The organism is Sphingobacterium sp. UT-1RO-CII-1 (assembly GCF_026711005.1).
Lineage (GTDB): Bacteria > Bacteroidota > Bacteroidia > Sphingobacteriales > Sphingobacteriaceae > Sphingobacterium.
The window spans coordinates 115,343-173,013 of record NZ_JAPPVJ010000001.1 but is presented as its reverse complement, the minus strand read 5'-3'; the positions used below and the strand labels follow the sequence as shown (position 1 = coordinate 173,013).

Here is a 57,671-nt window from a genome sequence, read left to right as displayed (position 1 = left end):
CATACTATTGATAACAGTAGCAAGCATCCCCATATAATCTGCTTGTACACGATCCATCCCAGATTTTTCTGCACTTAAGCCTCTATAGATATTACCACCACCTATAACTATTGCAATTTCCAATCCTTCTGAATGGATTTCTTTAATATCATTTGCATACTGTGCAACACGATGAATGTCAATTCCATAGCTTTGTTCCCCCATTAAGGCTTCTCCGCTAAGTTTGAGTAAGATACGTTTATATTTCATGTTTGTTTCTTTGGAATGCTTCCAAAAGCCAAAGATAAAACTTTTTTTGGGGCTTATTTGAATATATTATGCTTTTTTCGATGTCTTGAGAACTTCTTCATAGTAGTTTTCATATAAAGGAAGTATCTTTTCTATATCAAATTCCTGAGCACGTTGATAGGCTGATACTTTAAAACCCGCCAATCGTTCACAATCCTCTAAAATATGAATAGCATTTTTTGCCATATCATCCACATCCCCAATATCACTTAAAAAACCACTTATACCAGCTTCATTTAATTCTGGTAAACCACCTGTGTTGGTTGATATTACCGGCACGTGACAAGCCATAGCTTCAAGAGCAGCGAGACCAAAGCTTTCTGATGATGAGGGCATTAAAAACAGATCTGATACAGACAATATTTCTTCGATAGCATCTTGCTTTCCTAAAAAACGCACGTCTTGGCAAACCCCTAATTGCCTGGCGAGGTCTTCTGATTTCCCCCTTTCAGGTCCATCTCCTACCATGAGCAGTTTACTGGGAATAACGTCATTTATTTTTTTGAATATACGAATAACATCTTGTGTGTTTTTTACTTTCCTGAAGTTAGATGTATGTGTTATAATTCGCTCACTGTCAGGAGCAATAGCGCGTTTGAAATGTTCTCTCTTTTTATTGTGAAATCTTGAAAAGTCAATGAAGTTTGGAATAACTTTTATGTCACGTGTAATCGTAAAAGAATCCAATGTTTGTTGTTTTAAGCTCTCGGATACGGTGGTTACCCCATCAGATTGGTTAATAGAAAATGTTACCACTGGGCTAAAGCTTTTGTCTTTACCTACGAGTGTGATATCTGTACCGTGTAATGTAGTGATAACTGGTATGTGAATATTAGCAGATGCTAATATTTGTTTAGCGAGGTACGCAACAGAGGCGTGGGGAATTGCGTAATGAACATGTAACAAATCTAGCTTTTCAAACTTGACAACGTCTACTAGCTTGCTTGCAAGAGCAGACTCGTAGGGAGGAAAGTCAAAAAGTGGATATTGAGCGACGGCGACTTCGTGGTAATATAAATTTTCTGAAAAAAAATCAAGTCGAGCAGGTTGAGAATAGGTGATGAAATGGATTTCATGACCTTTTGAAGCTAGAGCTTTGCCTAATTCTGTAGCCACTACACCACTTCCCCCAAATGTTGGATAACAAACTATACCTATTTTCATTACTGTATTATAATTTAACTATTTAAGACTTTACATTTTAGAAATTTGGAGATATTATCTAATATATCTCCTATTTTTACTATATAATAGTTAGATACTAAAATACAGAAGTTTTTATTAGTTCATCTGTATACTGTAGGAAAATCACTAATAAATTCGCATAAAGATAAGAATGGTTTTATAATTGTTTTGCAATAATTCTTAGATAGTTAACAATATGATGATAAATAAAAATGCACTAGCAAAAGAGGTTATTTATTTAACATCTCGGGCAGGAGGCTCTGGTGGACAGCATGTGAATAAAGTAGAAACAAAAGTTATTTTGAAATGGGACCTTATGCAGTCTAATATTTTGACGACTGATCAAAAGATACTGGTTAAGGATAGACTCAGCACTAAATTAAGTAAAGATGGTTGTTTGCAAGTTGAGTGTTCTGATACAAGAAGTCAATTAAAGAATAAAGAGATTGCGTTAATAAAAATGATAAATGTAATTCAAAACGCTTTAAAAAGGGATAGATTTCGGATTCCCACTAAAACACCTAAATCTGTGATACTAGATCGTCTGGACAGAAAAAAAAGAATAGCCGATAAGAAGCAACAGCGTAAAAAAAACTTTGACATTTTTTAGTGATAATACTTTATACTTTCCTCATTTACCTTTGACATAAACTCGTTTAAGAGCGGAAGGGTAGGTTTTGTTACTGTAGGTTTAAAACACTTTATATTATTTTTGTTTATAATAAATTGACTTATAGATTGTTGATGGTTTTAATTTCTTTTTATTTCCAATAAACTATATTTTTAGTTGTGTAACTATGTTTTTAGTTATACATTTACGATGTAATCGATTGCATAATAATTGTTAGTATTTAAAGTATAGTTATGGATGAAATAAAAGAACTTACAAAGGCTGAAGAAGAAATAATGCAAGAACTTTGGGAATTAGATAAGGGGTTTGTTCGGGATATCATAGATCGTCTACCAGAGCCTAAGCCAGCTTATAATACAGTTTCTACTATTGTACGAATTTTAGAGACTAAAGGATTCGTTACGCACGAATCCTTTGGAAAGAGTCATCGTTATAGTCCTCTTGTTACCAAAGAAGAGTACAGAAAGCTTGTTGCCGATAAGTTGTTGAATAATTATTTTGAAAATTCGGCTTCTAGTATGCTATCCTTTTTTTTAGAAAAAAAGAAGTTAGACGTGAAGGAGTTGGATGAAATAATGGAGATTATAAAACGAAATAAGTAATACTTTTTTAAACCGATTTTGTTATGATGTATTTAATTTTAGTAAATCTATCTTTGATTTTATTTTTTGGAGTTTATTATATTGTATTTCGGAGATTGACTTTTTTTCATTGGAATAGAATATTTTTAATAGGGGCAGGTCTACTTTCGATATTCTTACCATTACTCCAATATCTTGAACTATCTCCCCATAATACAGTAATACAATCTGAGGGTATTAGAGAGATTATTCAATTAGCACCAATTCACTTATCAATTCATGAAGGGGAGGGAGGAACAAAGCTATCGTGGCTAAATATCTTGTTGCTAATCTATTTGATAGGTGTTATAGGCAGTCTTTGTAATCTAGCTCTAAGATATCTTAAAGTGAGAAAAATGTTGAATGGTCAACTACAATCGAGTCAAAGCTTTTCTTTTTTTAATAGAGTGGTTGTAGCGAAAGGTGGGATTGGTGAAAATGTAATTAGGCAGCATGAAGAAGTTCATGTAATGCAAGGACATAGCTATGATATCATTTTGTTGGAGTTTGTGCGTGTTTTTTGTTGGTTTAATCCTATCTGCCACTATTATTTAGAAGAAATGAAGTTTCAGCATGAGTGTTTAGCAGACAAAGTATGCGCTACTGATAAAATTCAATATGCAGAGTTATTGGTGGCCAATGTAATGAATATCAAACCAGAGCTCTTAGTACACGAGTTTTCTAATGATTCCATTTTGAAAAGAAGAATTCAGATGTTATTTAAGAAACCTACTAAGGGCAATAAATATTTATATTATCTACTCGCTGTGCCTGTAGTTGTATTAGTAATTGTAGGCACTTTGTTCTCCAATGCAAGTATTGCAAAAACAGTGCAAAATAATTCTTTAGTGTCTATTAATCAACGAGCAGATAGTAATCTCGCTTATACACCTAATCAACAGCAAAAAGAAGCGAGAATAGTCTTTAAACAGCCAGCAGATACAACGAAACAAAAAAATAAGGATGAAGACTTATTATTTAATTCCGTCGAAATACCTCCTGAACCAATTGGTGGTATCTCAGAGTTTCGGGTGTGGGTCAGTAATAATTATAAATACCCTCAAGAAGCGATTGATGCAGGGGTTAAGGGGCAAATTATTATAGGGTTTATCGTTGATAAAGAAGGTGTGTTGTCTGATTTTAAGGTTGTTAAGGATTTGGGTCACGGTACAGGGGAAGCACTTATTGATGCTCTTAAAAAAGCTAAACCTTGGCGAGCAGGTATACAGAATGGAAGGAAAGTCCGTGTGGAATATCAGTTGCCGATGACGCTGAATTTAGAACCTTAATGTTTTATGCTACGTATTCTTATCTTTTTTTCGATGAGCATCTTTTATAGTTGCTCATCGTATAAGTATGTTTCTAGGGGGCACTTTATCGAAGGGGTTGATCAGTATTTTAATCTGAAGAACGAGAGAAATATTTGGGTATATATGGACTTTGTGCCAAAGGATGAGGGAGTTTATGGGGTTAGAACGACAAGTTTTTACCCAAACGATAAGACAATTCTTGACTTTATTGGCTTGAAAGGGAGGAATGTACGCACTTATTTTTCAGCTGTTCCAGAGACGACACCACGTTATCATTTAATAGTGCTAGCGCATAAAAACAACAAGTTTGACTATAGTGACTACGAACGGGTTGAAGAGGAAAAAAGTGAGGGCTATTACTATTACAAAGATTTCGATAAAGACTTTCGTGCTATTAGGCATGTGGTTATTCCGTACGCTGATAATAAAATACTAAGTATGGTTTATTATATAGATAAGGATCTTAATACAAATGGTTCTTTCCCAAAATTACATTACTTAGCAAGTATTAACGCTAAAGAGTTGCAACAGGCCACACCCTTTACACAAAGCTGGCAAGTGTTTGATTGTGATCAAAGAGGACAATTAGAAGCTCATAACTTGACCTTTAATAAAGCCCTGGTAAAAAAGCATAAAACAATTTATGCGAAACTGTATGCCATTTACAAGAGTGAGGAAGGTATACACTATGCGAAAATATTAACGAAAGATAGTCGTGAAAGTATAAACTTAAAGCTTTGTCCTAATAAATATAAGTTAGTATATTATACTACGCAAGGAAAGCGTCTAGAGCAAGAAGAATTTGTTATTAAATAGACTTTATATATTACAACTCGCTCTCTAATCATAAAATGAGGGCAAGTTGTAATGTGTAATTTTTAATTGTTCAAAAATATTCTCTCAAGCTCTAAGGGAGCTACATAATGACCATCTTGATAAACACGCATATTACCTCCTGAAATTTCATCTATCAGTATAATATTCCCAGTACTTTTATCATAGCCAAATTCGAGTTTTATATCGTATAACGTTAAGCTTTTCTTTGCTAATTCGGCTTTTATAATAGCACATATATTTCTGGTTAATTTAACTAGTTGCTCATATTCTCCATCTTTTAATATGCCAAGCATGTTCAGAGCTGCTGATGAGATAACAGGGTCACCACGTTCATCATCTTTGATTGTTATCTCAACAAAACTATCCAAATCTTGAGCTTCTTCACAATAGGCTGCATACCTTTTATAAAAACTCCCAACCGCTTTGTAGCGGCATATTACTTCTAACCCTTTTCCTAACACTTGAACATCTTTAACTAACATCGATACGTTTTCAATGTCTGATGAGATAAAATGTGTAGGGATATCATTGTTGTTTAATAGTTCAAAAAAATAAGTAGACATTTTAAGCCCGGATTTACCTGCACCTTCAATGGTTAAACCAACTGTATTTGCTCCAGGGTCAAATACCCCATTTTCGCCTGTTACATCATCTTTAAATTTAAGAAGAATCTGATTGTTCTCTACTTTGTAAACATCCTTTGTTTTACCTTGATATATGAGTTGCATACTGTATGTATTATGAATCGACGAAATTACAAAAAAAAGACTATATTCATTTCATGCATCTAATCACGCTATCGTTCTTTTTTTAGTCGTTCTATTTCTTCTTGCAGCTTTTCTATTTTTTTGATTAAACTATAAGCTACTTCAATTCCTTGCAAATTAATATCCAACTCGTAATGCCAGGTCACAAATTGTTCTAAAGGGCGTAGTTCTTCTTCATCTACAAATTCTTCTTCTCGTTCTGTGATGATTTGTATAAGTCCACTTTCGGATAGATTTCTTATGAATTGAGTCTCAATTTGATGTGATTTGCAGATGTCTACTATCTTTATTAATGTTCTCTCCATCGTATTATTTTTTTAAATCGGCAAGTTGCTGAAATAATTTTTTCTCATCTTGGCTTAATTCTGTTGGAAGCTCTACGTTCACTTTAAGAATAAGATCGCCATAGGTGTTTTCTTTTTTGTAAACTGGAAAACCTTTCCCTTTTAGTCTTATTTTCGTGTCATTCTGTGTATAGGGAGGTATTTTTACTTTCAACTTTCCACTTAAACTTTCGACAATGACTTCCCCTCCAAGCATAGCCGTATAAAGGTCTATATGTTGTGTTTTATATAAATCATTCCCTATTCTTTGCAATATTGGATCATCTTTTATATTGAACTGTATATATAAATCACCGCTCGGACCACCGTTTACACCTGGGCCTCCTTGTCCTTTCAGACGTATCTTTTGACCATTTTCGACACCAGCTGGAATAGTTATACGTATATTTTTGCCGTTAACTGTAAAGGTTTGTTGATGTGTGTTATAAGCTTGATTCAGCGAGAGCTCTAGTGCTGCGTGGAAGTCATCTCCTTTAAATTTTGCTTGTCGCCCCCCACCACTGCGGTTTCCAAACATTTGTTCAAAAAAGTCCGAAAACTCGCTGGAGTCGTAGTCGCCGCTATATTCAAAACCACTATGTGGGGCATCCTCAGACCTTTTATATTGCTGTTTTCTTGCCTGTTCATAAGCTTCCCCATGTTTCCAGTTTTCACCGTATTGATCATACTTCTGACGTTTATCTGTATCCGTAAGTACTTCGTTAGCTTCGTTTATTTCTTGAAATTTGCTTTTGGCTATTTCGTCATTTGGATTTAAATCGGGGTGATATTTCCTAGCCAATTTACGGTAAGCTTTCTTAATCTCTTCTGCTGACGCCTTTTTGTCAACGCCTAAAACTTGGTAATAATCTACAAATGCCATAATATCGTTTGGTTCCTTTTATGAAAACAAACCATTATCATAATAGTTTTATTCCTTTTTTATTCTAGCTGCTTAAAAGTAGGGGGTTATTAATTAGTTAATGAAATTCATGGCTCACATCGGTTTCAAGGACCCAGTCCGCTGCAGTCTGAATAACCTCTTCTATATTTTTTGCTTGTTTAAGTTCTACATCAGGACGAATAGAAGATTTGTAAATTTTGTGATAACGATCTTCTACATAGCTTGATGCCAAGCTTATAGCGCTACCATTGGACAGTTCAACAAAACTGTTAGCCGTTACCATACCTGCGGTCTTTAGTCCAAAAGTCCTTACCGCAGGCCTCCCTAGGAAAGAAATCAATGTCATCTCGCCACTACTTGCTGTTAATGGGCTGGTTATGAGTGCTATTTTTTGATTAGGTAAAGGCTTGGAGGGAAGTCGTAGTGTCAAGTGATCAAGCGTTCCATTCTCTAGTGCTAAAGTCGTTTTCTTTTCCTTAGTTACGAAGGATAAAATGGGGCCATCTCCGATAAGTTTGTATAGCCCTAGGATCATGGGGTACATATTACCTCCATTATTTTCTGATAAATCAATGATCCAACCTTTAGGCTTTTTTGTTGCTATATTCTCAATTAGAAAATTTAAACTATCTGCAAATTTTTGCACACTTTCTGGATATGTCGATCCAAAGGTCGGCACTTTGATATAGCCAATATGATCTTTGGTAATATGTCCAATAGGAGCTATGAGTTGATTTTTTGCTTGCTCGGCTGGCTTTGTTGAATAGTCTTTATATTGTTGTGTGTTTTGGAAGAAACTATGTTTATCGCCTACCTTATGTAATTCGGAGAGGAAATATTCGACGACTTGTTCATAATTCTTCTCGTCTGAATATCCACTTAGATTAACTGCAAGGTTAGCTTCGACTTGATGCCAGTCTATACTATCTGCAAACAAAGCTTGTTGTTTTATTTTATCCATTACCTCATGGGCAAAATCAATAATCGTTGAGGAGGGAGGAGTGGTAATGGTCTTAGCAACTATATCGTCAAACCAAATGTCATCAGTACTTAGGCTGTTGAGCATCAGCACGAGAGAGGTAACACTTGAATCTATAATTGTTTCTAGCTCTACCTTGTTCCATTCAGCACCTATGGTGTTTTTCTGAAATAGTTTATGGGCGGAACCAATAGTTTTACCGCTTGAATCGAAAATATTTAAGTATAAATTACCTTTTGCACCTATGCGCTCTGACTTATAGAAACCTTGAATTTTTATTTTCGTAGGTCGGGTCACAGAAACAGCAAAGTGCTGATGTGCAAACAGCTGACTTTGTACATTGCCTTTGCTCAATTTAATAGATTTGCTACCATGAAAGAAAGTTGTGTGATCGATAGAAATCTGATTTTGAGTTGTGTCACTATTTCTGAAATTCCAGTAATTGCCACTAATGTCGCTATCTTCGAAACTGCCGTTTCTCAACTGGGCATATATGTTTATCATGCTCATAAGCATAATGAAACTTAGAATAAGTTTAATGCTACTCATCGTATTCAATTTAGTCACTCCTATTTAATTTGGAGTTGAACATTGTTCCCTACTAACTCTGGCTTGAAATATTGTTTATTGCCCGAAACAATTAGATTATTAAGTTTGTGTTCGCTGCCAAAAGCAAGAGATTTCACGATGCTACGTCCTGCAAGCTGTACATTCGCAGAGTCTACCGCCACTGCATTACTGTAATTAAGCTCAGCATTGTTCACACATGCTGTTATGCTTTTAGCTTTACCGCTAACAAGTGTCGCTACAGATTTCTCACTAACAAATAGGTTTAGGTCTCTTATTACGGCAGTAGAGTCATCTACAGTTAGGGATGGAAAGTTTAATCTGATGGTTGAAGACTGCATCAGCTCAACTTTAAGTGGAGTTTTTCTATCTTTAATACTTAACTGGCCAGTGGCGTGTTCGAAAATGATCTTTGTTAAATTACTTGAAGCATATAGCTGTAAATAGGCTGCATTATTTGTTTTGATGATGAGCGTGTCCTTAGAGAAACGCAATTTATGACTATTCGGTGTAGGTGAAAAAAGCTTTTTTTCACCCTCTAAAATATCGACATTTACTGGGTTGCTACTACCTTCAATCTTAACCACGCGAATATTATTTGGATAACTATGTGTCATAAACTCTGTTCTGTTCCCAGCCCAGAGCTTGGATAAGAACCCCTTTGGTTTTTCATTTGCGTCAAGGATAATACTACCCGTTAAGCTCGGGAAGAGGAATAGGCATGCAGTTAGCGCCGTCGCTAGACTGAAATATAATGTGGTTTTCTTCATGGTTTTAGTTTTTAGATAGTTTGTATTGCTCATAGCGTTCGATTAGCTCGCTTATCTCCATCTTCAAAAGGTCTATCGTCTTAAAGAGGGTAGGGAGTTCGTTTTCTACGAAATCTTTTTTTTTCTCGGAGTTAATAATCTCTACAGCGTTTGTGCTCACGAAGAAACCTAAACCGCGCTTGTTGTATATAATCTCACTTTGTTGCAACAGATCGTAGGAGCGCATCACCGTGTTTGGATTGACCTCTATGTCTGTTCCCAAGTCGCGCACAGAAGGAATCTTCTCGTCAGGCAGCCATTCGCCAAGTAGTATGCGTTCCATCACGAGGTCCTTTATTTGTATATATATAGCTTTGTCGCCAGTAAACTCCATAATTAAATTTCCCTTTCTTTTAGTGCGAAGTGCAACGTTACGATATACAAGCCAATGCCAACGAAAGTTGTGATTTGGATAATCCAATCTTTGGCAGGTAAATCAAAACGTGGGCTGTCATCGAATAAAAACTTTATCTGTATATACGAGAAGACAATCATCAGTAGTATATACAGAAAGGTCGTAAATAGGATGCTCCGCTTCTTGAATAGAAAATACATCAAATGATATAAGGGGAGCACAAGTAGAAAACCTAAACCAAGTGTTATGCGATGGCTAAGGCTGATTGTTTGAAAATATGATTGATCAGTATAGTGTACGTAAAGATTGCCTATCGATTCATTTAGAGTTTGGACCTCTTCGAACAAATAATGCTTAAAGATAGCCACCGTAACAGTATCCAGCAAGTGGAATGTAAGCGTCCCGATTGTTATTAACCCGATAGAGAAAAGCCACAAAGTAGTGATGCGCTGTAGGTCGGTTATAGGTGTTGTCAAAAATCGAGATTGTTTCTTAATCTTCATCAAGTAACTATGCGAGCATGCAATGATCATGATAGGTAGGATTAATGTCAAGAGCATGCGTAAGTTGCTGTAACCGTGGGCCATTTGCTGCGCAACAGCATAAGGGCTTTCGAGCTGGCTAGGGTCAAATAGTTTACTATTTAAATACATTCCTGGCTTAATCATATATAATGTGAATATGATCAAACATATAAATGGCGTTAGATATATATAATTTTTATTATAACTCCAAAATTCTTTTATACTAGCGAGCATCGTCAGTTGTTGTCTTTTATCCAGCATGTTGTTTGACCTTTAATTTGTCGAAATGATTTAGAATAGTAGGGTTCTCATGTATAGCGTTGAAAAACAGTTCGATGTCGAAAGGATTATCTTCGTTCTTGCTATTAGGCAGTAAACTAACCGTCCCTCCCATATGGCTTTCTGCATATAAAGCATCTGCAAATTGACCTTGTTTGAAGATGAATTGCTCGCTCAGCGCAAAGAGCGAGGCGTCCAATAGGAGTTTATGCTTTTTGACGATAAGTACATGATCTATTAAATGATGGACATCACGAATCTGATGTGTGGAGATAATAATCGTACGTTCCTCCGTTAGGTGCTGAACAATCAGCTTGCGGAACTGTGTCTTCGATGGAATATCCAAGCCATTGGTGGGTTCATCCATCAGTAGCAAAGACACATTGCTAGCTAATGCAAAAGCAATGTTTACCTTTTTACGCTGTCCGTAAGACAGCCCTTTAATATTGTCGCGATTGTCGATATTGAATTTTTCCAGTATGTCGAAGAAATATGCTATGTCAAATTTTGGATACAAAGGTGCGTATACAGATAAGATGTTAGCAACTGTCCAATTTGGTAACTCCACTTCATCTGTTACAAAGTATAGGTCAGATAAATGGTCTAATTTACGATCGCTTGGTATATGACCGTTTACTGTTATATTACCCGATCGTGGGAACAATGTTCCTGCTATCAGCTTCAGCATCGTTGTTTTACCACAACCATTCAGACCCAATAAACCATATATATGTCCTTTAGGGATATCTACTGTCACTTTCTCCAAGGTGGTGACATCTTTTTTGTAGTGGAATTTTAAATTTTTTATCTCAATCATAATTTTCTTAATTAGTGTATTAGTGATCTAGCACACTGCGAATATATATAAGATTTTGATAAATACAAATAAATAGAAAGGTTTTATGAATTTAAAGCCTTTTATCATACCCTAATAACTCGAAGGGAAAAGTTCAAAGGAGAAAATAGCACTATACTAGATAGGTTTTTAAGTTGTTGATTCAGAGGTTTTATAGAGTGTCTGTTGGTTACTTTAGAAAGGATAATTAATAATCAAGTTGGAATTTTTAATAATTTGCCAATACTTATGTTCTTTTAAAAAGAAATTTTATATATATATAATTAGGTTGGGAATATTCAGTAATAAAAAAAGGCCTGTATCCATAATACAGACCCTTTAAAATCTAGTTGCTATCAAACTCATTTGAATAGCACTACTAAATACAATCTACTTACTTTTTATTACTATCTACCACCGGTTTGGTATCACGGTTAGCTATTTCCCAAGTAAGATGAAAAATTAATTTTTCACGTTTTACCATCATCGGGAAGTTTATTTTTTCTATCGTATCTTCTGGTGTATGGTAATGTGGGTGTAAGCCTGAGAAGAAAAAAGCAGATGGTATTCCTTTTTCTGCAAAATTATAATGATCGGAACGGTAATATAAACGCATTGGTTCATTTGGATCATTGTATGTATAATCAAGCTCCATATGCGTATATTCGGCATTGGCTTTCTCTGTTAGCAGTTGTAATTCGGAACTAAGTTTATCAAGACCTATTGCATGCAAATAATTATGGTTGCCCAGTAGATGTTTATCGTCAATACGCCCGATCATATCAATGTTAACACAAGTTACTGTGTTTTCTAAAGGAAAAATCGGATTTTCTACATAAAACTTAGAACCTAAAAGACCTTTCTCTTCCGCAGCGTAGCCTATAAATAGAATGCTTCTACGTGGTCCTTTACTTTCTTTTTTAGCTTGGGCAAAAGCTTTAGCTATCTCTAGCATACCTACGACACCAGAGCCGTTATCGTCAGCCCCTGGAAAGAATGTCCCATCAGGTAATATTCCATCGTGATCGTAGTGCGCTCCAATGACAATGTATTCATTTTTTAGGTCACTACCTTCCAATAGACCGATGACGTTAGGATCGTATAACTTCTCTTGTGTAACCCCCATTCTAGCTTTAATTTTAGCTTTGACACTAAAAGTAGAAGGACTGTTCTTTAAACTTTTAATATCTGTTTTTTTGACAGATAACAGTTGGTTTGCAGCTTTTTCTGTAATATTTACTACAGGTGTACTTGTTGATTTTGTAGGTAGCTGTTCATTAGTATCAAGGGCAAAACGGCCAGAGGTCATTCTTCCACCCATCTTTTCCAACATCGCCTCTACCGTGCTACTAGTTGCTAGGATCAGCTTAGGCTCTAGTTTTATAAGTTCTTGAATACGTTTAAAACGATTTGTAGACCATTCTGATAATGTTTTAGACCCTGTAATTAGTGAATTGCCACTAGCATCTAGAGGTTCCCCTTCATTGATTAAAAGAACAACTTTCCCCTTTACATTCGTTTTCTCAAGATCGTTATGTTTTTTATCTTGAATTCCGTAGCCGATAAATACAATGTCGCTAGTCGAAAAATCAGCTGTATTATTATCTCCCTGTACAAATAGATCTTTCCCATTGATCATTTCCTGACCATTAATAGAGAAATTGTCAACTTTGTACACGGTCTTTATTAAATTAACAGGTTGTAAATAGCTTCCATTTACTGGTTTTATTAATCCGTATTTTTCAAACTCATTAGCAATATATTGAACAGCTTTTTCACCTCCTTTTTGACCTGTTCCTCTGCCTTCAAATTCTGCAGAGGTGAGGATAGCTAAATGCTTTTCTGCCTCAGTCTCAGTCATCAGGTTAGCATATTTTACCTGAATTGGATCTTGTGCTAATACACAACTGTATAAAGCGGGGATCAATAAAAACGATTTAATCCAATTTTTGATCATCATAACTTGTTTTAATTTAATCGCAGGATATCTTATTAACTCTATTGGCATGGCGTCCACCTTCAAAATCAGTTGTAACAAAAGTTTGTACAATGTTTTTTGCTAAGGCCAAATCAATAAAGCGGGCTGGTATACAAACAATATTTGCATCATTATGTTGCCTTGCTAACGCGGCAATTTCATTCTGCCAAGCTATTGCAGCACGTATGCCTTGGTGTTTGTTTGCCGTTATTGCCACACCGTTTGCACTCCCGCAAATGAGAATACCTAGGTCACATTCTTTATCTTCTACGCTTGATGCTACAGGGTGAGCAAAATCTGGGTAATCTACAGAATCAGTCGACATCGGACCAAAGTCTTTTACTTCATAGCCTTCATTGATTAAAAAATCTACTAATGCAGCTTTGTATTCTACACCGGCATGATCACTACCTATTGCAATTTTTTTAGACATGCTTAATTATATTGTTAGTTATTATAAAATTCTTTTTCAGCTTCCTCTTTTTTTCTGTGCACATTTGCCGACACCATAATACTCAATTCATATAGTAAAAACATAGGGGCACTCACAGTCAGTAAAGTAATCACATCTGCAGTAGGGGTAATAATAGCTGCAATAATTAGAATAATAACTATTGCATACCTTCTACTTGCTTTCATAAAGGCTGGGGTCATTAGTCCTAATTTTGATAGAATAAATATCAAGATAGGAAGTAAAAATACAATTCCACAACCTAATGTTAATGTTGCTATCGTAGATAAATAGGAGTCTATCGTAATTTGATTCGTAATTTCTTCACTTAATGAAACGTTGGCTAAAAAGTTAACCGAAAGAGGCACAACGACATAGTAGCCAAACAATGCTCCGATAGCGAAAAGTATAGATGCATACAACACAAAACCACGGGCGGATTTCTTTTCAATATCTGTTAATGCAGGTTTGACAAATAACCAGATTTCAAACATCAAGTACGGAAAACCTAAAGCTAATGACATTAATAAACAGGAGTTTATCTTTAGCATAAATTGTCCGGCTAGTTCTGTATTGATAATGTTAAAAGGTATTCTATCTACACAAAAACCTGGAAGACTTAAGAGATCACCCACTTTACACATCATTCTGTATGTCCAGAAATCTAAATTCTTGGGTCCCATAATGATGTCATTGAAGACGAAGTCGTAAAATGTGAAAGACAACATAGCAAATATGACAATCGCGATGACGGACCGTATAATATGCCAGCGTAATACTTCCAAATGGTCGAAGAAAGACATTTCTGCTTCCAGGCTCTTTCCTTTATTTTTAATTGCTTTTATTAGATCGTTAGATTTTGACATCGTAAAATTTCGTTTCGGAACAAAAACAAAAATACCATTCTTATTTGAGAGAATGGTATTTTTATAGTTATGTAAAGGAAATATTATTTATTTCCTTCATCAGGGTATTCAGTTAGGTCAAAATTTTCCATAAACTTAGTGGTGAAATTACCAGCTCTAAAGTTAGGGTCCTTCATTAAGCGTATATGTAAAGGGATTGTTGTTTTAACACCTTCGATCACAAATTCGCTTAACGCACGTTCCATGGTATTGATAGCCTCTTCTCTTGTTTGTGCTGTACAAATCAGCTTTGCAATCATAGAATCATAGTTTGGCGGTATAGTATAACCTGCATATACATGTGTGTCTACGCGTACGCCATGGCCACCTGGCGAATGGAAGTTTGTTATTTTACCTGGGGAGGGACGGAAATTGTTAAAAGGATCTTCTGCATTAATTCGACATTCAATAGAGTGCATTGTAGGCTCATAGCTTTTTCCTGAGATAGGAATACCTGCTGCTACTTTGATTTGCTCTTTTATCAAGTCGAAATTAATAACCTCCTCTGTAACGGGATGTTCTACTTGAATACGGGTGTTCATTTCCATAAAGTAGAAGTTTCTGTGTTTATCTACTAGAAACTCTATAGTACCTGCTCCTTCATATTTCACAGCTTGTGCACCCTTTATTGCTGCTTCTCCCATAGCTTTACGCAGTTCAGGAGTCATAAATGGTGAAGGGGCTTCTTCTACCAGCTTTTGATGACGACGTTGTATAGAACAGTCTCTTTCAGAGAGGTGACATACTTTTCCGTATTGATCACCAATCACCTGAATTTCAATATGACGAGGTTCTTCCACATACTTCTCTAAATAGATTCCATCGTTACCGAAAGCTGCTGCAGATTCTTGTCTAGCAGAGTTCCAAAGATTTTCGAAATCTTCATCTTTCCATATGATACGCATACCACGGCCACCGCCACCCGCTGTAGCCTTAATAATAACGGGATACCCCATTTCATTGGCTAAGCGAATTCCAGTCTTAAAGTCGGGTAAAAGACCATCTGAACCAGGAACTGTTGGTACTCCCGCTTTTTTCATAGTATCCTTCGCAGAAGATTTATCACCCATTTTTTCAATCTGTTCTGCTGTCGCACCAATAAACTTGATACCATACTCTGCACATATAGCAGAAAATTTAGCGTTTTCAGATAAAAAACCATAACCCGGGTGAATAGCGTCAGCATTGGTCAGTTCTGCTGCAGAAATAATATTGGGGATGTTTAAATAAGAATCTTTACTGGCTGGAGGACCTATACAAACAGCTTCATCTGCAAACCGAACATGTAAACTATCACGATCGGCAGTAGAATAAACTGCAACACTTTTAATACCCATTTCACGACATGTGCGTATGATGCGAAGGGCTATCTCTCCTCTATTTGCTATTAATATTTTTTTAAACATAGATAAATAATGATATTACTGTATGCGAATATTCGCTGAAAATCGTAGTCTTACTAACAGACTATCGATTAACTAGGATCAACTAAGAATAAAGGTTGATCGAATTCTACAGGTTGTGCATCATTTACTAAAATTTTCACAATTTTACCTGAAACTTCAGATTCAATTTCATTGAATAATTTCATTGCTTCTACAATGCAAATTACTTTGCCAGGAGCTATTTCGTCACCTACGTTCGCAAAAGCCGGCTTATCAGGTCCCGATGCTCTATAAAAAGTACCTATCATAGGTGATTTTATAGTTATAAGATGCGAAGTGTCATCTCCTACAGGTTTGGTTGCTGGAGCAGCAACTTCAGTAGCAGTAGTAGCGGCAATTACAGGAGCTTGGGCTACTGGCTGGACAGCTGTAGGTAATGTAGCTGTTACATAAGTAGGTTCTTTGCTTGTCTTTATTGTAATTTTAAAGTCTTTCTCTTCTATTGCGACTTCATTCACTCCTGATTTTGCAACAAATTTAATCAGGTCCTGAATTTGTTTAATATCCATACTCATATCTATAGTCGATTTTGTTTTAAAGTTATTAGATCAATTGCTAAAGGTAATCAATTATTACGATTTGTTATAAGCCCACTTTAGGTATATTGATCCCCACGTGAAACCTCCTCCAAATGCAGCAAGTATCAAATTGTCTCCTTTTTTTAGTTTATCTTCCCATTCCCATAAGCACAATGGAATAGTGCCGCTAGTAGTATTACCATATTTATGGATGTTTATCATTACTTTCTCTTCTGGTAATCCAGCTCTTTCTGCAGTAGCATCAATGATTCGCTTGTTAGCTTGATGAGGAACTAACCAATTTACATCTTCCGAAGAAAGATTGTTTCTGCTCATAACTTCTGCCGCAACTTCTGCCATATTTGTAACAGCAAACTTAAATACAGTTCGTCCTTCTTGATAGGCATAATGCATTCCTGCATCAACTGTTTTATGAGAAGCGGGATTTAATGATCCGCCCCCTTTAATATTTAGGAAAGGCCCACCTGATCCATCTGTTTTTAATAAAGAATCAATCAAGCCATTTCCTTCTTCGTTTGGTTCCAACAATACACACCCACAGCCGTCTCCAAATAATATACACGTATTTCTGTCCTCATAATTCACAACCGAAGACATCTTATCAGCCCCAACAACTAATACTTTTTTGTGTTTACCTGACTCTATAAATTGAGCTCCTGTTGTTAATCCGAATAAAAAACCTGAGCATGCAGCTTGTAAATCATATCCCCATGCTTTTTTTGCACCTATTTTGTCGGCTAAAATATTTGCTGTGGCCGGGAAAAGCATATCAGGAGTACTGGTACAAAAAATTATTAAATCTATTTCTTCGGCTGTTATACCTCTTTTCTTCAATAAGCCTTGAACGGCAGGAACAGCAAGATCAGAAGTCGCTTTGCCTTCTCCTTTTAATATTCTTCTTTCCTTTATTCCAGTTCTGGATACAATCCATTCATCATTTGTATCAACCATGGTTTCGAGTTCCTGGTTGGTCAAAATGTAGTCAGGTACATAACCGTGCACTGCCGTAATAGCAGCATGAATTTTTGACATATTAAATTTAATTGAATGCAGATTTGATCTTATCTATAATTCCAGTTTCGATCATATCTTTTGAGTGTAAAACCATGTTTTTGATAGCTTCAGGTGTAGAGATTCCGTGCCCTATAATTACAGGAGCATTAACACCTAAAATTGGAGTGCCTCCAAATCTTTCATAATTGAATCTATCAAAAAACTCGTCTTTAAAACCTTTCTTTATAGTAACTACATAGAAAGATTCTGCTAATTTGAGTACAATATTACCTGTATAGCCATCACAAACATAAACATCAACTAAATCGGAAAATAAATCACGACTTTCGGCATTGCCATAGAAGTTTATTTTTTTATTTTCTCGCAGTAGGGGGTAGGTTGATATTGTTAGGTTGTTTCCTTTCTCTTCTTCTTCTCCAATATTCAAAAGTCCAACTTTAGGGTCTTGTACACCATAAATATATTTTGAATACAGGCTGCCTAAAATGGCAAATTGATTTAACATCTCCGGCTTACAATCAGAGTTCGCACCTACGTCTAAAAGCAGACCAGTTCCGCCTCCTAATTTTGGTACATGTGTTGCGATTGCAGGTCTTAAAACCCCGGGGATTGTTTTCACACTAAACATCGCGCCAACTAACATCGCACCCGTATTACCTGCGGAGGCAAAAGAGTCGATCTCTTTATTTTTTAAGAGTTCAAATCCTTTTGCTATACTGGAATTTGGCTTTTGACTGATAGCTTTGGTAGGATGTTCATGCATGCTTATTACATCGGGAGCATGAATGAAATCGAATTTGTCGACATCAGCTCCTTCTTGCTTTAAGCGGTCAATACAGTCTTGCTGATTGCCTATAAGTACAATACGTTGATTGTCTTGCAGTTTTTTTTGGGCTTCTATAGCACCGGTTATTGTGGATTTAGGGGCGTAATCTCCGCCTAAAACGTCTAATCCAATCTTCATCCGTTATTATTTTTGATCAATAATAAGCAAAAACATCCCAAATTATAGTATAAAAATTAAAATTTTATACATGCTTGGGATGTTTTGTTTTTTTAGAATGATGTCGTTAGACAGCAGCTGTATTTTCAATAATTAATTTTCCGTTGTAGTACAAATTGCCATCTACTGTGTAAGCACGGTGTGGAACATGAACTGCACCAGTTTCTTTACATACTGTTAATGTAGGCAATTCTGCCTTATAATGTGTTCTTCTTTTATCTCTTCTGGATTTGGAAGTTTTACGCTTTGGATGTGCCATCTCGTATTTTTGTTTTAGTTATTTTTAATATTTTTTAATGCTTCCCAACGTGGGTCAATTTTTTCTTCTTCTTTTTCAGCTTCGTTTTCGCCTGATTCACCAGCTATTTTTTCTAAAATTTCTGGATTACAGGAAATATCTACGCCTTGCTCTGTACACTTGCTGTAGTACGGGACTCGTACGTTTGTATATTCATACAATAGCGTGCTAATATCCAGTTCGTGATCCGTTTTTGATAAAATGATCACTTCTTCTGTTTCATCTTCCCAATCTTCTAAAATAAACTTAACCAATGCTCTTTCTTTAAAAGAAAGAGGGTGGTCAAACTCATTTAGGCAATAATCACATGTTAATTCAATCGTCCCCTCTATACTAAAGTTAACGACAAGCATGTTTTCTTGCTTTTGAAGCTCTACTAAAGCGCGTAGATTTCCCTTTTTTATTAGGGAGTGTTCGTAACAGTCAAAGAACTTGTTGTCTATTTCAAATTCAAAATCGTGTTTTCCCGACGCTAGACCCGAAAAAGGAATCTTATATTTTTTTAGATACTTCACAATCTGTATTTGAGCCTGCAAAATTAGTTATTATTTCAGTATAAATGAAACTTTTTGTAAATTATTAACTGTCTTTACTATAATAATTTTTTCCAAGTTCAATTTTTCCTCTTCCATTTTTCATTCGCCACCGGTTTGTATCGCGTAAAGAATAAGCACAACCACAATATTCTTGCATGTAGAATTCCTCCCGTTTACTAATCTCCAACATACGTGCTGATCCTCCTTTTTTACGCCAATTAAAGGTCCAGTATTCCATTCCTGGGTAGCGGGACGCTGCTTTTAATCCACAGTCATTTATTTGCTCCATGTTTTTCCAACGGGAAATACCTAGTGAGCTAGATATAACATCAAAATTATTAGCAGCAGCATATTCTGCAGTCTTTTCAAAACGCATATCAAAGCACATGGTACAACGAGAGCCTCGCTCTGGTTCGTTCTCCATACCTTTTGCCAATTCAAACCAATGATCTACATCATAGTCTGCATCAATAAATGGAATGTTATGCTTTTCAGCAAAACGTATATTTTCCTCCTTGCGCAAGTCGTACTCGTTACGTGGATGAATATTAGGGTTATAAAAATAAATTGAAAAATCAATATCTGACGCAATAAGCGCTTCCATAACTTCACCTGAGCAAGGAGCACAACAGGAGTGTAATAATAGTTTTTTACCTTGATTAGGCAGGTTTAATCTTTCCCGTTTTAATTCCTCTTTATCCATATCTCAATCCTAATTTAACACACAATTTTACGTAAAAGTTTAGTCTTTTACAATTAATAAGGAAAAGAGGAAAAAGGCTTTTTGTAATATATGTAAAAAGCCTACAAGGAGTAGGCTTTTATCTAAACTAAACAACTCAAAAGAAAATATCTGGCGATATTTTAATTTTGAAACAAACACCCAGTTTCTATGGGTATGTCGTTATTACTTTACTGACTTTCCAGCCGTCGCTGTTATGTGTCAGTGTAATGTAATCTATTCGTGTAAAATTGGTGAACTTCATGGTCGCTTTTGCCATGCAAACTTCACCGCTTTCATTGAGTATTTCATATGTTGTTGTACAATCATATTTTAAACCTTTATTCTTCTTTAGAAAACGCATGTATTCAGTCTTTGTATAACCTTTTTTATGCATACCATTGCGGTACTCAAAATCTTCAGCAAATAAGTATTTATCCAATGTATTGTTACCCGCTGTAGTTGATTCAAGGTAGGTATTGATAATGTTGAGTGAAGGTAAGTTTTTTAAAGGGTTGTTTTTTGGGGACGCAAAAGAGCTTAATGTTATTATAACAAATAAAGCTGTGATGATTGTTGGTACTATATTTTTCATGATGTTAATTTGTGTGTATTCTAATTTTATATTCTGTTTGATAATTCAAAAATATCTGCTCGTTCTTATTTGTTAAATACGAATTAGACAAGCGTATTCTTTTTCTCGGTAAAAACGCCGAACTATTCGGTGAGCTTTCTGTATGTTTTTAATCATATGAACACCTTATGCCAAGTTTTTGCCAAAAATGTAAATAGTTGATTTGTTGTGGTTTTTGTTTTATTTCTTGTTTTCGATTGTTCATTTATGAACAATTGATGTTCGATTCTGTACGTAATAAAGCTATTGTGATAGGAATTTCCTGTATATAAAGAGTATTCGTATTCCAGAAGTAAATGTCTAATTTAGCTGATAGGATAAGGGAGATATTTTAACGTTAAAAGATAAGTTTGTAAAAAAGCAACCTAGTAAAAGCTTGTTTATAAGGTGTCTTGTTATTTAATTATTTATCAGGAAGATTTTTAGGATGAAAAATAAAAACTTTAATAAAAAGCCTATTCCTATTTATACACTTCAAGATATTGTTGAGGAGAGTTCGTCTGAGCTGTTTGATGAAAATATTGTAGTGTTCGAAATTGATCCTACGATCTTAGAAGAGATTGCTTTGAATTATCCGTGCAAGGCTGATTTCTTAGGAGGTATTTTAATTACCGAAGGTGAAGCTGTTATTAAAATAGATTTTGAACAAGCCACCCTGAAACCACAGGATATGGTTAATATTTTTTTAAACAATGTGGTTGAGTTTGTTGCATTGTCAAAAGATTGCCGTATGACAGGTGTTCTAATTTCAGCAAGCTATATGTCAGGATTGCAATTTAATGTTGACTCAGGCGAAGCTATGCACCTATTGAGTACATCTTTTTCAAAATTTATTACGTTGAGAGATGAGACTTATGCTGCCGTACTCTACCATACTATGCGACTTAGCGCACTGAATGTAAAAGATAATAATAGTCTTTTTTTACCCGAACTTATAAAATCACATATTACAATCTTAGTGTATGAATTAGCTTATTCTAAGGAGTTTTCTGAAGGAGGATATGTCTTTACGAGTAGTCGTAAGGAAGAACTAGCTGTTCGTTTTATAGGGCTGGTCGGACAAGAGTTTCGTTATCACAGAGATGTACAGTATTATGCAGAAAAGCTACATATTTCTCGCAAGCATTTAACACGAAGTATTAAAGAGGTGTATAATTTAACTCCAAAAGAGATTATTGATCAAAAGATAGTGGGGGAAGCTAAGGTGTTGCTTCAAAAAACAGAGCTTACAATCAGTGAGCTTATGGATGAGTTAAACTTTACAGATCAAGCTGCTTTTAGTAAGTTTTTTAAAAATAATACGGGGTTATCTCCTCTGTTATATAGGAAAAATATATTAAGGTGATGCTCCTTTTTTACATAAAAATCACCGGAAGGTCATATTATTATTGAATTAATGTTTTATTAGTGTCATTTTGAGCTCATACACTCCCCTTGTAATATTATTTCATTTACCATTTGGATAGGTTAAGCGTCTTTTTGACATAAAAGTGTTCCTTTTTAACATTGCCATTTACCCTGTTCTCGTCTTACCTTTGTCTACGTTTGTTTTGACTAATGTATATGAATAGTCAAAAAGAAAAGGCAATTTTAAGAACATGAAAAAAACTCTCATTAAACACACATTAATTTTTTCGAGTACTACGTTACTCTTTTTATCTGCATGTGGAAGCGGAGAACAAGCGATGCAAATGCCCCCTATGGAGCTGCCTATGGCTGAGGTCGAACAAGGGGAAGGTGTTGTCGCGCGAGAATACCCGGCAAGCGTTGAAGGGGTTACTGACGTTGAAATTCGGCCCCAAGTGTCGGGCTATCTCCAAAAGGTATTTATTGACGAGGGTGGCTATGCGAAAGCAGGCCAGATCTTATTTAAAATCGATGATCGTCCATATTTAGAACAATATAATACAGCCAAAGCTGCTGTTTCGGTCGCCAAGGCAAGCCTGGTCAATGCAAATATTGATCTAGAGCGTCGTAGAGAAATGGTTAAAGAGGGCATAGTTTCTGATTTACAGTTACAACAAGCGCAAGCGAGCTACGATGCTGCTGAGGCTGCGCTACTACAGGCACAAGCCGCAGCTCAATCGGCTAAAATAAACCTTGATTTTACTGCAATTAAAGCGCCAGTAAGCGGTTACATAGGGCGAATTCCTTATCGTTTGGGTAGTTTGATTAGTCCTTCGGCTGTTGAAGCATTAACTGTCCTTTCAGATTCTAGGCAGGTAAACGTGTATTTTAATATGAGTGAGGTTGACTTTATTGCCTTTCAAAATAAGTACGAAGGAAATACAATTGAGGAGAAAATTAAGAATGCAGAGCAAATCAATCTTATGATAGCGAATGGTGAAATATATGAAGAATCGGGGCGGATTGATGCAATCGATGGACGTTTTAATGCCACAACTGGTACGGTGACTTTTCGGGCTAAATTTGATAATCCAAAAGGAGCTTTACGTGCCGGAAATACAGGTAAGGTTATTTTAGAAGAACGTCATCAGGATGTGTTATTGTTACCTATTTCCTCAACAATGAGTATTCAGGATAAGATCTATGTTTTTACTTTGGATAAAGAGAATAAAGTTGTTCAGAAACCAATAACTGTTTTAGGAAAGTCGGGTACCAACTATATGGTTTCTGCTGGGCTAAGTACTGGAGAAAGCTATATTGCATCAGGTTTTGAGCGTGTTCAGCCAGGCATGCCGATTGTTCCTATAGGAAGTTCTGTATCTAATTCTGAAGATTCTACAGCCATAGAACAAGGAGGATAGTAAGTTGAAAGACAAATCAATTGAGATTTAGAATTTCTCACATCAAATTTAATAATTCATGTTAAAAAAGATTATAAAAAGACCGGTATTAGCTACCGTGATTTCTATTATATTGGTTGTTCTTGGAATCGTTGGGATGATAGGCCTTCCTATCACTTCATTCCCCGAAATAGCCCCTCCTAGTGTTGCTGTGACTGCAATGTATCCGGGAGCAAGTGCTGAAGTAATTGCGCGTTCGGTGGCGCCTCCTCTAGAGAATGCAATTAATGGCGTAGAGAATATGGACTATATCAGTTCCACTTCTAGTAATGGAATGCTACAGGTCACGGTGGTTTTCAAATTGGGCACCGACCCGGATCAGGCCGCTGTTAACGTCCAGAACAGGGTGTCTCAGGCTGTCAGTCAGTTGCCGGCAGAAGTAAACCAAATCGGTATTACTACTTTGAAGAGACAGAATAGTATGTTATCCATGATTGCTCTATATAGCGAGGATGGATCGGCAGATGAACTTTTTATCGAGAACTATGCCAAAATAAACGTGGTTCCCGAGATTAAGCGTATTAAGGGAGTGGGTGATGCGCAGGTTTTTGGTAACAAAGATTACTCGATGCGTGTATGGCTTGATCCTCAAAAGATGGCGGCTTATGATATAACACCTCAAGAGATAGGAGGGGCTATTCAGCGTCAAAATATCGAAGCTGCTCCAGGTCGTTTCGGAGAGAATAGTAAAGAAGCTTTCGATTATGTCATTCGTTATAAAGGTAAATATACAGAACCAAGAGAATACGAAGATATTCTAATTCGGGCCAATAGCGACGGTAGTATGCTGCGGTTGAAGGATGTCGCTAAAGTAGAATTTGGATCATACGATTATAACGTTAATACGCTATTTGGAGACAAAGGGGCTGTGATGGTCGCTCTTTACCAAATGGCAGGGTCGAATGCAAACGAAATTGAAATTGCAACACAAAAACGTATAGAAGAGCTTTCCGCCTCTTTTCCTCCAGGGATAGATTATAAAATTCTTTATTCTTCTAAGGAGTCATTAGATCAATCTATCGACCAGGTAGTCACTACACTTATAGAAGCGTTTCTTCTTGTCTTTATCGTTGTCTTTATTTTCTTGCAAGATTTTCGATCGACATTAATCCCTGCTATAGCGGTTCCTGTATCCATTGTTGGTACGTTCTTTTTTATGCAGATTTTCGGATTTTCCATTAATTTGCTTACACTTTTCGCTCTAGTATTGGCTATCGGTATTGTTGTGGATGATGCTATTGTTGTTGTGGAAGCTGTGCACGCGAAGATGGAGCGAAAAAAGATGAAAGCTCCTGCAGCTACGATGTCAGCGATGAGTGAGATTACAGGTGCTGTAATATCTATTACGCTTGTTATGTCTGCAGTGTTTGTTCCTGTTGCTTTTATGGATGGCCCCGTAGGGGTGTTTTATCAGCAGTTTGCTCTGACTCTTGCTATCGCTATTATTATATCGGCTGTTAATGCATTAACTTTAAGTCCTGCACTATGTGCGATTTTCTTAAAGCATGAAGAAAAAGAAGATGGTTCAAAGGTTGGGTTCAAAGAACGGTTTTTTACAGCATTTAATGCAGGATTTAACCGAATGAATTTTCGCTATGGTAAATCTGTACTCTTTCTTATCAAGCATAAAGTAGTTGCTTTTAGTGGATTTGCTATCATATTAGCTTTGTTCTTCTGGATGTTTAGATCTACTCCAACAGGCTTTATCCCTGATGAAGATCAATCATTTTTAATGACTATGGTAACCCTGCCTCCAGGAGCAACTCTATCCAGAACAACTGAGGTAGTAGAGGAAGCACGCAAAATCATTGAACAAAACCCAGCAGTTACGGATGTTGTTTCTATTAATGGATTAAACATGATGAATACTAGTGTGTCCTCATCTAGTGCGGCAATCATGGTTAAGCTTAAGCATCAGAAAGATCGTGGCGAAGTCTCGGATATTAATCAGATAAATGCAGAGTTGCAGCAAGCTGTAAACTCAGTCAAGGGAGCTTCATTCTTTGTGGTTGGTATGCCTACTGTTCCAGGATTTGGTAATGTCAGTGGAATGGAACTGGTTTTACAAGATCGTACAGCTGGTTCATTAGTTAAATTTAATGAAGTGTCCAACGGCTTTATTGGCGAGCTGATGCAGCGACCCGAAGTTATGATTGCTTTCTCTAGTTTTAATGCATCGTATCCACAATATGAGCTAATTGTAGACGAGGTTAAAGCCATGCAATTGGGGGTTAGTGTATCGGATGTTATGAGTGTTATGCAGGGCTACTACGGTAGTATGCAGGCTTCAGATTTCAACCGATTTGGTAAATATTATCGTGTCGTTATGCAGGCTAGTCCTGAATACCGTAATGATCCAGCTTCACTGGATGTCATTAACGTGAAGAATGCGACAGGAGGTATGGTGCCATTAAGTTCTGTAGCGAGGCTAGAGCCTACTAATGGGCCAGAAGTTGTAGATCATCATAACTTATTTAACTCTATTGGTATAACTGTAATGGCGGCGCCAGGATATAGTACAGGGCAGCTCATGGCTGCTGTGGAAGAAATGAGTACGACGGCATTGCCGAATGGCTTTACCTATGATTTAAAAGGTATGGCGAGAGAAGAAAAAGCAGCAGGTGGGCAAACTGTCATCATCTTTTCTCTTTGTATTCTCTTTGTATACTTTTTGTTGTCAGCGCAGTATGAGAGTTACATATTACCTTTATCAGTCTTACTGAGTGTGCCGTCGGGCTTATTAGGAGTTTTTGTAGGGGTTACATTTGCTGGTCTTTCTAACAATATATATGTGCAAGTAGCACTTATCATGCTGATTGGTTTGTTAGCAAAAAATGCTATTCTGATTGTAGAATTTGCTATACAGCGGAGACGCGCAGGTAAAAGTTTGGTAGCTTCTGCCGTCGAAGGGGCCAAGGCGCGCCTACGTCCTATTATCATGACATCATTGGCTTTCATTGCTGGTCTAACGCCGCTATTGTTTGCTTCGGGCCCTTCTGCTATCGGTAACCATTCGATTGGTTATGCAGCTGTATTTGGTATGATATTCGGAACTATTTTAGGTGTATTTATTACTCCATTTCTTTTTGTTGTTTTTCAATATATACAAGAACGTGTTAGTGGTAAGCCGATAGAAGAGAGTGACTGGGAATACGAGCACTTAGAGAAGTAATAGGTCAGAACAGAGAATAATATTAAAAAATAATGAATAATACATTAAGATATCCATTATATAAGTTCATGTTGGCAGGGGCTGTCCTCATAGGATTAAACTCTTGCGGAGTAGGGAAGTATGCACAGACTCCTGTGCAACTTCCTGAAAATTATAGAGTAGCGCAAGACTCTTTATTCCAACTTGAAGAAAATGATGAAAGCATAGCTCGGATACCCTATACTGATTTTTTCAACGATCCGACTTTGCTTGCATTAATTGAAGAAGGGTTAAAGAATAATAATAATTTACAGATTGCTTTAAAGCAAATTGATATTGCCTCACTTGCTTACAATCAATCTAAATGGGGCAATGTGCCTACTGTAAATTTATCATTAGCCAATGCTTCTATTAATAGGCCTTCCGACAAGAGTACCAATGGTATGATGATGGCAGGTGGCAAGAAATATGTCGAAGATTACACCACGGCGGTATCGATTTCTTGGGAGGCAGATATTTGGGGGAAAATAAGGGGAATAAAGGAAATGGCACTTGCTAGCTACTTAGAAACCCAAGAAGCTGCTAAGGCTGTTCAAACACAGTTGATTGCACAAATATCTTTAGGTTATTATAACTTATTGATGCTGGATATGCAGTTGACTATTACAGAACAGAACTTAGAATTGATAGATAATACCTTAAATATGATTAAGGTACAACAACGTCTAGGTTTGGCGACAACTTTATCAGTACAACAACAGGAAAATACCAGAGATCAAATTTTGAAAACTATTCCTGTTATTAAACAGTCTATCGCAACACAAGAAAATGGACTGAGTGTGCTCGTTGGGAAAATGCCAGATCGTGTAGCTCGCGAACAAAAGCTCACTGAAGTGCAAACACCTGCCTATAATGCAATTGGTGTACCAGCAGAAATGTTAAGCTATCGTCCTGATGTGAAGAGCAGCGAGCTTGCAGTACGTCAAGCTTTTGCCGGGATTCATGTCTCGAAAACTAATATGTACCCAGCTTTAAGTATTACTGCTCAAGGTGGTTTAAACGCATTTAAAGCAAGCAATTGGTTCTCTATTCCAGGAGCTCTCTTTGGTACGGTCGCTGGCTCAATAACGCAGCCAATATTTAATAATAAGCGGCTTAAGACAGAGTATGAGCAGTCTAAGGTCAGAATGGAGCAGGCAGAACTCGGCTTTAAGCAAACGGTACTACAGGCTGTAGGCGAGGTTTCGGATGCTTTAGCGGCTATTGAGTCTTTAGACGAACAAGAACATATTACAATTGGTCTTGTCAGTCGTTCGCAAGAGGCTGTTGAGTCTTCATCTAAGCTTTTTAAACAAGACATGGCTACCTATTTGGACGTGATTATGGCTCAAAATAATAAGCTGCAAGCCGAATTGGACTTAGCAACTATAAAAGCACAAAAATTAAGTGCAATAACCACCTTGTATAGATCGCTTGGTGGAGGATGGCAGTAAGGGGTTGCTGACCATCCCTGAGCTAGGGTAGATCGTGCGTGCTCTCTCTAGCTCAGTATTGCTTTTACTTTCACGCCTAATCAAAATCATTATGTTTCACAACACTAACTTAACCAACAAATATTATGTATTCTGAAGCAATTGTTCTTTACAGTCCGGCTAATCATCAACAAGTTGCTGTTGAGCCTTTCTGGTTAAACACGTACTCTCGATTTGTTTTAGTAGGCGATGATTTAGAAGTATTAAACTCAATGGCACTAAAATTAGAAGAACTCGATAAAGAGGTCTATATAACTAATAGTTTGATTGATGTATCTGACGAGCAAGAGTATTTGGAAAATGTGGTTTCTACAGCAGATATAGGGGTTTATGCAACAAGTAAGCCAACACAGTAGCTTAAGTGTATATTTTAATACTGACTTAGGATTTAATGAGCACGTATTTTTATCTACATATGAATTTTTCGCAGCTTCGTAAAGATGTGCTGAGTATACCTAATTATTTTGAACAATTTGGAGAGCCCTTACGCTCCAGTGCTGATGAGGTTAAAGCTTATTCAGTTGATAGCTTTAAGCTTATGGTGACGGCGTTTGGTCGAATGACTTTTATCAACCGTCTTCGATATTGTTATTTAGGTAGGTCTAAAGCACAAGTGGCTTATGAAAATGCGTTAGAGCTAATGGAAAGAGATGTTTTGGTCCCTCAACCGGTCGGTTATATCGAACAAAAAATAGCATTGAAGCAGGCTAAGTCTTTTCTAATAACTTGCCTAGTTGATTATCGCCCCATTGCTGAAGTGATAAAATATTTAAACCCTCACAAAAAGAATAATCTAGTTACTGAGTTTGCAACTTTCCTACACATGTTACATAGTAAAGGCGTGTTTCATACGAATTTAAATATGAGTAATGTTCTATGTAAGCGTGTTGGTTTGGGATTTGAGTTTTGCTTGTCGGATACTATACATATAAAATTTCAGCCGCAAACTAAAAATAGAGTATTAAAAAATATGGCAAGTATGTCGATCTCGCTCGATCTATATATAGCTGTAGTTACGGAATATGCCTTGCTAACAAAACAAAACCCTAGTGAATTCTTTGATCGTCTGCTACAATGCCGGAATAAGGCTGGAAAAAAATAGAATCATTAGATTAATTGTTGCACACTGTTAAAAGAATCAATTGATTTACCATTAGACTTAGCTCCATATTAAATAAGTGTTTATCTAGATCTGTGATTATTGTTCATGCTAGGGTACAAAATGAAGTCCTACCGGCTATAAACCTTATCTAGAAAAGCACTAACTTCTTTTTTGAATTCATTTGGATACGCATAATGTATATTGTGGTCTACGTCGTTAAAAACTACTAATTTAATAAGTGTGGGATGAGCTTCTGCTAATAGTTTGTTCTCTGTAAGTACTGGTGTTGGGTCTGTCGGAGAGTTCGCGTCTAATATCAAAACGGGTATAGACAGGTTCCTAAACACTTTTGTTGGATCTATTTTTATGATCGATGAAGCATAGTCGCTCACTTTTGGAGAACCAAAAAGAGCCTCTGCCATCTGTAAACTATCTTTCATGTGATAATATTCGGGAAGGCCACGATAGGTAATCCATTTGTTCTCCCTAGGTCTCAGGTAGCTTAATATTTCAAATTGATCACCTTTGGTCTCAAAATCATAGAGGTTGCAATACGCATGAAACGGATCGTTATAAAAACCAAAATATTTATCTTCAATTTCTTGCGGTAAATTTACCTGCTGCAGTTTTTTCTGAAGCTCTTTTCTGTTCAATTTGTAGTAGCTGGTACCGAAAGCTACCGAGCCGCCGTCCTCTAGTATCAGCGCATTTAAGTAGCTAGGGTATCTGGCATAAAAGCTTGTGGCTAAAAAGCCCCCACGGGAAAATCCGCCCATAGTTACTTTTTTAATCCTCAATAGGTCTAGCAAAGCTTTTATGTCATCATTCAAATCATCAAATGATGCGTCAAAATTCGGGATAGGAGTTGCTCCTGTATTGTATTGATCTATGGAGATAACACGGTAACCTTTAGCCACAAACTCATCTGCAAATGGCGCAAATTCATAAGCATTACTTAGGCTACCATGTAGCCAAACGAGTACTTTTTTTGTATTTCTTTTATCTCCCCACTCCAAATAAGAAAGTGAAACATTTTTTACTTTAGCATGTCTTCTATGTTCATCCTCAAAACTTTTATACCTATTCAATGCGGATTTAAAATTGTCTTTCAAAAGCTGTTCTTCATTTTGAGCAAAAAGAGGGCTAGCTATAAAATTCGTTAGTAGAAAGAAAAAAAAGAAATACTTGATACTTGAAGAAGAAACAAACGTACTGTTATTTTTAATTGTTATATTTTTATTCATTCGAACTTTTACAATACTATTAAGTAGTAGCGCTAGCGAAAACTAATCATTGTGCATTATACTAGTATAGTAGCAGCTCTATCTTTTGCTAAAGTTATAGATTATGAAGGAATCTTTAGAGCAAGGGCTTCCAAAGCAATTAAATATTTACTTAAGTGTGATGTTCTTCTAGTTATTCAGCTACAAAAAACCTCTATTATCAATAATATACTTTTGCTAATGATACGGTAAAGTTTATCTGCTATATAGAAATTTATTATTGTTTAGCTGTTTTTTGTCTCTAACTATAACCATAGCAGAAAAGAATATACTATTTTATTAACGAAATCTTAATACTTAAGTTAACATATGCTATAATTAAACCTTTATTTTTGATTTTTAATTTAGAAAATGTAAACATTTGAAGTTTAATTGTGTCAATAAATGCGAAGTCTCAATAAAAAAATAAGTACATTGCGGAAATGTAAAATCAAAACCGATTAGTATTAAGATACGACCATACTATTGTTTTACCAATGTTACCAAAATCTAAAACTGAATTTGATGTTTTGTATAGAGAAACTTATCCTTTTCTCTATCTACATGCTTTTAAAATGCTCGGCGACAGGGAAACTGCTAAAGACGTTGTTCAAGAAGTTTTTACACATACTTGGAGTAAGCGTGCTGATATTGTTGTCAAAAAGAGTATTCGTGCATACTTAGTTCAGGCTGTAAAAAATAAGATACTGGATATCTATGCGCATGAAGCAACAGTGCGTAAATTTGAATCTACAATAGATTATGGCGCTTATCAGCTGATACATGATGCTGCCGCTCGGGAAGAACTGCTCATGCGTCAGATAGAAAACGAAATCAAGACGCTACCAGAGCAAATGGCTATAGTTTTTCGTATGAGTCGTATGGAGGAAAAAAGCCATGCTGAGATTGCTGAAACATTGAATATATCCGTAAATACGGTTAAAACCCATATCGGAAGAGCTTTAAAAAAGCTACGTATTAAATTTGTCCATTTTTTTCTTTAATAGTCAGATTAAAGATTTTCTTTTATCTCTTTTAAATTTATTTAAATTCTTGTCATCCTTTTATTAAGAGTTCCCGTCTTCTTTATAGAAGTATTTGTTTTTATGGATGATAATCTACAGAAATTACTGCACAAACTTAAAGAAGGAAGTATCTCTGAACAGGAGAAAGCTATACTGGATAATTGGTATCTAAAAGAAGCGCAGAAAAAATCTGCTGCTCAAATAAGTATAGCCGAACTGAAGGAAGATCTAGCAACCATGAAAACCTTTAAGCCTGTGGCTGGGGCCAATGACCTGCGTCCAAGCTGGAAATATTGGTATGCAGCTGCGGCAGTTCTGCTTGTTGCTTTGTTCACTTTGGTTTATTATATCCGTTTCGATAGAATTAATGAGCAGGATAAGATTGTAATGGGTGGAAACAAAGCTAAGCTTGTGCTCGCTAATGGTGAAGTTGTTGATCTTACAAGTGTAAGCGAAAATGACAGCTTGGTTATGAATGGAGTTACTATTTATAAATCAGGCGAAGGAATCGTTAGCTATCAAGGGAAAGGAAATGGTACTGAAGTATTAAGTTATGACGAAATTTCTACACCACGAGGTGGAGAATTTAAAATAGTCCTTGTTGATGGCACAAAAGTGTATTTAAATGCAAATTCTTCTCTGAAATTCTTTAATTCTTTAAACAGTCCAGAACGCGAAGTTTGGCTGCAGGGGGAAGCTTATTTTGAGGTTGAGCATAACAAGGATAAACCTTTTTTAGTACACACAGATGAACAAAATATTCGAGTCTTAGGAACTGCGTTTAATGTCAAGACCACTGTAGGTCATAGCCAAACCACCTTAATTGAAGGAAGCGTGTCGCTGAGAAATGGTGCGGTCAAACTACAGCCCGGAGAACAGTTAACTACCGAAAATGGTGTGGATAAACCAGTTATAAGCGTAGATACTGATGCTTTTTTGGCATGGAAGGAAGGTTATTTTCTATTTAATGATGAGCCTCTAGAGGATGTAATGCAAAAGATAGCCGATTGGTACGATGTTGACGTAGAATTCAAAAATCATGTTAAAAAAGAAAAAATATGGGCAACAGTATCAAAATACCGGGATATAAATGAAGTGTTAAAAATGATAGAATTAACAGGGACAGCTCACTTTAAAATAGAAGGAAGGAGGATAATAGTTCAGAAATAAACTACAAATGACGATAAAATATGCCGAGGAACGGCCATTCCCCGGCAAAATGTAATTAATAAATAAACAGAAAATTATTTAATAACTATTCAAATATATGAAAAAACCTAAAATGTTTTGGAGGAGTGCAGGCGTATATCCACCAAAACAACTTTTATTAGCTATGAAATTTACTGTGCTATTTACTTTAGTATTGACTATGAGCTCTTTTGGCGGAGTACGCAGTCAAGTTATTAGCTACTCAGGGAAAAATGTGAAAATGTCCGATTTTTTTCGAGCTATAAAAAATCAAGCCAATTACGATGTTGTTTCTAAATCTTCGGATATTAACAATATTCTATTAAATGTTGATTTTAAAGAAGAAGCATTAATTAAAGTTTTAAATGATTTGTTGCCTAAGTATGGTTTAGAGTATACTATGGAAAATAAAGCCATTATTATAAAACGTAGAAATGATAAACCTAAGGGTTCAACTACTTATCATAATAATGAAAAATACTTAGCTATGGGTAATCAGCAGGAGCTCCTCAAAGGAAGAGTTCAAGATGCAAGCTCAAAACCAATAGCTGGCGTCACAGTGTCTATTAAAGGTAAGCAAAGTGTTCAGCAAACTTCTAGTGATGGAACTTTTAGCATTAATGCAGAGATAGGAGACGAATTGTTATTTCGATTTGTAGGGTATCAGTCTGTTAATAAATTGGTTAAAAATGTAGCTCTTATGAGTGTTACTTTGCAGGAAGACTTGTTTAATGTAGATGATGTGGTCGTTACGGCTTATGGAAAAGTCAAAAGAGGAAGTTTGACGGATGCTGTGCAGACTATTGGTGGAGAAGTCTTAGAGAACCGCCCTATCAAATCTGTTACTGAAGGACTGCGTGGTATTGCGCCAGGTATTAATATAAAAATGCCGAGTGGTTCACCCGAAGGAAACCCTACAATTAATATTAGAGGTTTTACGTCTATTAATAGTAGTGCCTCGCCATTGATTTTGGTTGATGGAGTAGAAAGACCTATTCAGGATGTTAATCCCAACGATGTAGAAAGTATATCACTTTTAAAGGATGGCGCATCTTCTGCTGTATATGGTTCCAGAGCACCTTATGGAGTATTGCTGATCACGACTAAAAGTGGTAAAGCAGGAGCTACGACCGTGAATTATTCGGGTACGATGAAGATTGGTAAAATGGTAATGAAACCTACCCAGCCTGAATCTCCCGAATGGGCACATTATATTAATCTAGCGGCTAAAAATGGAAGACCCGACGGAACTGGTGTTGACGAGATTGATGCGATTACGATAGCGCGTATGAAGGCGTGGTTACGCAAAGACTGGGGAAATGCAGCTTTTGATGAACTTAGAGAACGTTTCGGAGATCAAGCACAAGTGTATATAGAGAACGGTCAATTTCCTAGTGGTGATATGGCATATAAAAACTGGACGCGAGAGCAATCCTTTGCTACAACCAAGTTATTTGAAGAATATCTTAAAAATACAGAGATCAGTAGTCAGCATAATTTGAGTCTGAATGGGGGGACTGATAAGTTAAAATATTTTTCAAGCTTGGGATATACAGATACGGATGGACTTTTTAGAGGAGGTTTTAATTATAATAAACGCTATAATTTTAAAACTCGCCTAGATTATAAGGTAAATGATTGGCTAGAATTACGCACCGATATAAATTATGTACGTCAGGAAAATCAAGGTGCAAACTATAGAGCTAACTCAGCTACCGATGCCGCTAGCGGTAACTCAATAGCTAACTACGGCGATATTTTCGGAAGTATGAATCAATATTTCTCCACACCTTTACGGGTGCCTTCCGGAAATGCGTACTCTTGGATATTAGGAGCCGCCGGTATTTTAGGAGAGGGAGGTCTTATCAAGAATCAGCGTGATGAAACAGTAATAACTGGCGGAGCGACAATAAAGCCTATAAAGTATTTTGAAATTAATGGAGATTATACTTGGCGATCAAGCAATACTGCTTATTCTAAAGTAGATAAAATTGTATATACCGAATTGCCTGACGGTACAAAAATTCAAAACAACCGCTCGGCAAACGTAAATAGTATCGCTAAAACAAGGGGGGTGCAAAACTATCAGTTTGCGAAAATAAACGCACAATATCAGCGAACGTTTTCAAATAAGCATAATGTGTTTGCACAGGTAGGTATGCAAGCAGAAGATAATAGATTTGAGTCTCTGACGGGGAGTAAAACCGACCTGTTTGATCAAGATGTAATCGAAGCTTTAAGTGCTGCCGCAAATAACCCCGATACCAGAGATCGTATGTATCAATGGACGACTCTAGGTTTCTATGGGGTAGCTACCTACGACTATGATCAGCGATATATGATTAAGTTTACGGGAAGAAGAGATGCTAGTTCGCGCTTTGCTGCGGATTCCCGCTGGGGCTTTTTTCCATCGGTTTCAGGGGCTTGGAATGCAGGTAGAGAAAATTTTTGGCCACTAAAAGAATGGGTTTCTGAATTCAAAATTAGAGGGTCTTGGTCCAACTCCGGCGATTTAAGCTCCGTTGGTGCAAGTAATTACTACACCTATTTACCTACGCTAGACGTAGGTCTTAATAAAACGACCCTACTAGGAGGGAATTACGTAATTGCAGGATACCCGCCGGGTCTAGTAAGCTCCTCGTTGACATGGGCTAAACCTCGTGTGTTGGACTTTGGAGTAGATGTAACAGCTTTAAACAATCGCTTGACCCTAACATACGATTGGTACCAGCGCACTATAGTTGATCAAATGGGGCCTGCAAACCCCTTGCCGAAAGTATTAGGAACGGCTGCTCCCCAGCTAAATAATTCCGAGTCAGAAACGCGAGGTTGGGAGCTAAGTATCGGGTGGAATGATTCGTTTAATTTGGCTACAAAGCCATTACGTTATGATGTGAAGTTTCATCTCAGCGATTATATAGGCTATGTCACCAAGTATAATGCAAATGCAACTGGAGCTAGAGGGGGAACATGGACACCTGGTCAGTTATTTGGAGAAAACTTTGTTTATAAGTCAGGCGGTGTGGCGCAGAATACAGCTGACCTAGACGGTAGAACACTTACTGGGACGTATAATTACCCTGGCTATTTGCAGTACCAAGATTTAAACGGAGATGGATATATTAACGCTGGCGATGGCGGTTTTTGGTACAGCAGAGGAGATCAAGTCACGAATGGCTTTAACTATCCCAGAAAAAGTTTTGCTATAAATACTTCATTTTCTTGGAATAATATTTCATTCTCCGCTATTCTAGAAGGGGTTATGAAGTGGAATGTTTATAATAGCTCTGATTGGGTTTGGGGTACTAGTGCAGGTAGTGGGGGAACTGCTTATTTTTACACACCAGCATTTAAAGAAAGTACAAAATTGGGCTATTGGAACCCTGACAATACGGGGGCTCATTTCCCCGCTTTTAATACAGGAAGGGGCTTAGCAACAGATCAATATTCGTTAAACCTCGCTCACCTGCGAGTAAGAAATATTACAATAGGCTATGACTTACCTGCCGGATGGTTAGAACGTATAAAATTAAAAAGAGCCAACCTATATTTTAGCGGAGAGAATCTTGGGTTTATATATTATAAATCGGCAATGAAATATGATCCTGACTTCTTACAGTCTGGCATGCCAGGCCTATTTGGATCTAACGCGAATAGCTATCCGCCCTTAAGATATTATTCATTTGGTGTAAACCTTACCCTCTAGATAATTATGAAAATATATAATAACCTTATTCAGATGAGTTTTTTGAGAAAACACAAATATTACAAAACAGTTCTCTACACTGTTGCAAGCATGCTTTTTTTCTCTTCCTGTTCCAAAGATTTTTTGAATAAAGAACCGACAGATGCGATTGACGCCGGAAGCTTTTTTAAGACCGCCGGGCAACTCCAAGTTTTTGTCAATGGTTTTTATTCTCGCTTGGCGCCTCAATATGTTGTGCATACAGCACCTTCAGGAGGAGCCGCAAATAATATAGGGTTGGATAACAACACCGATGTGCTTATACACCAAACTACTGTTACGGCAAGTTTAAATAGATGGACTGCGAGTTCGGTTCCTGCCGAAACTAATGCCACATGGAACGATGGGTTTTCAGCTATTAGAAACGATAATTATTTTTTGCATTATGCCAATTTAAATGCGGAAAATACCCGGGCGGCTCAACACTACATTGGTGAAGGCTATTTTTTTAGAGCTTGGGATTATTATAAGCTTCTACAGGCTTTTGGCGGAGTACCCATTGTTACATCACTCTTAACAGAGCAAGACGAATCAGAATTGTATAAAGAACGGGCGTCCCGGTACGAGGTGGCGAAGCAAATTCTGAGTGACTTAGACCTGGCTATAGAGCGTCTGCATTGGAAAGGTGAAGCAGAGGGAGCAATATCGGGTCGTATTACAAAGGAAGCAGCCCTTCAACTTAAGGTCAGAGTCGCTTTGTACGAAGGTACGTGGGAGTATTACCACCAAAGAAAGGCAACGCCTTACCGCATGGAAGGTAAAGATGGGCTCGAGTTTATTCAACTTGTTGAGCCTACTGCGAAAACTTTAATAGAGCGTCATGGTACAAATATCTTTACAATGGGTGGAGATAAGGAAATGGCATACAATCAGCTTTTTGCTCAAAAAGATGCTACATCGGTTGAAGGTGCATTTTTATACAAAGTTTATGATGCTTCCAAACTGGCTTACAGCCACAATTTCTTTTTTAAGATATTAGATAAGGGACCTTCTATTACGGATCACCTGGTCGATATGTATTTGACGAACGATGGTAAGCAGCAAAGCAATACAAAAGCACTAGATGAATTGGGACGCACCTTAGACCCCCGTTTCCGTCAAACCATATGGACACCTGATCGTGGACCACAGAACCAACTACCTGGACGTGGAGGAGATGGTTTTCCGTTTCGTTACCCGTTGATTGCTAACCAAGCGCCATATACTGAAAACTTTACCTCGACGGGTTATAGGAATTTCAAAGGTGCTGTTTTTGCCCAAGAAGCTCTAAAAGGTGAAACCGACGATATTTTAATGAGGTATGAAGAGGTACTTCTCTCGCTAGCAGAAGCAAAAGCTATTTTAGGTACTCTTAGCCAAACCGACTTGGACAAAACGGTAAATATTATTAGAGAGCGTGTGGGTATGATACCCATGACGATGGGTGCTGGTGCTGGCTTTACATATAGAAAAGATCTAGGTTTTGACCTTAATGAATCAGCTATTGTTAATGAAATTAGAAGAGAACGTAATGTCGAGTTCGCATTAGAGGGATTTAGACTAAATGACCTTAAAAGATGGGCTGTTTACGAAGATGTTATTAACGGATACCAACCTAAGGGAGCTTTATTGCAAGAATTTGTCGATTATTACGTGAAAACTCCTGAACAGGCACTTCTCGATGAAGGTAATGACCCTGATTTATATAGCCAGATTAGAAAAGATGGTTATTTAAAAAATGAGTTTGGTCTTGTTGAGAACGGAACGGCTGGATCTGTAGCTTCCTTTTCTGATGGACGTATCAATCCTTGGTTTAAAGTTGTAGAATTTCGACCAGGCGGGCGAGGGTTGTTTATCGAACCTAAACGTGATTACTTAAGTGCTATTCCACTTTATGAAATCAAACTTTATGAAACAAAAGGAGTAAAGTTGAGTCAAAACCCGGGTTGGAATTAAAAATCATTTACATGTTAAAACGCAAATAGCTATGAAATTAAGAATTTTAATAAAAGCTTTCCTATTGCTTCTAATATTAGGACTCTCTAGTTGTCTAAAACAAAGAGTAGAGCTTGACGAAACCCAGTGGGGCGATAATGCGCATATTACCTCTGTTGTTTTGTTCAAGTACGTGGAAGTTACAAATCAGCTTGGTTATGATAAACCTGTAACGGGTTATCAAAATGTTGCAGTGCCTACACCTACCAATATTGTAGATAAAGAAAAATTCACAGTAACACTACAGGCTGAGAAAGGTGCTGACTTAAAGAATATTGGTATTCGATTTTCGCATTTTGCAAAGTTGATTGAGCCTATAAATGGCGCACCAATAGCAGGTGTTATAAGTGATTTTTCTAACGGACCATTTCAATATCGCTTGACATCGGCGGATGGAACTATTAGAGATTGGACAGTTCATGTATCTGTAATGCCGTAGTGATGATAGAGTTAAATTTTAATTAAAGTTAAGAAATGAGAAAATTTGTATTAATTTTTTGCGTCGCTCTTTTGGGCGGTAGCACGGCTTTCGCATCAGATCATTTGAAGAAAACTAATAAACGAGTTATTATGATTTCTCTCGATGGTATATCTGTTGCTGGATTTAAAGAAGCAAAAACACCAAATCTAGATGCGTTGCTGGCAGAAGGAGCGCTTTCTACAAGTACGCGTGTGGTTATGCCGTCAGTAACACTCCCAAACTGGATTAGTATTTTTACTGGTAGTGGACCAGAGCAACATGGGGTGGTTGATAATAGTTGGGAAATTAATAAATTCGTTCTTCCTGCTATCATGTCAGATAGTGACGGGTATTACCCCTCTGTTTTTACCGTGCTAAAAGAGCAAGTGCCAGCTGTGAAAACTGCTTTTTACTACAATTGGATCAACTTGTTCTATCCCCATAATAAGAAAAATTTTGATGAGGTGAGTTACTTAGCCGATGATGAGTATGTTGAAAATTATGAAAAGGCATTTGATTTCATAACAAAGTATAAAAATGACCCTACGCTTGTTTTTCTATATTCTGTTCATACAGATCATGCAGGACATAAGTATGGTTGGGGTTCACCAGAGTATATTAAATCAATAGAAGAAGCTGATGTACAGATTGGCATTTTTCTAAAAAAAATGAAGTCAGCGGGATTATACGAAAGTACCACCTTCTTTTTTCTATCAGATCATGGAGGGATTAACAAAGGGCATGGTGGCGTAACTGTCGATGAGATGGTTGTTCCCTGGGGCATTGTAGGTCCGAATGTAAAGAAAGGCTACCAAATCGAACAGCCAAATAATACAGTAAACACCGCTTCGACTATATTACATCTGTTTGGGGTTAAACAACCGCAAGGTTGGGTAGGTCAAATAAATGATTTTGTTTTCAAATAAATAAAATGCGTGTATAAATAAGAAGATGGTAAATCGTAGGAAATTTATTCAACTTGGAGCTCTAGGAGCTTCAAGTATTTTCGCAAAAGAAACTCTAGCAACAAATACTTTTTTGTCAGAAGAAAGACAGCTAAAGACAAACAAAATAAAGTTTGCAATAATCACCGATTTGCATTACGATTTAATGCATGATAGTGATAGAAGAGCAAAAGTTTTTGTTGATGCAATGAAGCAGCAACAACCAGACTTTATTATACAGTTAGGAGACTTTTGTATGCCGAAAACGGAAAATCAGAAGTTGATGGACGTCTGGAACACTATGCCAGGAGAGAAATACCATGTATTGGGAAATCATGATACAGATCATGGACATACAAAGGAGCAAGCATTAGCTTTTTGGGGGGCTCCGGCACCTTATTATTCATTTGATAGAGGCGATTTCCATTTTGTAATATTGGATGGCAATGAAAAAAGTTTAACAAAAGAACTAAGCGGTTATCCGCGGACGATCGAAAAAAAGCAATTAAACTGGCTGAAGGAAGACTTGAGAAAAACAAAATTAAGAACTGTTATATTTTGTCACCAAGGTTTTGATAACACAATTAATGGGCTCGATAATGGAATGGAAGTTCGTTATCTTTTGGAGCAAATTAATAAAGAAGCAGGTTTTAAAAAAGTTATTCTTGTATTTTCGGGACACCATCATATGAACTACCATAACGAGATAAATGGTATTCATTATGTGCAAATTAATAGTGCATCTTATTATTGGGCTGGAGGCGATTATCAAAGTAAAGCTTTCGAACAGGAGTTCTATAAAAAGCATAGTATTCTTAAACATACACTAGTTTATCAAGATCCGATTTGGGCTGTAGTCACCTTAGATGGTAAAAATAATATTCAGATTGAGGGAAAAGAAACACAAATGGTTGGTGTGCCACTAGAGAAAACAGAAATAGATATTCATAAAGATGTTTACCCTATAACATCAAAGATAGATTCTAGGAAAATTAGGTATAAATAAGCTATTGCTAGTTATAGAACTTCTTAATATCCATTATTAAAGGAGGCTTCTTTTTTATCGAAAGTGAAGCCTCCTTTTACATTAAATAATATGTTTAACACATTATTTAATACCTTAGTTGTTTATTTCAGTAAACCACTATTATGAATAAATTACTTTTTTTATCACTGATCTTTCTTTTCATTAACTCTTTAAACCATCCAATACAAGCTCAACAAAAGCCAAACATCATCTATATCTACGCAGATGATTTAGGTTATGGTGAGATAGAGCCTTACGGGCAAAAAAAGATAAAAACTCCTCATCTGACAAAGCTTGCAAACAATGGAATGTTATTTACACAACATTATGCAAGTGCTCCAGTATGCGCTCCTGCTCGGGCTATGTTATTGACAGGTAAGCACGGCGGAAATTCATATATAAGAGGCAATTACGAGCTGGGAGGCTTTGCCGATAGTTTAGAAGGTGGGCAAATGCCTTTGCCAGAAGGTATACTTACATTGCCCAAGCTCCTAAAACAAAACGGATACCGCACCGCCATGGCTGGAAAATGGGGATTAGGTATGCACAATACCACAGGAAGCCCAGCTAAACAAGGTTTTGATTATTACTTGGCCATATTGGACCAAAAGCAAGCACACAACTTTTACCCCACTCATTTATGGGAAAATGATCAGTATTTTCCTTTAGACAATCCTTATGTCTATGTGCATAAAGGTTTAGATCCGCAAACAGCAACAAACGAAGATTTTGATGCCTATACTGGCAACGAGTATGCTACAGACATAATGACCGAGAAGGCGCTGCAGTTTATTACTGAAACAAAAGAGCAACCTTTCTTTCTTTATTTGCCATATACCCAGCCTCATGTCTCTTTACAGGCGCCCAAAGAGTATATAGACATGTATGAAGGACAGTTTGACGAAAAAATATATTATGGCGAGCAGGGCTATGCTCCATCATTAAAACCTTATGCTACTTATGCCGCAATGATTACTTATTTGGACGCACAGGTAGGCAAGGTAGTATCCCAACTACAGGAACTCGGTATAGCGGACAATACTATCGTGATGTTCTCCAGTGATAATGGAACCACTTTTAATGGTGGTGTTGATCCAGTGTTCTTCAATAGTGTTGCTGGACTAAGAGGTTTAAAAACTGATATCTACGAAGGCGGAACACGGGTTCCTTTTATTGTTTCTTGGCCTGCCAAAATCGCAAAGGGCACAGTCTCTAATCTGCCTTCTATACAGTATGATATGATGGCCACAATAGGTGATCTTATCGGTGTTCAGGTAGAAAATACGGATGGCATATCTTTGTTACCCACCTTTTTAAGTGAAGCTGCACAGCAACAGAAACGTGATTATCTATATTGGGAATATCCAGAAAAAGGCGGGCAGATCGCTATTCGTAAGGGAGATTGGAAAGCTGTTAAAGTAGATGTCATAAAAAAAGGCTTTAAGAACGCAAAGTGGCAACTTTACAATATAGCGGAAGATCCTACCGAAAAAAACGACCTAGCCGATGAATATTCCAGTATGTTAGCAGGTTTTGATGCTATTGTGAAAAAAGAGCATTCGCCCGCACACATCAAAGAGTGGGAAATTATCGAACCCAAATATGCAAAATGATTTTGACTCTAAGGGTCCAGTAGTACCAACTCGAGGACGGAACAATCAGACGGTGATTTTAAAACTCCATACATTTAAGAGGGGCGTGCCACTCCTTTTTTAAGGATGGGAAATAGTTTTAAGAGAAAATCTCTAAGATTTTCTCTTAAAACTAACTTTATTTATGTATTTTTCCTTTTCATTGATAGCTACTACCAGCATGTTCTTTCTAAACCTAGGATTGGTCTCCGAATGATGTTTATTCGAATTACAAATATAGAGTAGAACTATATTTACAGTTTTTTTGTATCAGCAAGTCAAACTAAACATCTACTATTCGGTATGGTCAGATCAGCTAAAAATAGCTCAACAAGATAAGAACAGAAGGGCAATGAAAAGGAATCAGTATTTATCAGGTTAAAATTAATGTTTACTGCTCCTCAGAGAGCCAGACATGGATTGTAATTAAATAAGCATTCGATATGTTATTATTGGGAATAGATCTTGGTACGTCATCGATTAAAGTCTCTATAATTGATGCGGTAACAAATGAAAAGCTAGTGTCATGCAGTTATCCCGACGAGGAAGCAGCGATTATATCGTTGAATCCTGGGTGGGCAGAACAAGACCCTGAGCTTTGGTGGAAGCATACCAAATTGGCTATTAAAAAGGCGAATGCATCAGGATTGTACAACCCGTCGGATATAAAAGCGATCGGCATCGCTTATCAGATGCACGGTCTCGTTGTGATCGATAAGGATCAGCGCGTTTTGCGTAATGCTATTATTTGGTGTGATAGTCGTGCTGTAGAATTAGGTCAGGAGGCTTTTATCAAACTTAGTGAACAAAGGTTTTTAAATACTCATTTGAATTCGCCTGGTAATTTTACGGCTTCAAAATTGGCTTGGGTAAAGCAGAATGAACCCCTAGTCTATGAAAAGATCTATAAGTTTATGTTGCCGGGGGATTATATCAGTATGCGACTCACGGGTGAAGTTAATACCAATATCAGTTCACTTTCGGAAGGTATACTTTGGGATTTTGAGAGACAGCAAATTTCGGATACTTTATTGGAGTTTTACGGAATAGATAGGTCATTGGTACCCAGCATTCAGCCTGTGTTCTCCAACTATGGTGCATTGCAGTCTGAAATTGCTGCCGACTTGGGACTATCTGAGCAAGCTATCGTTTGCTATAAATCCGGAGATCAGCCTAATAATGCATTATCCTTAAATGTTTTTGATCCAGGAGAAGTTGCAGCTACAGCCGGTACATCCGGGGTCATCTATGCGGTGAGCGATCAACGAACGCACGATCCACAATCGAGAGTAAATACGTTTGCACATGTCAATCATGCATCAGCTATAGAACGTTTAGGAGTGCTTTTATGCATCAACGGAACCGGTATACAGAACAGCTGGATTAGTCAGATTACAGGGAATAAAAACGACTATGAAAGAATGAATGCAGAGGCTTCTCAGATTACTATTGGAGCTGATGGCGTGCGTATTTTACCTTTTGGAAATGGGGCAGAGCGGATGCTTAATAATAAAACCGTCGGTGCTCATATTGAAAACCTAGACTTCCTGAGGCACGGTGCCGCGCACCTTTGGCGTGCTTCGCAGGAAGGGATTGCTTTTGCATTTCGATATGGCTTGGACTTGCTTAGGGCAAATGGAATAACCCCTCAGGTCATCAAAGCAGGACATGCTAACCTATTTTTAAGTCCTGTTTTTCAAGAAGCTTTTGCGGGTATCACCGATACTCCCGTTGAGCTTTATGACAACGACGGCAGTGTAGGGGCAGCTTTGGGTGCGGGTTTAGGAAGTGGTATATTCAGCAATAGGGAGGAGGCTTTCAAGGGGTTAAAAAAATATAAGACCATAATACCACAGCATACTTCCCGTTATGAGCAGGTGTACGGCTCATGGAAAAAAATACTAGAAGAGAAACTTTAAATGGAGATAAAGTGAAATACTTAAGGGGATCGAAGAATGAACACCTATTACCACGAATAGTATTTCACATGACAACTTAAAATAAAACCGAGTTAACGAGATCATGCGTGGCATAAAGAAGATTTACAAACGAATAACTATAAACATATGAAATGTCCATGTAGCACAGGCTACACAAACACGCATGACCGCGAAGAAGCATGCACGCTAATTGCAGCCAATGGGGCATAATATAATGTGGATATTCCATATAACCATTTAAAAATAAATTATTTACATATGAAAATTTTGACAGGAGATCAAGTGTACTTTGAAAACGTTGGGCAGATAGCTTTTGAAGGAGTCGAGTCAGACAATCCATTGGCTTTCCGCTGGTATGAGCCCACTCGTGTGGTAGCTGGAAAAACGATGGCTGAGCATTTTAAATTTGCATGTGCCTACTGGCATTCATTCAACGCTAATGGCGCAGACCCCTTTGGTGGGCCTACACATTTTTTTCCTTGGGAAAAGAAAGATTCCATCATCGCACGTGCTAAGGATAAAATGGATGCTGCTTTTGAATTTATGACGAAAATGCAACTACCCTATTACTGTTTTCATGATGTAGATTTAGTAGATTATACCGATGACATTCTACAGAATGAACGTCATTTACAAGAAATTGTCACTTATGCAAAGGAAAAACAGGAGCATAGTGGGATAAAATTATTGTGGGGAACCGCAAATCTGTTCAGTCACCATCGTTATATGAACGGCGCTTCTACCAATCCTGACTTTCACGTGTTATCACATGCCGGAGCGCAGGTTAAAGCGGCTTTAGATGCCACGATTGCATTAGGGGGAGAGAATTATGTGTTTTGGGGAGGGCGCGAAGGCTATATGTCCCTGCTAAACACCAATATGAAAAGAGAGCGGGAGCATTTGGCTCAATTTTTACATATGTCCAAAGATTATGCTCGTAAAAACGGATTCAAAGGAACATTCTTTATTGAACCAAAACCTTGCGAACCAACAAAGCATCAATACGACTACGATGCAGCTACAGTAATTGGTTTTCTTCGTGAATTTGATTTAATGGACGATTTTAAGCTTAATTTAGAAGTAAACCATGCTACACTTGCTGGACATACTTTCCAACATGAGCTGCAGGTGGCGGCCGATGCTGGATTGTTAGGCTCGATAGATGCCAATCGAGGAGATTATCAAAACGGTTGGGATACAGATCAATTCCCTACAGATCTGAATGAGCTTACCGAAGCTATGCTGATTATTTTAGAAGCCGGAGGTTTAAAAGGTGGGGGTGTCAATTTTGATGCTAAGATAAGACGTAACTCTACAGATCCTTTAGACCTATTCTATGCGCATATAGGAGGGATGGATAATTTTGCACGAGCCTTGGTAACCGCCGATAATATACTTCAAAAATCCCCCTATAAGTCGTTAAGAAAAGAACGCTACAGTAGTTTTGACTCTGGTATAGGAGCTGATTTTGAAAAAGGCAATTTATCCCTTGATGATCTCCGGACATATGCGATAAAACAAGGAGAACCGCAACTGATTAGCGGTAAACAGGAATACATGGAAAATCTGGTAAATCGTTATATTTAAACTTTAAAAACACACGAAAATTATGCAGACAATTAAAGGCCCAGGTATTTTTCTGGCGCAATTTTTAGGAGATAAAGCACCCTTCAATAGCCTCCATTCGATTTGTCAATGGGCAAAAGATTTGGGATTTAAAGGTATACAGATTCCAACTTGGGCTACAGATTATTTTGACTTGCAAAAAGCTGCAGAAAGTAAAACCTACGCAGACGAAATCAAAGGAATGATTAATGAGATGGGCTTAGAAATCACCGAGCTATCTACCCATTTGCAAGGCCAACTTGTAGCTGTTCATCCGGCCTATGACCAACAGTTTGATGGCTTTGCTCCAGCAGCATACCACAACAACCCGAAAGCACGTACAGAATGGGCTGTACAGCAATTGAAATATGCTGCTCAAGCATCGAGAAACCTTGGCTTGGACGCACATGCTACTTTTAGCGGAGCTTTACTCTGGCCCACTGTTTATCCTTGGCCTCAGCGCCCACAGGGACTGGTAGATACCGGGTTTACAGAGTTAGCAAAACGTTGGCGCCCTATATTAGATGCCTTTGATGAATGCGGTGTGGATGTCTGTTACGAAATACATCCGGGTGAAGATCTGCACGACGGAGTAAGTTATGAACGGTTCTTGGAAAAAGTCGATAATCACCCTCGGGCCTGCTTATTATACGACCCATCACATTTTCTATTGCAATGCTTAGATTACCTTGCCTATATAGATCATTATCATGAGCGTATTAAAGCATTCCACGTGAAAGATGCAGAGTTTAACCCGTCGGGTAAACAAGGCGTATATGGAGGGTATTCTGGATGGGTAGAGCGTGCTGGCCGCTTCCGTTCGTTAGGAGATGGACAAGTCGATTTTAAAGCCATATTCAGTAAACTAACGTCATACGACTTTAAAGGATGGGCCGTTATGGAGTGGGAGTGTGCCCTAAAACATCCCGAAGAAGGCGCACGAGAGGGAGCTATATTTATTAAAGATCATATTATCCCAGTTACGGAGAAAACCTTTGATGATTTTGCAGGTGGTCACGCAGATGAGGAAAGCAATAGACGCTTACTGGGACTTTAAGCTTCTTTGTTTCAAAATAGAGCTTAACTTGTAAAGCATGGCTATTAGCTCGATTAACGAAACAAAAAAAGAATAGCTAAAGCTATTTTATTATAAAGGTAAGTTAGCGTTGGGTTTGTCTTCTCAACAGCCTAACTTACCTTTTTATTTGAGGAAAATAATACGAGCTACCTTAAGACAGCAATAAAGCTCATTTCATATATTGTTGTGCCTATAAAAGCTAAAAGGGTTTGGTTGCATTGTGGTATGCCTTCCTCTAACTTTCTCGATATATCTTGTGTTTGTGGTAGTTCGTTAATAACTAATTTACTCTGCCTTAATAAAACCAGCGGTCAAGCAGGTCCCAAAAAAACTTTTCATCGGTGCCATACTGTTTTAAGATACGTTTCCAGGTCTCTTTCCCAAATCGGATCTCATTTCCGAAGCTATCTTTATATAGCCATTGGTCGAAAATGTCTTTTTCCAGCAAAGCAGTGTGCTTACCTTCTGTATATTCCAATCCACCGCTAAAGTTCCTTTTAAGTACCGTCTTCGTTCCCTTCACCTGTTCTTCAATATGGGTGTTACCAAATATATCCTTTCCCTCTTCCAATTTATACCCCTTATTATCCTCAATAATTACCTTATCAAAAATATCTACCTTAAATGTAGCCTCATATCCCGAGCGTCGCTTGTTCTCCCGTACCAATTTCCTTAGCAAACGGGTCTGCGCTTCCTTGCTGCTCATTAAGCCCCGCTCTGTTTTATCGAGATATTTCTTCTCGTAATGCAACTTGTTATTTCTATTGTCCGTAAAAACGAGATCATTGAAAATATTTTTCTCTAAACTTGCTGTATACTTGCCATCAACAGACTTAAATTGCAGATTACCAAATATATCAGTGTCCAAAGTACCTTGCTGTGCAAATAGTAGGCTAGACGACAGTACCAATGTTAGGATAATTATAAATTTCTTCATGCCAATAAGGTTCTTTATTAAGGTAGACTTGATTATCGGCAATTAGTTTATTCACGAGCTCATTTATCCATTGCAAAATGGAAAATATTTCTTTTTTCAACATAGCGCTATATTAAGTTTCTTATTTCCTGCGGATGTAATCTCCGAGGGAAATAATCATAAGGGGGTAGCAAATAGTACAACTACTCTTTTTCTTGTAATAGAGCCAAGTGAAATAAATATGTTAGTTCGACAAACTTAGCACAATTCGCTTTTAGACTTTCCAGGTCTACATCACTTAGAGATGAGTCACACAATCCGAAAGATGCCTCAAAACAGTATTTTAGTAAAAATCTCAAACTTCCTAAATCATTCTTGTATCTTGAAGACAGCCAATTGTAAGCTGATAGTGGTTCTGTCTTCTCTTTTACTTCTAAATATTTGGTTTCATACTTTAGCGATTCGAATAGGGAAGCATAAAAAGCATTATCATCCTTATCAACATCTCTTTTTAAACCAATGCTCTGTCTCTTATACGGTCTGGATATCCAAGAAAACTCTACAATATTTAAAATCTTTGTATAGATGCTATAAGCCCGCTTAATATCATTAACCTCTTCTTTTTTTATAATAGCATCCAACCACCAGAACATTTCATTAAGAACCGATTCGATACTAGATTTTCCAAATATTTTAATCAGTACTATTTGAGGGCTTATTAGTTCGTCTATATTTAATACAGATGGATATTGTCCAAAATCGAAATATAAAAACTTTCTCGAATCGGGAACATAATCTTCATAGTTATACACTAAGTAAGCCATTTCTGTCAATTTTTGAAAAAGCACATACGTATCATAAACTTCGCCACCATCAACCTCTCGACAGATACTTTGTGGCAGGAAAGTATACTCTCCCCATTTTGAGAGGAGTTGAATCCAATCTAGATGTGTCCTGCTTTCAAAAACACCCCTATAAAATGAATAAGGATTCTCAATTTCTTCCAATGATAACCAATGAACTTTTCCCTTAAACCTGTAGATCACCTCCTTATAATCATCCTCTCTTTTAAACGGTTTATAACCATCATCAAATTCCATGTGCAACCACGAATAATCATCAAAGTAGTATCTACTCTCATGACTATAATAAAACTTTGGTCGGTATTTATCCGTATTGTTTACTGAATTAAAAACACATTCCTTCTCTTCGCTTTCTTTATAGGTGAGATATAGCCACGCCAAATCTATCAATCGTCTATTTAATGATAATTGATAGGTAGCATTTGCGTGATATAAGTCAGGGTAGATTTCGTTTGACATCACGGTCCTAAAAAGTTTGTCATTTGCAAGCAAATGACTTTCGTAACCACCCGCATCAAAAAATTCCCAGTATAACCCGAGCAGACTGCTGTGAGAAATATCACGCTTGTTTGTTTCAAGATCAATTATCCCAATCGGTTTTAGTATGTTCATAATTTTAAGAATTATATTACCAATCTACTTGTACACGATTCAACATAAGGAGATAAAGAACCTCCTGCAGTTCTTCTAACCTCTGAAATAAAGCAATCAACTCCATATAGTCATCTTTAAAGACGTTCTCGTGACCAACTAAAAACAACATAAACTCATGAAGATTTCTATGTAACAATTCATAATCAGTGTTCCTTAGCTTGTTAATTAGATAAGCTAAATTCACTTCTGATAGGTGATGAAAAGGAGGCCTATCACAATCCTCCCAAAATATTCCCAATTCAGAATCATCCTTTAACGTAAAATGCTTTTCTTCCTCAAAATAGTTGTCATCTTTCAGTGAAAACTCGCGAGCAAGATCAATCAATTTATGGTGGGTATGGACTACACCTCCTCGATCCCCCATGATTCCTGTTTCAAGACCTCCATGGGAATTCATGGTATAAAATAGCTCTCGAAGAAATCCCTTTAATTCCTCATATTCCCATTTACTAAATATTCGCATAAGTGTCTTTACAGGTTGGCTCCCTTCCTCCAAGGAGAGATAAGCGCTACACGCATATACATTTGGTGATTCTTTCATATCATTATTTTTAGAGATAAAGTTCATTGTTTCAATCATCAGATTAAGTCGTTTAAACTCTGGAATCTCACTTCCAACATTACACCTGCTCCCGTCGTCAAGATGTCGAAAAGAGACTCCTAAATCCCACCAATGCCGCAGGACATTCATGAAGCCCTGAAGACCATCCTCTTCTTGAAAGTTTCTTTTAATTATTGACCTTAAATCAGTACCATTTTTATAAAAAAAATTACAATAATTATCTTGCTTAAATTTTTCAAATGCAGACTCATCACAAGCGATCAGTAGTTCTATACACGCAAATTCTTTATCGATTAACCAAGCAACATTAAGAAGCTTTTGTATTTTGCACATAAAGTGATAAAGCGTATGTACTCCATTTCCAAAAGAAAAAAGATAAGGACGATAATTACAATGCTTCCATTCCCATAGTAAGTATTGACAGTCTTTCAACGAATAATTTGAAAAAACATCTTGCAAAGCAAGAAGAGGGTTTTTAAGTTCCTCGATCGTCAAATGATATGGATAATCTTCATCCCATATCCATATGGATTGTCTCATCAGCTTAGATTCTTCTTTCATATCTCTGTCTTTTTAGCTTCCAAAACAATACGATTACTGTAAATCTGCTGGATCAGCCGCTCGACCAAAATCTCTTTGTTTAGTTCCATAATCTGATGTTTTAAAATGGTTTATATAGTTTTTCTATACAAACGTATGTATAAACTTTCAATAAACAAATTATTTGTATATTTTTTCTATACGTTTATTAGCTTTAGTTATACTTTTGAATGGAAAATATGACAGCACTAGGCGAGTTTTTAGCTAAAAGATCAGTAAATAAATCAATGGTGGCCAGAAGAACTGGTTTGAGTAAGGCACGGATTAATGAGCTCACGCTCAATCTCACAGCACATCTTAGAGCAGAAGAGCTATACCTGATTGCAAAAGCTATAGATGCAGATCCGTGCGAAATGTTAAAAAAGCTATATGCTCACCTAAAGCTTGTTAGCGACGAAAAATAAAATAGAATAACAACAACAAAACATCATTCTATACGTTAACCTTGTAGCTATAAAATAAACCGCTAATGTAGTGCTAATTTGTTGTAGCTGAACCACGCCTAGAGCTAGCTGTGACCGACATGAGTCCGTGTTGAGTCCGTGTCCATACCGACTTCTCCTTAGCTTCATAGTACGAGCACTTCCAATACACTACCCATACAGTCCCTTCCTTAGTACTACCTCAACACTACCATCACTATAGGAACACTCAAGGATGGGCTTAGCGGGTTATGAATTTGATAATGCCTAAGCAATACCAATTTCAAAATTCATAATAGCTGTTGCTTCACGATTTTTAATTTCGTAATAGTTTTCAAAGTGTTGTTTTTCAATTATTTAAAGTCTTATCTTTAGTTTATGGCAATAATTGAAAATGGGTACTTGAGAGGCCAGATTGGGAATGTGGTCAATCGTAAACTTGGAAACAAAAATGTCGTACAAACCAAGCCGTCAGGTAAAATTCGACAGACCATGTGGACAGAAGCTTCAGCTTCCGATTTTGGAACGGCAAGTTCGGCAGGTTCATTGATACGTCAGGCTTTTACAACGGTTCATCAAAATATGCACGATGGCCAAATGCACAATCGTCTTGTCAAGCGTATGCAACGTGTTCTCCGAGGTAATGGGAAAGCCTATCAAGGCATGTTACGAGTAAGTCGAGGTAATATTAAAAGATTAGTCGACTTTCAGTTCAATGAAAACAGTCACATCTATGACTACGTTTATTTTGACCCGCAAGTGTCTTTTGATCAGAAGGGAAAAACAACCATCGTACTACCACCTCTTAATGTACGTGACAACTTTGCTATTCCTAATACATGTAGTTTTATTGTTCTAAAAATTGATGTTGTCGTAATGAATTTCTCTTCCTCAAAAATTAAACAAAGCAGAACGCATGAAGTTGAATTTCAATTATGCGGTGAAAATCAGCAGAAAATAGAGGAGCAGATAGTCGAATTTGACTTCAGTCCAGTCAATGGTGAAAGCATAGTGGCAGCCATGTCTGTAATTTATCTGTCTACAAAAAACAAGTATGCGCTCATGTTGAATTCCGAAAAATTAAATCCGGCAGGGATTATTGCGGCTCATACCATTTTATAATAAAAAAACCTTTCTCTATACCCTAGGGAGGTAGGTATGCACGAGAAGAGGTGTAATTGTTTACGACTGATTGACAGATGAGTGCTCTCTGTAACAAAATGTTTATAAAGACAGCCTGCGTAATGTTAATTTACAGTCAGTTGCTGCAAATTTTATATTAGTACTGTTCTTTCTGAAAACCTATATTTGAGAATACATAAGGGGACAGCTATTTCAAGTACGATAGCTGATAGAGATGTGGAGTTGGTCTTCGCAAAATAGACCAAAACGTATACAATTGAAGATTACAGTAAATTTCATGCAAATAAATATTCGGAATTATAATGTTAAAACCGCCCTACAGCTTTTTCTTTTAGCCCTAGGCGTATTTTCTTTTTTTGCTGTAAAAGCGCAGAAAACAATCAAAATCTATGAGTTGGCATCGTACGGTATTTTACCCGATACGAAAGAAAATACAGGACCCAAGATAAACGCTTTATTAGCCAAAATCAAAACAGAAACTAGCGAGATAGATAGTATTGTTTTATCCATGAAAAAGGGCAGGTATGATTTTTATCCCGATGCTGCACTAGAACGCGAATACTACATCTCCAATCACGATCAGGACAACCCTAAATCCGTAGGTATTGCTTTAGAACATTTCAAAAACCTGACCTTGGATGCCCAAGGTGCTGACTTTATTTTTCATGGCCGCATGCTGCCTATAGCTTTAATTGAAAGCGAACAGCTCACCATTAAAAATGTACATATTGATTTTGAAACACCGCATATCTGTCAGGCTGTAGTTTTAGAGAACGACACGCTGAAACAAGAAGTCATTTTTGCACCTGCACCATGGGTAAACTATCGTATTCAGGATAGTGTTTTCTTACATAGCGGCTTAGGCTGGGAGCAGCAACCAAAATCAGGTATTGCTTTCGAACCGCAAACGAAACGCATCGTCTACAATACAGGCGACATACAGATGAAAACATCCAAGGTAGAGGAAATAAGCCCAGGCAGAATAAAAGCCCATGACTGGAAAAATAGTAAGCTACTACCAGGTACGGTATTGGCAATGCGGATAGGCCCAAGACCTACTCCCGGAGTTTTTGTGCATAAAGGAAAAAATATCAGACTGGAAAATATTGAAGTGCACTATGCCGAGGGTATGGGCTTACTGGCACAGCTGACCGAAAATATCCATTTAAAGGGCTTTGATGTCGCTTTACGGGGCGAGGATGATCCCAGATATTTCACAGCGCAGGCAGACGCTACTCACTTCTCTGGTTGTAAAGGGGTAATTGTCTCCGAAGATGGCCTGTACGAAAATATGATGGATGATGCAATTAACATCCACGGGACCTATTTAAAAATGATAGCCCGTCGGGATAGCAAAACCGTTATTGCGAGATATATGCATGGACAATCCTACGGTTTTGATTGGGCTAATGTTGGAGATACCGTGCAGTTTATCCGCTCAGGTACAATGGATCTATGGGAGGAGAAAAATGTTATTCATGCGATTCGTCCGTTGAGAAAAAATTTAGAAGATCCGATCCAGGAGTTCTATATAGAGTTTGAAGAACCTTTGACTGAAGAAATCGACCCCGATTTTACTGATGTAGGTATAGAGAATTTAACATGGACACCAGCCGTCGTATTTGCCAATAACCTGATCCGTAATAATAGAGCTAGAGGAGCACTATTCAGTACGCCTAAGCCTACAATGGTAGAGAATAATATATTCGATCATACATCGGGTTGTGCTATCCTGCTATGTGGTGACAGCAACGGCTGGTATGAAACAGGTTCCTGTAGAGATGTTACTATCCGCAAGAATACATTTATTAATGCCCTCACTAGCATGTATCAATTTACAAATGCGGTAATATCGATTTACCCCGAGATTCCAAATTTAGATAAGCAGGAGAAATATTTTCACTCCGGTATACGTATTGAAGATAATGACTTTATCAGCTTTGATAAACCCTTGCTTTACGCAAAATCTGTTGAAGATATCCACTTTTCGGGCAATCGTATCCAAACGAATAAAGAGTTCCCGGCTTTTCATTGGAATAAAGAACATATTTTGCTGGAGCGAGTTCGAGATATAAAAGTATTGGGTAACACCATCGATGGGAAACAGGTTAATATGTTAAAAAAGTAAGAAACTAAATTTTATGAACAATAAATATCTTTTAACCTTTTTGCTAGCTATTATAGGCTTCAATACGTATGCGCAGCGGATGGTAAAGTTGGGCAGTCTGGATCTGACCAAAGTTTGGCAGGAGTATGGAACAGCTCAGGTTAATAAATCCGTCGATGGAACCGACGCTTCAGTAGCAGGAGTTGAATACAAAGAAGTGGTGGGTGTGCATGCAAATAGTATGATGAAGCTTGCGCTGGATAAGCAAGCTTTGATATTAAAAAGCCAAATAGCAGTAGCTGATAAAAAGTTGGATATTAAAAGTACCGAAGTTTCTTCAATTCCACTGGTAGATGGTACAAAACTATATTATACCAATCAAAACGATAAAAAACAGTTTATTGGCTTATCAGAGTCCGGAGATCTAAAATTAGAGAAAGGAAGCGTTCGGTTCGTCATTAAAGGCGATGGCAAAATTATTTATTCCAGCCCTATAATGCATAGCGGACAAAAGCCTTTGGACATCCAAGTGAAGCTGGATAATATCAATATATTAGAGCTTCACGTGGAAAGTGCAGACGATGGCAGGAGTGGAGACCATGGCTTGTGGATAGAAACTTCATTAAGCTATAAAGAAAAAGAACCAAAGTTGATCGACGTAGAGGCTATGGGGGAGGGACCTGTCATGGATGCGGTTGTTGTAGCAGATTTAGAGAAAAAGATTGCTAAACTTCCTGCTATGGAGGCTTTAAGATCATCACCTACTTCTTTTGATTGGCTTATAAAGCCTAAAGAATCAAAAGCAGAGGTATATGCAGATCAAGCAGGAAAAAGTATCACTATAGCTAATGCAATGGTGTCACGTACATTTCGAATATTTCCCAATTTGGCTACCGTAGATATTACAAATAAAATGTTAGGCGAAAGCTTGTTGAGAGCCGTTAGTAGTGAAGGTTACGTGCAGATAGATGGGAAAAAGATGAGTATAGGCGGTTTAACAGGTCAGCCGGAAAGAGGGTACTTAAAAGAACAGTGGATTGATAGCATGACGACCATTCCCGAATCTTTTTTAGTACATGATTTCTATGTGCAAAGTTTAGAAGAACCCATAAAATGGGCAAGAAATAGATGGGCACTGAATAAAGAAAAAGCAACTGGTAAAGAATTAGTATTTGTATTAAATGGACAACAAGCTTATAAAGATATTGTTGTCAAGCTGTTTTTTACTATATACGATCATATTCCTGTGATCAAGAAACGAATGGAGGTATCCAATACATCGGGCGTGCCTATCAATATCGATGCTTTTCAATTGGAATATTTAGCTTTTTCAGAACCTGAATCTTTAGGAGGTGGAGACCCATCAACTTACAGATTGCCTAATATTCATATAGAGAGCGATTATGCGGCGGCAGGAGAGTTTACGGAGAAAGAAACTGATATAACAGAGAAGTGGGTAGCAGATCCGGCTTATACTTCACAGCGCAATTACCTGTTGGAAACCCCTTGCATATTGGACGTGTCACCGCCATTAGGGCCGGACCAAATGGTGCAGCCAAATACTGTTTTTAAGTCGTTTTCTGTGTATGAGATGCCTTTTGATAGCGATGATCGCGAGCGTCAAGGGTTGTTTAAAAGGCGAATGTATCGTCAAATAGCACCTTGGACAACCGAAAATCCAATCTTTATGCACCTGACATCAACCGACCCGCAGGTTGTCAAAACGGCTATCGACCAGTGTGATTCCACGGGGTATGAAATGGTGATTTTGAGTTTCGGATCGGGACTGAATGCCGAAGATACTACAGCCGCTAATATTGCTAAATACAAAGAGTTTGTAGATTATGCGAAAAGTAAAGATATTGAAATGGGGTGTTATTCACTCCTAGCCAGCCGTTGGATCAGTGATGAGGTCGATGTTATCAATCCAGAAACAGGTAAGAGAGGAGGGATGCGTTTCGGAAGTTCGCCATGTTTGGCCAGCGACTGGGGGCATGACTATTTTTCTAAAATAAAGTACTTTTTTGAAGAAACAGGGATGATGCTCTTTGAACATGACGGATCGTATCCCGGCGACGTTTGTGCGTCTACAGAACATACACATCATAAAGGGCTGGAAGACTCGCAATGGAATCAATTTAGCAAAATTAATGAGCTTTACCACTGGATGTCAGAGAAAGGGATTTATATGAATGTCCCCGACTTTTACTTCTTGAATGGGTCTAATAAGGTAGGTATAGGTTATAGAGAAGTGAATTGGTCCTTGCCCAGAGATCGGCAGATTATTCATGCCAGACAGCTAAACTACGATTCTACCTGGGACCGTGTGCCCTCTTCAGTCTGGAGCTTTGTTCCTTTAGTAGAATATCAAGGAGGAGGAGCTGCTGCTACATTAGAACCATTGAAAGATCACCTTTATGAGTACGAGATGCATATGGTACAGAATTACGGTGCCGGTGTGCAGGCTTGCTACAGAGGGCCTAGATTGTACGATAGTCCGCAGACTAAAGCTTTAGTAACAAACACGATCGACTGGTATAAAAAGTATCGTAATATTTTGAATAGTGACATTATACATTTACGTAAGCCTGATGCAAGAGACTGGGACGGGATGATGCACGTGAGCACGACCGAGAGAGAAAAAGGCTTTGCTTTGTTTTATAACCCTACGGATAAGGAAATTACCAGATCTATTCGTTTGCCATTATACTATACAGGACTGACGGAAAAGGCTCAGGTGAGGGAGAAAGAAGGCGCATCAACGACATATCATTTAAATAGAGATTACAGTATCGATTTAACTGTTCGGATACCTGCAAACGGCTATACTTGGTATGTTATAGAGTAAGTTGATTTTTTATGGACATCTGCCGATATTTTATGTAGCATTTTAGCAAGGTAAACGTTTTATACAGGTGGGCTATAGCATCTTTAAAATGCAAGGCACTATGTAATTAAAACTTGCAATCAAAAGCAAGTTTATCTAAGTTTGTAGTATTAATATTTAGCTATATGTCAAAACTTTCTATCTTTTTTAAGAGCCTGGCTGTTATCTGCGTTATCGTTGTAGCGTATGCTTGTGAACGTGATGATGCCGAACCGGAAATAGAAAGATCAAAGTTCTCTAGGCTTTATGTTTCTTTTGAAGAATATCAAACCTCAAATACGGGGCGTGCAGATACAAATATACGGGTGA

51 protein-coding genes (2 of these 51 running past the window's edge) are annotated in these 57,671 nt (G+C 37.3%); 26 read left to right on the top strand and 25 right to left on the bottom strand.

Annotation, left to right across the window (positions count from 1 at the left end; genetic code table 11):
• Together pyrH and bshA are read right to left on the bottom strand one after the other, a co-directional pair.
• On the bottom strand, positions 1 to 249 hold the 5' portion of the coding sequence (gene pyrH, locus ORI89_RS00645; protein ID WP_268228489.1) for a UMP kinase. It extends 456 nt beyond the left edge of the window; 249 of the gene's 705 nt are visible here — the first part of the coding sequence; it begins with the start codon at positions 247 to 249; the stop codon falls past the left edge of the window.
• A gap of 66 nt (positions 250 to 315) precedes the next feature.
• Positions 316 to 1,452 carry an N-acetyl-alpha-D-glucosaminyl L-malate synthase BshA gene (gene bshA, locus ORI89_RS00640; protein ID WP_268228488.1) on the bottom strand — a complete coding sequence of 379 codons (1,137 nt, stop codon included), beginning with the start codon at positions 1,450 to 1,452 and terminating at the stop codon, positions 316 to 318.
• A 217-nt stretch (positions 1,453 to 1,669) separates the two neighbouring features.
• On the opposite strand from bshA, the gene ORI89_RS00635 reads away from it, so the two are divergent.
• From ORI89_RS00635 to ORI89_RS00620, 4 genes are all read left to right on the top strand, one after another.
• Positions 1,670 to 2,083, top strand: a complete 414-nt coding sequence (locus tag ORI89_RS00635) for an aminoacyl-tRNA hydrolase (protein WP_268228487.1) — start codon at positions 1,670 to 1,672, stop codon at positions 2,081 to 2,083.
• Between the two features lie 254 nt (positions 2,084 to 2,337).
• The gene (locus ORI89_RS00630) at positions 2,338 to 2,706 is read left to right on the top strand and encodes a BlaI/MecI/CopY family transcriptional regulator (RefSeq protein ID WP_268228486.1); all 369 of its coding nucleotides are present in this window, start codon (positions 2,338 to 2,340) and stop codon (positions 2,704 to 2,706) included.
• Positions 2,707 to 2,729: 23 nt separating this feature from the next.
• Complete coding sequence (locus ORI89_RS00625) at positions 2,730 to 4,013, top strand: M56 family metallopeptidase (protein WP_268228485.1); 1,284 nt, start codon at positions 2,730 to 2,732, stop codon at positions 4,011 to 4,013.
• Between the two features lie 33 nt (positions 4,014 to 4,046).
• On the top strand, positions 4,047 to 4,850 hold the full coding sequence (locus ORI89_RS00620) for a hypothetical protein (RefSeq protein WP_268228484.1): 804 nt from the start codon (positions 4,047 to 4,049) through the stop codon (positions 4,848 to 4,850).
• Between the two features lie 62 nt (positions 4,851 to 4,912).
• Here the strand turns inward: ORI89_RS00620 and ORI89_RS00615 are convergent, their stop codons facing one another.
• From ORI89_RS00615 to ORI89_RS00525, 19 genes are all read right to left on the bottom strand, one after another.
• Positions 4,913 to 5,599 carry a phosphoribosylaminoimidazolesuccinocarboxamide synthase gene (locus ORI89_RS00615; protein ID WP_268228483.1) on the bottom strand — a complete coding sequence of 229 codons (687 nt, stop codon included), beginning with the start codon at positions 5,597 to 5,599 and terminating at the stop codon, positions 4,913 to 4,915.
• Positions 5,600 to 5,667: 68 nt separating this feature from the next.
• Complete coding sequence (locus ORI89_RS00610; protein ID WP_268228482.1) at positions 5,668 to 5,943, bottom strand: chaperone modulator CbpM; 276 nt, start codon at positions 5,941 to 5,943, stop codon at positions 5,668 to 5,670.
• A 4-nt stretch (positions 5,944 to 5,947) separates the two neighbouring features.
• Entirely contained in the window at positions 5,948 to 6,844 is an 897-nt protein-coding gene (locus ORI89_RS00605) for a J domain-containing protein (RefSeq protein WP_268228481.1), read from the bottom strand.
• A gap of 97 nt (positions 6,845 to 6,941) precedes the next feature.
• Positions 6,942 to 8,348 (bottom strand): S41 family peptidase, encoded by a 1,407-nt coding sequence (locus ORI89_RS00600; protein WP_268228480.1) that lies wholly within the window; start codon positions 8,346 to 8,348, stop codon positions 6,942 to 6,944.
• Positions 8,349 to 8,413: 65 nt separating this feature from the next.
• Positions 8,414 to 9,181 (bottom strand): hypothetical protein, encoded by a 768-nt coding sequence (locus ORI89_RS00595; protein WP_268228479.1) that lies wholly within the window; start codon positions 9,179 to 9,181, stop codon positions 8,414 to 8,416.
• 4 nt (positions 9,182 to 9,185) lie between these two features.
• On the bottom strand, positions 9,186 to 9,554 hold the full coding sequence (locus tag ORI89_RS00590) for a GntR family transcriptional regulator (RefSeq protein ID WP_268228478.1): 369 nt from the start codon (positions 9,552 to 9,554) through the stop codon (positions 9,186 to 9,188).
• 2 nt (positions 9,555 to 9,556) lie between these two features.
• Positions 9,557 to 10,243 (bottom strand): hypothetical protein, encoded by a 687-nt coding sequence (locus tag ORI89_RS00585; protein ID WP_268228477.1) that lies wholly within the window; start codon positions 10,241 to 10,243, stop codon positions 9,557 to 9,559.
• A gap of 106 nt (positions 10,244 to 10,349) precedes the next feature.
• Positions 10,350 to 11,195, bottom strand: a complete 846-nt coding sequence (locus tag ORI89_RS00580; RefSeq protein WP_268228476.1) for an ABC transporter ATP-binding protein — start codon at positions 11,193 to 11,195, stop codon at positions 10,350 to 10,352.
• Between the two features lie 412 nt (positions 11,196 to 11,607).
• Positions 11,608 to 13,173, bottom strand: coding sequence for a M28 family peptidase (locus ORI89_RS00575; protein WP_268228475.1), 1,566 nt, complete (start codon positions 13,171 to 13,173; stop codon positions 11,608 to 11,610).
• A 13-nt stretch (positions 13,174 to 13,186) separates the two neighbouring features.
• Positions 13,187 to 13,624 (bottom strand): ribose 5-phosphate isomerase B, encoded by a 438-nt coding sequence (gene rpiB / locus ORI89_RS00570; protein WP_268228474.1) that lies wholly within the window; start codon positions 13,622 to 13,624, stop codon positions 13,187 to 13,189.
• A 14-nt stretch (positions 13,625 to 13,638) separates the two neighbouring features.
• Positions 13,639 to 14,508 carry a twin-arginine translocase subunit TatC gene (gene tatC, locus ORI89_RS00565; RefSeq protein WP_268228473.1) on the bottom strand — a complete coding sequence of 290 codons (870 nt, stop codon included), beginning with the start codon at positions 14,506 to 14,508 and terminating at the stop codon, positions 13,639 to 13,641.
• A gap of 83 nt (positions 14,509 to 14,591) precedes the next feature.
• On the bottom strand, positions 14,592 to 15,953 hold the full coding sequence (gene accC, locus ORI89_RS00560) for an acetyl-CoA carboxylase biotin carboxylase subunit (protein ID WP_268228472.1): 1,362 nt from the start codon (positions 15,951 to 15,953) through the stop codon (positions 14,592 to 14,594).
• 68 nt (positions 15,954 to 16,021) lie between these two features.
• Positions 16,022 to 16,507 (bottom strand): acetyl-CoA carboxylase biotin carboxyl carrier protein, encoded by a 486-nt coding sequence (accB, locus tag ORI89_RS00555; protein WP_268228471.1) that lies wholly within the window; start codon positions 16,505 to 16,507, stop codon positions 16,022 to 16,024.
• 57 nt (positions 16,508 to 16,564) lie between these two features.
• On the bottom strand, positions 16,565 to 17,563 hold the full coding sequence (locus ORI89_RS00550) for a beta-ketoacyl-ACP synthase III (protein WP_268228470.1): 999 nt from the start codon (positions 17,561 to 17,563) through the stop codon (positions 16,565 to 16,567).
• Between the two features lie 7 nt (positions 17,564 to 17,570).
• Positions 17,571 to 18,509, bottom strand: coding sequence for a phosphate acyltransferase PlsX (plsX, locus tag ORI89_RS00545; RefSeq protein WP_268228469.1), 939 nt, complete (start codon positions 18,507 to 18,509; stop codon positions 17,571 to 17,573).
• Between the two features lie 106 nt (positions 18,510 to 18,615).
• Entirely contained in the window at positions 18,616 to 18,807 is a 192-nt protein-coding gene (gene rpmF / locus ORI89_RS00540) for a 50S ribosomal protein L32 (RefSeq protein WP_268228468.1), read from the bottom strand.
• 14 nt (positions 18,808 to 18,821) lie between these two features.
• A complete protein-coding gene (locus tag ORI89_RS00535) occupies positions 18,822 to 19,361 on the bottom strand; it encodes a YceD family protein (protein WP_268228467.1) in 540 nt (179 codons plus the stop codon).
• 64 nt (positions 19,362 to 19,425) lie between these two features.
• The gene (locus tag ORI89_RS00530; RefSeq protein WP_268228466.1) at positions 19,426 to 20,085 is read right to left on the bottom strand and encodes an epoxyqueuosine reductase QueH; all 660 of its coding nucleotides are present in this window, start codon (positions 20,083 to 20,085) and stop codon (positions 19,426 to 19,428) included.
• A 187-nt stretch (positions 20,086 to 20,272) separates the two neighbouring features.
• Positions 20,273 to 20,698, bottom strand: coding sequence for a nuclear transport factor 2 family protein (locus ORI89_RS00525; RefSeq protein WP_268228465.1), 426 nt, complete (start codon positions 20,696 to 20,698; stop codon positions 20,273 to 20,275).
• 466 nt (positions 20,699 to 21,164) lie between these two features.
• On the opposite strand from ORI89_RS00525, the gene ORI89_RS00520 reads away from it, so the two are divergent.
• The 6 genes from ORI89_RS00520 (at position 21,165) to ORI89_RS00495 (ending at position 29,329) form a co-directional block, all read left to right on the top strand.
• Positions 21,165 to 22,082, top strand: coding sequence for a helix-turn-helix domain-containing protein (locus ORI89_RS00520; RefSeq protein ID WP_268228464.1), 918 nt, complete (start codon positions 21,165 to 21,167; stop codon positions 22,080 to 22,082).
• 253 nt (positions 22,083 to 22,335) lie between these two features.
• Positions 22,336 to 23,505 carry an efflux RND transporter periplasmic adaptor subunit gene (locus tag ORI89_RS00515; protein ID WP_268228463.1) on the top strand — a complete coding sequence of 390 codons (1,170 nt, stop codon included), beginning with the start codon at positions 22,336 to 22,338 and terminating at the stop codon, positions 23,503 to 23,505.
• A gap of 58 nt (positions 23,506 to 23,563) precedes the next feature.
• Positions 23,564 to 26,716, top strand: a complete 3,153-nt coding sequence (locus tag ORI89_RS00510) for an efflux RND transporter permease subunit (protein WP_268228462.1) — start codon at positions 23,564 to 23,566, stop codon at positions 26,714 to 26,716.
• Positions 26,717 to 26,748: 32 nt separating this feature from the next.
• A complete protein-coding gene (locus ORI89_RS00505) occupies positions 26,749 to 28,188 on the top strand; it encodes an efflux transporter outer membrane subunit (RefSeq protein ID WP_268228461.1) in 1,440 nt (479 codons plus the stop codon).
• A gap of 125 nt (positions 28,189 to 28,313) precedes the next feature.
• Positions 28,314 to 28,583, top strand: a complete 270-nt coding sequence (locus ORI89_RS00500; protein ID WP_268228460.1) for a hypothetical protein — start codon at positions 28,314 to 28,316, stop codon at positions 28,581 to 28,583.
• 59 nt (positions 28,584 to 28,642) lie between these two features.
• Positions 28,643 to 29,329 (top strand): lipopolysaccharide kinase InaA family protein, encoded by a 687-nt coding sequence (locus tag ORI89_RS00495; protein ID WP_268228459.1) that lies wholly within the window; start codon positions 28,643 to 28,645, stop codon positions 29,327 to 29,329.
• Between the two features lie 128 nt (positions 29,330 to 29,457).
• Here ORI89_RS00495 and ORI89_RS00490 read toward each other — a convergent pair whose 3' ends face one another.
• Positions 29,458 to 30,573 carry an alpha/beta fold hydrolase gene (locus ORI89_RS00490; RefSeq protein WP_268228458.1) on the bottom strand — a complete coding sequence of 372 codons (1,116 nt, stop codon included), beginning with the start codon at positions 30,571 to 30,573 and terminating at the stop codon, positions 29,458 to 29,460.
• A gap of 515 nt (positions 30,574 to 31,088) precedes the next feature.
• On the opposite strand from ORI89_RS00490, the gene ORI89_RS00485 reads away from it, so the two are divergent.
• The 11 genes from ORI89_RS00485 (at position 31,089) to ORI89_RS00435 (ending at position 47,187) form a co-directional block, all read left to right on the top strand.
• On the top strand, positions 31,089 to 31,595 hold the full coding sequence (locus ORI89_RS00485; protein WP_268228457.1) for an RNA polymerase sigma-70 factor: 507 nt from the start codon (positions 31,089 to 31,091) through the stop codon (positions 31,593 to 31,595).
• Between the two features lie 102 nt (positions 31,596 to 31,697).
• Positions 31,698 to 32,786 carry a FecR family protein gene (locus ORI89_RS00480; RefSeq protein ID WP_268228456.1) on the top strand — a complete coding sequence of 363 codons (1,089 nt, stop codon included), beginning with the start codon at positions 31,698 to 31,700 and terminating at the stop codon, positions 32,784 to 32,786.
• A 97-nt stretch (positions 32,787 to 32,883) separates the two neighbouring features.
• The gene (locus ORI89_RS00475) at positions 32,884 to 36,510 is read left to right on the top strand and encodes a SusC/RagA family TonB-linked outer membrane protein (protein WP_268228455.1); all 3,627 of its coding nucleotides are present in this window, start codon (positions 32,884 to 32,886) and stop codon (positions 36,508 to 36,510) included.
• Positions 36,511 to 36,543: 33 nt separating this feature from the next.
• Positions 36,544 to 38,484 carry a RagB/SusD family nutrient uptake outer membrane protein gene (locus ORI89_RS00470; protein ID WP_268228454.1) on the top strand — a complete coding sequence of 647 codons (1,941 nt, stop codon included), beginning with the start codon at positions 36,544 to 36,546 and terminating at the stop codon, positions 38,482 to 38,484.
• Between the two features lie 31 nt (positions 38,485 to 38,515).
• Positions 38,516 to 38,962 carry a DUF5018-related domain-containing protein gene (locus ORI89_RS00465; protein ID WP_268228453.1) on the top strand — a complete coding sequence of 149 codons (447 nt, stop codon included), beginning with the start codon at positions 38,516 to 38,518 and terminating at the stop codon, positions 38,960 to 38,962.
• 35 nt (positions 38,963 to 38,997) lie between these two features.
• On the top strand, positions 38,998 to 39,909 hold the full coding sequence (locus tag ORI89_RS00460; RefSeq protein ID WP_268228452.1) for an ectonucleotide pyrophosphatase/phosphodiesterase: 912 nt from the start codon (positions 38,998 to 39,000) through the stop codon (positions 39,907 to 39,909).
• A 25-nt stretch (positions 39,910 to 39,934) separates the two neighbouring features.
• Entirely contained in the window at positions 39,935 to 40,933 is a 999-nt protein-coding gene (locus ORI89_RS00455; protein WP_268228451.1) for a metallophosphoesterase family protein, read from the top strand.
• A gap of 143 nt (positions 40,934 to 41,076) precedes the next feature.
• A complete protein-coding gene (locus tag ORI89_RS00450) occupies positions 41,077 to 42,567 on the top strand; it encodes an arylsulfatase (RefSeq protein ID WP_268228450.1) in 1,491 nt (496 codons plus the stop codon).
• 461 nt (positions 42,568 to 43,028) lie between these two features.
• The gene (locus tag ORI89_RS00445; protein ID WP_268228449.1) at positions 43,029 to 44,504 is read left to right on the top strand and encodes a xylulokinase; all 1,476 of its coding nucleotides are present in this window, start codon (positions 43,029 to 43,031) and stop codon (positions 44,502 to 44,504) included.
• Between the two features lie 279 nt (positions 44,505 to 44,783).
• The gene (gene xylA, locus ORI89_RS00440) at positions 44,784 to 46,112 is read left to right on the top strand and encodes a xylose isomerase (RefSeq protein ID WP_268228448.1); all 1,329 of its coding nucleotides are present in this window, start codon (positions 44,784 to 44,786) and stop codon (positions 46,110 to 46,112) included.
• Positions 46,113 to 46,134: 22 nt separating this feature from the next.
• Entirely contained in the window at positions 46,135 to 47,187 is a 1,053-nt protein-coding gene (locus ORI89_RS00435; RefSeq protein ID WP_268228447.1) for a sugar phosphate isomerase/epimerase family protein, read from the top strand.
• 316 nt (positions 47,188 to 47,503) lie between these two features.
• Here the strand turns inward: ORI89_RS00435 and ORI89_RS00430 are convergent, their stop codons facing one another.
• From ORI89_RS00430 to ORI89_RS00420, 3 genes are all read right to left on the bottom strand, one after another.
• On the bottom strand, positions 47,504 to 48,145 hold the full coding sequence (locus ORI89_RS00430; RefSeq protein WP_268228446.1) for a hypothetical protein: 642 nt from the start codon (positions 48,143 to 48,145) through the stop codon (positions 47,504 to 47,506).
• Between the two features lie 182 nt (positions 48,146 to 48,327).
• Entirely contained in the window at positions 48,328 to 49,599 is a 1,272-nt protein-coding gene (locus ORI89_RS00425; protein ID WP_268228445.1) for a hypothetical protein, read from the bottom strand.
• A 16-nt stretch (positions 49,600 to 49,615) separates the two neighbouring features.
• Complete coding sequence (locus ORI89_RS00420; protein WP_268228444.1) at positions 49,616 to 50,764, bottom strand: hypothetical protein; 1,149 nt, start codon at positions 50,762 to 50,764, stop codon at positions 49,616 to 49,618.
• Between the two features lie 218 nt (positions 50,765 to 50,982).
• Here ORI89_RS00420 and ORI89_RS00415 point away from each other — a divergent pair, with 218 nt between their 5' ends.
• The 5 genes from ORI89_RS00415 to ORI89_RS00395 all read left to right on the top strand — a co-directional run.
• The gene (locus ORI89_RS00415; protein ID WP_268228443.1) at positions 50,983 to 51,207 is read left to right on the top strand and encodes a helix-turn-helix domain-containing protein; all 225 of its coding nucleotides are present in this window, start codon (positions 50,983 to 50,985) and stop codon (positions 51,205 to 51,207) included.
• 396 nt (positions 51,208 to 51,603) lie between these two features.
• Positions 51,604 to 52,347, top strand: coding sequence for a hypothetical protein (locus ORI89_RS00410; protein WP_268228442.1), 744 nt, complete (start codon positions 51,604 to 51,606; stop codon positions 52,345 to 52,347).
• Positions 52,348 to 52,645: 298 nt separating this feature from the next.
• Entirely contained in the window at positions 52,646 to 54,496 is a 1,851-nt protein-coding gene (locus ORI89_RS00405) for an alpha-1,3-galactosidase-related protein (protein ID WP_268228441.1), read from the top strand.
• A gap of 13 nt (positions 54,497 to 54,509) precedes the next feature.
• Positions 54,510 to 57,323: an NPCBM/NEW2 domain-containing protein gene (locus tag ORI89_RS00400; RefSeq protein ID WP_268228440.1), complete on the top strand. Its 2,814-nt coding sequence runs from the start codon at positions 54,510 to 54,512 to the stop codon at positions 57,321 to 57,323.
• Positions 57,324 to 57,487: 164 nt separating this feature from the next.
• Positions 57,488 to 57,671 carry the start of a hypothetical protein gene (locus ORI89_RS00395; RefSeq protein WP_268228439.1) on the top strand. The gene runs 920 nt beyond the window's last position, so the window shows 184 of its 1,104 coding nt (coding positions 1–184); its start codon is at positions 57,488 to 57,490; the stop codon falls past the right edge of the window.

Coding starts and splice junctions, on each gene's coding strand:
- ORI89_RS00515 (WP_268228463.1), top strand. CDS start 22,336: ATGAAAAAAACTCTCATTAAACACACATTAATTTTTTCGAGTACTACG.
- ORI89_RS00425 (WP_268228445.1), bottom strand. CDS start 49,599: ATGAACATACTAAAACCGATTGGGATAATTGATCTTGAAACAAACAAG.
- ORI89_RS00600 (WP_268228480.1), bottom strand. CDS start 8,348: ATGATAAACATATATGCCCAGTTGAGAAACGGCAGTTTCGAAGATAGC.
- ORI89_RS00400 (WP_268228440.1), top strand. CDS start 54,510: ATGAACAATAAATATCTTTTAACCTTTTTGCTAGCTATTATAGGCTTC.
- ORI89_RS00500 (WP_268228460.1), top strand. CDS start 28,314: ATGTATTCTGAAGCAATTGTTCTTTACAGTCCGGCTAATCATCAACAA.
- ORI89_RS00595 (WP_268228479.1), bottom strand. CDS start 9,181: ATGAAGAAAACCACATTATATTTCAGTCTAGCGACGGCGCTAACTGCA.
- ORI89_RS00520 (WP_268228464.1), top strand. CDS start 21,165: ATGAAAAATAAAAACTTTAATAAAAAGCCTATTCCTATTTATACACTT.
- ORI89_RS00630 (WP_268228486.1), top strand. CDS start 2,338: ATGGATGAAATAAAAGAACTTACAAAGGCTGAAGAAGAAATAATGCAA.
- ORI89_RS00550 (WP_268228470.1), bottom strand. CDS start 17,563: ATGTCAAAAATTCATGCTGCTATTACGGCAGTGCACGGTTATGTACCT.
- ORI89_RS00410 (WP_268228442.1), top strand. CDS start 51,604: ATGGCAATAATTGAAAATGGGTACTTGAGAGGCCAGATTGGGAATGTG.
- ORI89_RS00450 (WP_268228450.1), top strand. CDS start 41,077: ATGAATAAATTACTTTTTTTATCACTGATCTTTCTTTTCATTAACTCT.
- ORI89_RS00485 (WP_268228457.1), top strand. CDS start 31,089: ATGTTACCAAAATCTAAAACTGAATTTGATGTTTTGTATAGAGAAACT.
- ORI89_RS00530 (WP_268228466.1), bottom strand. CDS start 20,085: ATGGATAAAGAGGAATTAAAACGGGAAAGATTAAACCTGCCTAATCAA.
- ORI89_RS00585 (WP_268228477.1), bottom strand. CDS start 10,243: ATGATTAAGCCAGGAATGTATTTAAATAGTAAACTATTTGACCCTAGC.
- ORI89_RS00430 (WP_268228446.1), bottom strand. CDS start 48,145: ATGAAGAAATTTATAATTATCCTAACATTGGTACTGTCGTCTAGCCTA.
- ORI89_RS00625 (WP_268228485.1), top strand. CDS start 2,730: ATGATGTATTTAATTTTAGTAAATCTATCTTTGATTTTATTTTTTGGA.
- rpiB (WP_268228474.1), bottom strand. CDS start 13,624: ATGTCTAAAAAAATTGCAATAGGTAGTGATCATGCCGGTGTAGAATAC.
- ORI89_RS00620 (WP_268228484.1), top strand. CDS start 4,047: ATGAGCATCTTTTATAGTTGCTCATCGTATAAGTATGTTTCTAGGGGG.
- ORI89_RS00525 (WP_268228465.1), bottom strand. CDS start 20,698: ATGAAAAATATAGTACCAACAATCATCACAGCTTTATTTGTTATAATA.
- ORI89_RS00590 (WP_268228478.1), bottom strand. CDS start 9,554: ATGGAGTTTACTGGCGACAAAGCTATATATATACAAATAAAGGACCTC.
- ORI89_RS00415 (WP_268228443.1), top strand. CDS start 50,983: ATGACAGCACTAGGCGAGTTTTTAGCTAAAAGATCAGTAAATAAATCA.
- ORI89_RS00455 (WP_268228451.1), top strand. CDS start 39,935: ATGGTAAATCGTAGGAAATTTATTCAACTTGGAGCTCTAGGAGCTTCA.
- bshA (WP_268228488.1), bottom strand. CDS start 1,452: ATGAAAATAGGTATAGTTTGTTATCCAACATTTGGGGGAAGTGGTGTA.
- ORI89_RS00490 (WP_268228458.1), bottom strand. CDS start 30,573: ATGAATAAAAATATAACAATTAAAAATAACAGTACGTTTGTTTCTTCT.
- ORI89_RS00420 (WP_268228444.1), bottom strand. CDS start 50,764: ATGAAAGAAGAATCTAAGCTGATGAGACAATCCATATGGATATGGGAT.
- ORI89_RS00460 (WP_268228452.1), top strand. CDS start 38,998: ATGAGAAAATTTGTATTAATTTTTTGCGTCGCTCTTTTGGGCGGTAGC.
- ORI89_RS00580 (WP_268228476.1), bottom strand. CDS start 11,195: ATGATTGAGATAAAAAATTTAAAATTCCACTACAAAAAAGATGTCACC.
- ORI89_RS00435 (WP_268228447.1), top strand. CDS start 46,135: ATGCAGACAATTAAAGGCCCAGGTATTTTTCTGGCGCAATTTTTAGGA.
- ORI89_RS00465 (WP_268228453.1), top strand. CDS start 38,516: ATGAAATTAAGAATTTTAATAAAAGCTTTCCTATTGCTTCTAATATTA.
- ORI89_RS00635 (WP_268228487.1), top strand. CDS start 1,670: ATGATGATAAATAAAAATGCACTAGCAAAAGAGGTTATTTATTTAACA.
- ORI89_RS00605 (WP_268228481.1), bottom strand. CDS start 6,844: ATGGCATTTGTAGATTATTACCAAGTTTTAGGCGTTGACAAAAAGGCG.
- ORI89_RS00615 (WP_268228483.1), bottom strand. CDS start 5,599: ATGCAACTCATATATCAAGGTAAAACAAAGGATGTTTACAAAGTAGAG.
- ORI89_RS00495 (WP_268228459.1), top strand. CDS start 28,643: ATGAATTTTTCGCAGCTTCGTAAAGATGTGCTGAGTATACCTAATTAT.
- accC (WP_268228472.1), bottom strand. CDS start 15,953: ATGTTTAAAAAAATATTAATAGCAAATAGAGGAGAGATAGCCCTTCGC.
- ORI89_RS00405 (WP_268228441.1), top strand. CDS start 52,646: ATGCAAATAAATATTCGGAATTATAATGTTAAAACCGCCCTACAGCTT.
- ORI89_RS00510 (WP_268228462.1), top strand. CDS start 23,564: ATGTTAAAAAAGATTATAAAAAGACCGGTATTAGCTACCGTGATTTCT.
- ORI89_RS00475 (WP_268228455.1), top strand. CDS start 32,884: ATGAAAAAACCTAAAATGTTTTGGAGGAGTGCAGGCGTATATCCACCA.
- ORI89_RS00445 (WP_268228449.1), top strand. CDS start 43,029: ATGTTATTATTGGGAATAGATCTTGGTACGTCATCGATTAAAGTCTCT.
- ORI89_RS00575 (WP_268228475.1), bottom strand. CDS start 13,173: ATGATGATCAAAAATTGGATTAAATCGTTTTTATTGATCCCCGCTTTA.
- ORI89_RS00610 (WP_268228482.1), bottom strand. CDS start 5,943: ATGGAGAGAACATTAATAAAGATAGTAGACATCTGCAAATCACATCAA.
- rpmF (WP_268228468.1), bottom strand. CDS start 18,807: ATGGCACATCCAAAGCGTAAAACTTCCAAATCCAGAAGAGATAAAAGA.
- xylA (WP_268228448.1), top strand. CDS start 44,784: ATGAAAATTTTGACAGGAGATCAAGTGTACTTTGAAAACGTTGGGCAG.
- plsX (WP_268228469.1), bottom strand. CDS start 18,509: ATGAAGATTGGATTAGACGTTTTAGGCGGAGATTACGCCCCTAAATCC.
- accB (WP_268228471.1), bottom strand. CDS start 16,507: ATGAGTATGGATATTAAACAAATTCAGGACCTGATTAAATTTGTTGCA.
- ORI89_RS00480 (WP_268228456.1), top strand. CDS start 31,698: ATGGATGATAATCTACAGAAATTACTGCACAAACTTAAAGAAGGAAGT.
- ORI89_RS00505 (WP_268228461.1), top strand. CDS start 26,749: ATGAATAATACATTAAGATATCCATTATATAAGTTCATGTTGGCAGGG.
- tatC (WP_268228473.1), bottom strand. CDS start 14,508: ATGTCAAAATCTAACGATCTAATAAAAGCAATTAAAAATAAAGGAAAG.
- ORI89_RS00470 (WP_268228454.1), top strand. CDS start 36,544: ATGAGTTTTTTGAGAAAACACAAATATTACAAAACAGTTCTCTACACT.